We start from the raw sequence: 57,127 nt of genomic DNA, 5'->3' as shown, positions 1-57,127 counted from the left end.
AGGACTCGCCTCCGCACTCCGCGCCCTGGCCACCTCGGCCGTCGCCCTGTTCACCGTCACCTCCGTCTCGCCCACGGTGCAGGCGAAGCCCGAGCCGAAGGCCCCCAGGGAGTTCGTGGCCCTGCGGTCCGTGGCCCCGACGATCATCCAGGAGATGCGCTACACCACCGGCCACAACTTCATGGGCGAGCCGGTCGACGGCTACCGCGAGCCCGTCTGCATCCTGACCGGGCCCGCCGCGAAGGCCCTCCAGCGGACCCAGCTGAAACTGCTGCGCCGCGGCTACTCGCTGAAGGTCTACGACTGCTATCGCCCGCAGCGGGCCGTCGACCACTTCGTACGGTGGGCGAAGGATCTCGACGACGAGGTGATGAAGCAGGAGTTCTATCCCCGGGTCGACAAGTCGCGGCTGTTCGCGGACGGCTACATCGCGGAGAAGTCCGGGCACAGCCGGGGCAGCACGGTGGATCTGACGATCGTGAAGCTGTCGGCCAAGCCCACTCGCCCGTATGTGCCGGGTGAGTCCCTCACGTCCTGCTACGCGCCGAAGGCCGAGCGTTTCCCGGACAACTCCGTGGACATGGGCACGGGCTACGACTGCTTCGACACCCTGTCGCACACCGACGCCCCGCGGATCGGGGGCGAGCAGCGCGCCAACCGGCAGCTGCTCAAGGGTTCCCTGGCGGACGCGGGCTTCGTGAATCTGCCTGAGGAGTGGTGGCACTACACCTTCAAGCCCGAGCTGTTCCCCGACAGGTTCTTCGACTTCCCGGTGTCGCGCCGCTCGGTCGCCGGTCACTAGTGCCGCGGCAGGTGACGTTTGCCCGTCAAGGAGCGGCGGCCGGTGCGTGCTCTCGGCGTGCCGGCCGGAAGTCCTCGTACTGGACGTACTTGGGCTTTCGGCCGGTGCGGCGAGAGTATGTGCCGGCCGCCGCGACGGGGCAAACGTTATCTGGCGCGGCACTAGAGGTCGCGGGCGGCGGAGGGCCGGGGCCACCCCACCCCCGTGGGCTCCGGCCCTCCGCTCCCTTTCGGACGCGCATCGGCCATATCCGGTTCTCCGCCGGGCCATTACGGTGCCCGTATGGAGCAACACACTTTTGATTCGTACGAGCAATTCTGGCCCTACTACGTCGCGATGCATTCCAGGGCGGCGACCCGCTGGGTCCATCTCGTCGGCACGCTCACCGGCCTCGGCGTCAGCGCGTACGGCCTGGCGCGCGGCCGGCAGCGGTACGCCGCCGCGCTACCGCTGATCGGTTACGGCGCCGCCTGGCCCGCGCATTTCCTGATCGAGAAGAACAACCCCGCCAGCTTCGGGCATCCCGCCTGGTCACTGCGCGGCGATGTGCAGATGATCCGGACGATGCTCGCGGGCCGCGACAGCGAACTGGCGGAGACCGCCGCCAAGTGGCTCGCGGAGAACCGCTGACCCGTGGCACACTTCTGACGGATCGTCAATTTCTGTGCAGGGGAGGGCTCTTGACGCACGCGCGCACACCCGTGGTGGCCGACTGGTTCACCGTGGAGACGGACCCGGAGGACTTCAGGCTGCTGGGCACCCGCTGCTCGGCGTGCGCCTCGGTCTTCTTCCCCCGCCAGGACACCTTCTGCCGCAATCCGGCCTGTGCCGGCGGTGAGCTGGCCGAGGTGCCGCTGTCCAAGCGGGGCCGCGTGTGGTCGTACACCGACAGCCGATACCGCCCGCCCGCGCCGTACGTCAGCGACCCGGCCGTGGACTGGACGGCGTACACGCTGGTCGCCGTGGAGCTCGCGGCCGAGGGCATGGTGGTCCTCGGGCAGGCCGCTCCGGGACTGACGACCGCGGATCTGGCGGTGGGCATGGAGGTCGAAGTCGTCCCCGGAGTGCTCAACGAGGACGCGGCGGCGGGGATCACCTGGACGACCTGGCACTGGCGGCCCGTCGTGGCGGACCCGGCCGGGGTGCGGTCATGACCGGCGATGTGGCGGTGCTCGGCGCGGGCATGCACCCGTGGGGCAAGTGGGGGCGCAGTTTTATCGAGTACGGCACGGTGGCGGCGCGTGCCGCGCTCGCCGACGCCGGGGTGGGCTGGCAGGACGTGCAGTCGGTCGTCGGCGCGGAGACGGTGCGCGGTGGCTACCCCGGCTATGTGGCGGGCGCGACGTTCGCGCAGGCGCTCGGCTGGCAGGGGGCGCGCGTGACGAGTGTGTACGCCGCCTGCGCGTCCGGCGCACAGGCCGTCAACACCGCCCGCGCCCAGATCCTGTCCGGCATGGCCGACGTGGCGCTGGTGGTGGGCGCGGACGCGGCGCCCAAGGGATTCTTCGCGCCGGCGGGCGGCGAACGTCCCGACGATCCCGACTGGCTGAGGTTCAGGCTCCTCGGGGCGACGAACCCCGCGTACTTCGGGCTGTACGCACGCCGCCGCATGGCCCTCCACGGGGATACGCCGGAGGACTTCGCCCAGGTCAAGGTGAAGAACGCGGCGGCCGGCGCGCTCAACCCCAACGCGCGTTACCGCAAGCCCGTCACCGCCGAGGACGTCGCGGCGTCCGCGGTGGTCGCCGACCCGCTGCGGCTGCTCGACATCTGCGCCACCTCCGACGGCGCCGCAGCGCTCGTGCTGTGCAGCATGGAGTTCGCGCGTCGCCGCGGGGTGAGCGACCCGGTCCGCATCCGCGCCGTCTCGACCATCACGCCCACCTATCCCAAGGCCGTGCTCGACCTTCCCGACATCGCCACCGACTCGTCCGCCGCGGAGGCCCCCTCCCCCGATTCCTTCCGGGCCTCGATCGCGCGGGCGGCGTACGAGGAGGCGGGCATCGGGCCCGGCGATCTCTCCCTCGCCGAGGTCTACGACCTCTCCACCGCTCTGGAGCTGGAGTGGTACGAGGACATCGGGCTGTGCGCGGCCGGTGAGGGCGCGAAGCTCCTGCGGGAGGGTGCGACGGCGCTCGGCGGGCGGATCCCGGTCAATGCGAGCGGCGGGCTGGCGTCCTTCGGTGAGGCGGTGCCCGCCCAGGCCATCGCGCAGGTCTGCGAGCTGACCTGGCAGCTGCGCGGCACGGCGGGCGAGCGGCAGGTGCCGGGGGCGCGTACCGGACTCACCGCCAACCAGGGGCTGTTCGGGCACGGCTCCGCCGTGATCGCCGTGCGCTGAGGCCCGCAGGATCGTTTCGGCGAGGCGGTGGCGCCCCCGCCAGCGGTTGCTGTCGGCCACCTTGACGGTCCATCACCGCCGGTGAACACTTCCCGTGTCAGTCGGCGTCGCCGTACGACGGCTCCCAGGCACGCGGGGCACAGCCCTGCGTGCGGGCACCTTCAAGGGGCCTCCCCCACGGGCGACCCCACCGGCTCGGCACGCACGTCACGGGGCCGGGCGAGGTACGGGACTCCCCCGCTTTCGGCTCCGCAGCCATGGAAAACGCACCCTGCATTTCAGGACCGGGGCTCCGACCCCGGGCGAGGGCCTAGGAGCCGCCATGAGCAACGGGGACGTCTTCGTCGGTGAGATCATCGGCACCGCCATATTGATCCTCGTCGGCGCCGGAGTGTGCGCCGCCGTCACACTGAACCACTCCAGGGCGAAGGCCGCGGGGTGGGTCGTCATCCCCTTCGGCAGGGGCTTCGGCGTGCTCGCCGGGGCGTACACGGCAGCGCCGCTGTCCGGGGGCCATCCCAACCCGGCCGCGACGCTCGGCATCGCCACGCCTGGGTGCCGGTGGCGGGCCCCCCTGATCGGCGGGGCCCGTGCGGGCGTCATCTACAACCTGGCCTCCTGAGATCCCCGGAGCGCCCGAACGGGCCCCGAACGCGCCGCAGAGCCACTGGGCCCTCAAGCCTCAGATCCTTCCGACCGAGGGGACGACATGACGGAAAACACTGGACGGACCGAGAAGTACGTCGCCGCCATCGACCAGGGCACCACTTCGAGCCGCTGCATCATCTTCAATCACTCCGGTGCGATCGTCTCCGTGGACCAACGCGAACACCGCCAGATCTTCCCCAAACCGGGGTGGGTGGAGCACGACGCGACCGAGATCTGGTCCAAGGTGCAGGCCGTCGTCGCGGGCGCGATCGCCAAGGCGGGACTGCGCCCCGAGCAGCTCAGCGCGCTGGGCATCACCAACCAGCGTGAGACGACGGTGCTGTGGGACCGGGCGACCGGAAAGCCCGTGCACAACGCGATCGTCTGGCAGGACACCCGCACGGCGGCGCTCTGCAAGGAACTGGGTGGCACGGACGGCCAGGACCGCTTCAGGGAGACGACCGGTCTGCCGCTCGCGAGCTACTTCTCCGGCCCCAAGGTGACCTGGCTGCTGGACAACGTCCCGGGGCTGCGCGGTCGCGCGGAGCGGGGCGAGATCGCTTTCGGGACCATCGACTCCTGGCTGATCTGGAATCTCACCGGGGGCACGGGCGGCGGCGTACACGTCACGGATGTGACCAACGCCGGGCGCACCATGCTGATGGACCTCGCGACGCTCCAGTGGGACCGCTCGATCCTGTCCGCGATGAATGTGCCCGAGGCCGTACTGCCGGAGATCAAGTCGTCGTCCGAGGTGTACGGGACGGCCGTCGGGCAACTGGCGGGGGTGCCGGTGGCATCGGCGCTCGGCGACCAGCAGGCCGCCGTCTTCGGGCAGGCCTGTTACGACGTAGGCACGGCCAAGAACACGTACGGAACAGGCAGCTTCCTGCTCCTCAACACCGGCAACCGGCCGGTGGCCTCGAAGAACGGGCTGCTCACCACGATGGGCTACAAGATCGGCGACGAGGCGCCGGTCTACTGCCTGGAGGGGTCGATCGCGATCACCGGCGCCCTGGTCCAGTGGTTCAGGGACCAGCTGGGGATCATCCGTACGGCGGACGAGATCGAGACGCTCGCGGCGAGCGTCGACGACAACGGTGGGGCGTACATCGTGCCGGCCTTCTCGGGGCTCTACGCGCCCTACTGGCGCTCCGACGCCCGTGGGGTCATCACCGGGCTGACGGGATACGTCACCAAGGCGCACCTGGCACGGGCGGTCCTGGAGGCCACCAGCTGGCAGACCCGGGAGGTCGTCGACGCGATGTACCAGGACTCGGGCGTCGCCATCACCACGCTGAAGGTGGACGGCGGCATGACCGGCAACAGCCTGCTGATGCAGCACCAGGCGGACGTCCTGGGCGTGCCCGTCATCCGGCCGAAGATCTCCGAGACGACCTGCCTGGGCGCGGCGTACGCGGCGGGACTGGCGACCGGGGTCTGGTCGGACCTGGACGAGCTGAAGGCGCACTGGCAGCGCGATGTCGAGTGGACACCGCGGATGGAGGCGCAGGAGCGCGACCGCGAGCTCCACAACTGGCGCAAGGCCGTGGAGCGGAGCTTCGGCTGGCAGGAGGACGGGCAGGGGTAGTGCAACGGCCCCGCGGCGCGCGCCCCCGCGCCCGCGCGGCTCCGAAGAGCGCGGCCGGTACCCCTGTCGGCGGGGGTGCGGGCCGCTCCTGTGCTCGGGCGCCGGCGTCAGGTGGACGCGGTCTGCCGCCGGTCGGCGGAGCGGGCCAGCGCGTGTTCGACCACGGCGATGAGTACGGTCTTGACCGTTTCGCGGTCCCGTGCGTCGCACAGCAGCAGGGGCACGCTCTCGTCGAGATCGAGCGCCGCGCGCACCGTCTCCGGCGGGTAACGGTTGGCGCCCTCGAAGCAGTTGACGGCGACTGCGAAGGGGATGCCGCGTCGCTCGAAGTAGTCGATCGCCGCGAAACAGTCCTCCAGGCGCCGGGTGTCGGCGAGCACGACGGCGCCGAGCGCGCCTTGCGCCAGCTCGTCCCACAGGAACCAGAAGCGGTCCTGGCCGGGGGTGCCGAAGAGGTAGAGCACCAACTCCTCGCGGAGCGTGATGCGCCCGAAGTCCATGGCCACCGTGGTGGTGGTCTTGCCCTCGACCCCTTCGACGTCGTCGACGGGACGGCCCGCCTCGGTGAGCGTCTCCTCGGTGCGGAGCGGTCTGATCTCGCTGACCGCGCCCACCAGGGTGGTCTTGCCCACCCCGAATCCGCCTGCGACCAGGATCTTGAGCGTCACCGGGTCCACCGGTCGCTTCTTGCGGCTAGAGCGCCCGAAGGCCATTGATTACCTCGCGAAGGATGCTCTCGTCCGGCAGCTCCGCCGGCGGTACGGGTCGGGTCACATGCACCAGTTCGTCCTCGACGAGGTCACCGACGAGCACCCTGACCACCCCGACGGGGAGGTCGAGGCCCGCGGCGAGCTCGGCGATGGACTGTGGCGTCTCACTGCACAGTTCGACGATCTCGACATGCTCGGGGGCGAGCGTCTGGTCGCGTCCCGGGTCGTCGGCAGCGGGCTCGGGCACGACCAGCGCGATCAGGTCGAGCCGGTGCCGGGTCGCACTGCTGGTCCGGCCACGTGTCATCGCGTACGGGCGTACGACGGGACCCGCGTCGTCGTCGAACCAGTGCGGCGATCCCTGTTGGCCTGATTCGCTCATGCCATCCCACTCACCCTCCGGCGGGCAGACCGGAGCGGGGCGCGGTCATCAGGTGCACGCCGACCCGCTTGACCATCAACGTCATCTCGTACGCGACCTGGCCGACGTCGGAGTCGGCGTCCGACAGCACGGCGAGACAGCTGCCGTCGCCCGCCGCGGTGACGAAGAGGAAGGCCTCGTCGAGCTCCACTACGGTCTGTCGCACGCGGCCCGCCTCAAAGTGCCGGCCGACTCCCTTGGCGAGGCTGTGGAAGCCGGAGGCGACGGCGGCGAGGTGTTCGCCGTCCTCGCGCGTCAGATCCTTCGACGCCCCGGTGGGCAGGCCGTCGCTGGAGAGCACCAGCGCCTTGCGGATGCTGCCGACGCGCTCGACCAATTCGTCAAGGAGCCAGTTGAGCTCCCCGGAACCCCTGCCTGTGGCGTTGTGTGCTGCGGCGTTCGGTGCGGTCATCGACCGTTCCCCTCTGGTGTGGTTCCTGGTGCTGTGTCGCCCGGTGCTGCGCCGTTCCCGCCGGGACCGCCCGTCGCGCCGTTCTCCTCGGGCTCGTCGTTCTCGCGACGGCCGCGCTGCCAGCCGCGCTGGAGCGAGGCCATGCGGCTGCGTACCTCGTCCGCGTCGCGTTCGGTGTCCTGCTCGGTGACGGGCGCGTCGGTGGCAGATCCGGTGCGGCCGGCGGCGTCGGTGTCCTTCAGCTGCGGGGCGAGGCTGGCCTGGCGGACGCGTCGGGGCAGTCCATCCAGCGGCGGAAGGCCCGGGGGCTCGTCCGTGGCGGCCGGTTCCCGTGCGGGTGGGGCGGAGAATGTGCGGTCCGTACGCTCCGCCGGGGGGCGCCTGCGGCCGCCAACGAGACGGCCGTTGTCGGACACCAGGGTCGGTGGCTTCGGCGGGTGCTGCGCGGTCGACGGAACCGGACTCGACGTCTTACGGCGGGGCAGCGGGACCGCGGCGCCCGGGTGGGCACGCTCGCCGCTCTCGGGGAACGGCTCGGAGGCCTGCTGGTGCTGCTCGCCGAGAGTGTCCCGGCCACGGTCCCGAGGGCGCTCACGGGGCCGGAAGATGCCGCCGCGCTCGCTCTCTGTGTCTTCGATGTCCTCGATGTCCGCGAGACCTCCGAGCGTTGCCTCTTCGAGACCCAGGACGCCGAGCGGGGGTTCGAGCTCCACCGGTCCGTCGAGGACCGCCTGGGCCGCGAGTTCCGCGGGGACGCGGGCGAGCGTCGTGACGGGCTGGCGGCGGGCGCCGTCCCCGGTACCCGGGCTGTCGGCAGCGTGCTTGCGGTCGAGCCGGAAGCCGGTGCCGTTGGTCTCCGGGGCATCGGTGAGCAGGGCGGCGGGGATGAAGACGATCGCGGTGGTTCCGCCGTACGGGGACGGCTGGAGCGAGACCCGGACGTTCTGCCGCTGGGCGAGCCGGCTGACCACGAAGAGACCGAGCCGGTCGGTGTCCGACAGCTCGAACTCGGGGGTCTCGGCGAGCCGCAGATTGGCGTCGAGCAGTGCGTCGGGCGTCATGCCGAGGCCGCGGTCGTGGATTTCGAGCGTGAAGCCGTTGGCGACGCGCTCGCCGTGCACCTGGACGGCGGTGTGCGGGGGCGAGAACACCGTGGCGTTCTCGAGGAGTTCGGCGATGAGGTGGGTGAGGTCGGCGACCGCGGGGCCGCCGACGCCGATGCGTGGCAGCCTGCGTACCTCGATGCGCTCGTAGTCCTCGACCTCGGCGACGGCCGCGCGTACGACGTCCATGAGCTGGACGGGCTTGCGCCACTGCCGGGACGCTGTCGCGCCGGAAAGGATGACCAGGCCCTCCGCGTGGCGGCGCATGCGGGTGGTGAGGTGGTCGAGGCGGAAGAGGTCCGCGAGCTCGTCGGTGTCCTCGGTGCGGCGCTCCATGGTGTCGAGGAGCGTGAGCTGGCGGTGCAGCAGAACCTGGTTGCGGCGGGCCAGGTTGACGAATACCTCGGAGACGCCCCGGCGCATGTCGGCCTGTTTGACGGCCGATTCGACGGCGGCGCGCTGGAGAGTGTTGAGGGCCTGGCCGACCTGGCCGACCTCGTCCCTCTCGTACTCCAGGCGCGGGGCCTCGGTCTCCACGTCGACCTCCTCGCCCGCGGCGAGCCTGCGCATCACGCTCGGCAGGCGGACGCCGGACGCTTCGTGGGCCTCCTTGCGGAGCCGGGAGAGGTCACGGGCGAGGCTGCGGCCGATCCGTACGGACAGGACGAGCGAGATGAGCAGGGCGAGGAAGCCCAGCACACCGGCCAGGCCCGCCTGGACGAGGACTCCGAAGGCGACCGGGTCGACGCGGTCCTGGTAGCGGTCGCTCGCGGCCTGGGCCTCGTCGGCCAGGTGGTCGAGGACGCCGGTCGCGGCTTCGTTCCAGCCCTTGGCGCTGACGGCCTTCGGCTCCTTGCCCGCGCCCGACGCGATGAGGCGTTCCTCGGCGGTGCGCAGGGGCTCGGTGTCCGGGCTGCGCCAGTACCGCTCGAAGATGTCGCGCTCGTCGTAGGGGAGGTTCTCCAGGTTGACGGTGTAGAGCAACTTGCGGTTGGCGACCAGGCCCGCGACCTCGCGCAGCTCGGGCGCGGTGAACTGGCGGGCGACCAGTGCCGATGCGACCAGCGCGTCCTGGCGGGACAGCATCTCGCGGGCCTGGGCGACGCCGACCAGTGCGCGGCCCTGCTTGTCCATCTCCACGTCCTCGAGGGCGTGGAGGGTCATCAGGAAGGCGTAGCAGGGGTCGACCAGCCGATTGAAACGGTCGAGAGCCTGCCGCCGCGTGACCGTACTGTCCTCGACGGAGCTGCGCAACGCTTCGATGCCTTCGAAGGCCTCCAGGAGCGAGGCGAGCCGCCGCTCAGTCTGGGAGCGCATCTCGTCGCGCACATTGGGCTGCGCGGCCCGTTCCTTGATCTTCGCCACGGACGCGTCGGTCACGGCGCGTTCACGGCGGAGAGCGGCCAGGGCGTCGGAAGCCCGGGGGTCAGCCAAATAGATCAGCGTCTGTCGGCGTTCCTGCTGGATGACCCTGACCGTGTCCTCGATGGGGTAACCCACCTGCTCGACGATGTAGGCGACGTCAAGAAGCTGGTCGGCCTCGCGCCCGGTGATCACGGTGGCGAATCCCCACAGTGAGGTGAGGGAGACGAGCGGCACCAGCAGCAGCGCCACGATCTTCCTGCGGATGGACTTCCCGCGAAAGCGCATGGCCTCCCCCAGCTCAACCCCCGTCGGGCGGGGGTAAATGTTCCGTCAACAAACGGCGTGAGCTTACTACTGTCACTCCGGCAACTCGAAGACCTGTCCGGTCGATTTTCAGCCGCACCATGGCTGGTTGATCATGAGTTGCGCTGGATTTCCGGTAGTTGAGCGCCCGGCTGGGGCATAGGGGGCCTGAGCAGACACCTTGTTCCCCACCGGGGCAGATGGCTGAAATTCTCATCTCGGCGGGAATCTTCGAGGCCGGTCATTCGTCCTGTTGTACGGGGGAACGGGAATGATGGGGACGCACCTATCGCATTGGGCCCGGTGGATCGGCGTAAAAGGGCGTAAGACGGGCAGCCGTTCGTGAAGGCGGTTTTCCCGCGCCCGGGTTGAGCAGCACGCCAGGTCGTGGGGCCAGGTGGTGGGGAGTGAAGGTTTGATGGATACGGAAGAGCACCGCAGGACGTCCGCAGCACCCGTGACGGTTCCGGGCGCGGCGGTTGACGCGAGTGCGAGGACGGCCCGGCGTGCGGCGGAATCGGCGAATGAGGCCGAAGCGCCACGGCAGTTGTGGGTCGAGGAGCCCGCCGTACGGCCGCGGATGGCCGACCCCGTCCGCACGGCCGCCGTGCGCGCCGTGATCATCATGTCGCTGACGATGATTCAGGCGATGGTGGCGTATCTGTGCACGCTCGCGGGCTCCTGGCTCGCCTTCCCGATGGTCCTCAGCAGCGTCGCCAGCACGGTGGTCGCGACCTGGGGCGTGCTGGACGTGTGGGTCACCCGCCAGGTGTGGAACCAGCGGCACGGCGTGGTGTCCGTGCCGAGCAGCACGGCACGCCAGCTGCGCCGCGAGCGCCGCCGCGCCCGCCGGACGGCTCGCGGGTCGACGCGTATACGGGATCGCGAGCCGCAGGGACAGCCGGGGACGGGCCGACTCTCCCAGGCCTGAGGCCCGCCGCTCGCACGTCCGAGGGTCCCATGCCCTCTCGCGTGCCCACGCGCAGCCTTGTTGACCACCCTCACCCTCGTGGTCACGCTCGCCTTCGTGAGCGCTCGGGGCACGTGGGCGTCCTGCAGGGGCACCCGGCAGGCATGGGCATCCGCCGGGATTACTCGGCAGGGGTGACCGTGCCCGCCCTTGCCGAGGTCACTCGGCAGGCGTGGGCCTGCCCGTGCAGCAGAAAGCCACCTGGCAGGCGTGGGCGTGCCCGTGCCCGCCGGGGTCACTCGGCAGGCGTGGGCCTGCCCGTGCAGCAGAAAGCCACCTGGCAGGCGTGGGCGTGCCCGTGCCCGCCGGGGTCACTCGGCAGGCGTGGGTGTGCGCTTGAACATCCGTGTCGCCGTGATCTCGCCGTGCACCGTCTCGGCGTCCGGGTCCTGCTGCGGCAGGCCGGGACGCAGATGCTCCTCGACGCTGATGTACTTCAGCCCCGCCCTGAGGTCGGCATCGTTGCGCAGCCGGATGACCAGTGGAAATTCGGCGAGCGCGGTCGTGTCGAACAGGCCTGTCGTATAGAGCAGCTGAACGCCGAGCGCGTCCGAGACCGCGCGCTGGAGCTCCAGCAGATACGTGGCGTTGGCGCGGCCGATGGGGTTGTCGAGGAACAGCGTGCCGGCATGCCGGTGCTTGTCGCGGCCCCGGTCGTTGCTGCGCAACGCGGCCATCGTGCAGTACAGCGCGATGGCGGCGGTCAGCAGCTGGCCGCCGGAGAACACATCGCCCATCTGCCCGACCGGCACCCGCTCGGCACGCAGCACGGCGTCCGGCTTGAGGATCTCGACGGAGATGCCCTTGGGCTCCAGGGCCGCCTGAACACCGCGCAGGAGCAAGGACATTCCGTCCCTGCGCAGGTCCGAGTTCTTCTTGACGGCGGAGCGGGTGGCTTCATCGATGACCTCGCCGAGCCGCTCCACCAGCGTCACTTGGTCCGGCTCCTCGAAGCGGATCCGCAGGAACTCCTGGCCGGACCACTCACCGAGGCCTTCGGGCAGCTGGGAGAGCCGCTGCGCCGAGCGGAGCGTCGTCAGCGCCGACTCCACGAGGCCGCGGAGCCGGTCGACGATGCTGCCGCGGTTGCGCTCCAGTTGCTCCAGCTCGTCGGTCAGCACCCGCAGCCGGGGCGCGAAGGCCGCCGCCCAGGCCGCTGCGTGCTCGGGCAGTGCGGCGGCGGGCAGCTCGCGGATCTGCTGGCGCGCGGGGGTGCGTACCTGCTCGTACCGCGTGGAATTGGCATGCCGTACGAGTACGTCGCTCGTCTCGCGCACCGCTGCGTCGGCGGCGGACAGGTCGGCGGCGCAGCCGCGCAGTGAGCGGCGGGACTCGGCGGCGGACTGCCGCGCCTCCTCAATGCTGCCCGGGTACGGCTCGGGGGCGTCGGCTTCTTCGGCGGCCTCCGCCGCCTCCGCGGACCGCTGCTGATCCCTGAGGAGGTCGCGCAGCATCGCGGCGGTCTCCTCGAAGCCGCCTGCCGCGTCCTCCGCCGTGCGGTGCGCCCGCAACAGCTCGGCGTGCGCCTCGCGGGCCGACTCCAGGGCGTCGGAGCAGGTGGCGAGCTCCGCCGTGGCGGTGCGCAGCAGGGCTTGTGCCTGCCCGGCGTCGGCAGGCACCAGGTCGTCGGGCAGCTCGGTGTGCGCCGGGGAGTCCTGCGGCGCGAGGCGCTCGGCCTCGCCGCGCAGTCGGCCGAGCTGCTCGCTGGCGGCTGAGGCCCTCGACTCCAGCATCTGTACGAGGGATTCGGCGCGGGCGGCGGCGGCCTGGCGGGACGGACCATCGGCCCCGTCTGTGCCCTCCAGCATCAAGGCCGCCTTGGTGCGAACCTTGTTGGTGAGCCGGTTGAGCTCGGTGAGGGCGGTGCTCTCGTCGCTCTCGGCCCTGGCCTGCTCGGCACGCAGATCCGCGCCCACGCCGACCTTCTCGTACAGCTGCGAAGCGGCGCGGTACGCCTCGCGCAGGGCGGGCAGCGCGGTGCGCGGTGCGTTCTCATCGGGCTCGGGAAGGGGCTCGGGCGCGCCGGCGATCTCGGCCCGCTCGGCCCGCAGGGTGCGGGCCGTCCGGTGGGCGTCGTCGGCGGTGCGCTGGGCAGCGCGGCGGTCCTCGTCGGCCGCCCTCGCGCGATCCAGACAAACCGTGGCTCTGGCCTCCGACTCGGCGGCCTCCTCGGTCAGTTCACGCAGCTTGATCTGCCAGCCGGCACGCTCGCGCAGCCGGTGCGCGAGCCCCGCGAGGGCGTCGGCGACACGGCGGGCACGCTGAGTGGAGTCCTGCCGGTCGTCCCGGACCCGGGCTGCGTCCGCCGCGGCCTCGTCGGCCTCCGCGCGGGCCGTACGGGCCTCGGCCAGCGCGGCTTCGGCGGTTTCGGCGGCGGCGCTCGCGGCCTTGGCGGTCTCCGCGAGTTCGTCGAGCCTTCCGGGCGGGCAGTCGGCGCGCCAGGAGCCGAGGCGGGCGGCGAGGGCACGGTCGCCGGTGAGCCTGGAGGCAAGCTCGCGGATCTCTTCGTCGCGGGCGGCGGCCCGGGCCCTGAGTGCCTGGCGCTCCTCGTCGGCGGCGTGCTCGTCGTGCATGGCCGGGTTAGGCGGTACGAGGAAGACGTCACCGCGGTCGGACGCGCCGGTGCCGGGTGCGGGCACCGGGGCGAGCAAGGCGGCGGCGGTGCCGACGGCGACGGCCGAGCGGGGCAGCAGCGCGGCGCCGGCGAGTGCCTCGCGGGCCCGTACGTGCGCGTCAGGGTCGGTGATGACCACGCCGTCGACCAGCTCGGGGCGTGCGGTGAGCACGGCGGCGTGGTCGGCCGGGTCGACGGCCTGCGCGAGGTAGCGCCAGCCAGGCAGGGCGGGGATGCCGTGCTCACCGAGGAACTCGACGGTGGCGAGGACGTCGGGGCCGGGTGGCAGCAGACCGCCGTCGCCGAGCGCGCCGAGAATCCGCGCGTCGTCGGCGGCTGCCGTACGCATGCCGAAGAGTCGGCGTTCGGCCGAGGCGACGCCCTGGTCGAGCAGGTGGAGAAGGTCTTCGGCGTTGCGGTCCAGCTCCGCGACGGTGAGCGGGCCGTGCGCGGTGGGGCGCGGAGTACGGGGGCGGTGGGCGCCCTCGGACGTTCCCGACTCGTGGGAAGCGCCGCTCCGCACGCCGTTGGCGTCGTCCGCCTCGTCCGTCGGGTTGGCCGTTGCCGCGTCCCCGGTCCCGCTCGCGGCGGCTGCGGACGAGGTGTCGCCGCTTGCGGACAGCGGCCCGCCGTCCCGGTGGTCGGACTCGGACGCGCCGTCCGCGGAAGCGCTGTCGTTGTCGTTGGCAGTTCGTGCGGCCTCGTCCGCGCCCTGCGCGTCCGGGTGACCGGTCTGTGCCGCGCTTCGGCGGGGCTGCGGTACGCCCCCGGCCGTTGACGGAGCGGACGGCAGACTCAGCAGCTCTGCCAGGCGGTCGTGCGCGGCGATCGATTCCGCCGCGCGGTACTCCGCCTGGTACGCGTGCTCCGCGCCCAGCGCGGCGTCCGCCGCTCGTGCTGCGGCCAGGTCGGCCCGGCTCTCCGTGCCGGTGGCCTCCTTCGCCCGGTCGCCCGTCGTGCGGGCGGCGTCCCGAGCGGTTTCCCAGGCGGCGACCGCCAGTTTCTCCGCGTCGACAGCGGCGAGTGCCGCGCGCGCCGGGTCGGCGTCGGGGGCGGTGTCGTCGAGCCACCCGGCCCTTACCGCCTCCGCCGTCTCCTGTTCGACCTCGCCGAGGCGTTGACGCAGGTGCCCTACCTCGCTGCGCGCACGCTGTGCCTGGGTCGCTGCGGTGGTGGCGTCGCGGTGCGCCGCCTCGCCCGTCTCCTGGAGCGTCGCGGAGCGCTCTTCCTCCTCGGCTGCCACGCGCTCGCCGTCCTCGGCCGCCGTGTGCAGCGCCCGTACGAGCTCGCCGGCCGCGGTGCCGCGGGCGGCCAGCGCGGGTGCGGCGTCCCGCTCCGCCTCGCGGATGGCGACGGTCACCCGGGCGGCCCGGTCGGCGGCGGCGCGGTGGCGCAGGACCACCTCGGCCGCCTGCCAGGCGGCGTGCAGCGTACGGGCGTCGGCCAGCTCACGGCGCTGGCCGCCCGCCGCCTTCTCGGCGGCGGTGAGGGCCAGTGACGCGTGCCGGTAGGCGAGCTCGGCGGCGATCAGTGAGCTGCGGCTGCGTACCTGCTCGGCCTCGGTGACCTTGTGCGCGGTCGCGGCGACCTGCTGCGCGAGCTCGCCGGTGCGGCCGCGCTCCTCGGCGGCGCGCACCGTGAGCCTGCGGGAGAGCGTGCGGGTCCCGCGCTCGGCGCCCGCGTGGATGTCGCGGGAGCGCAGCCGGGTGACCGCCGCGTCGACGATGCGGCCGAGCAGGTCGGCGGAGCCCGCTGTGAACTCGCGCTCAGCGATCAGTTCGGCGCGGCGTCCCAGCTTGTTGCCGAAACCGTGGACGAGGTCGGCGAGGCCGTCCGTGTCCCGGGTGTCGGTGACTGCGCGCAGCAGCAGGTCGGTGAAGTCGGAGTCCTTCTTGACCGCGAAGAGGCCGGCCGCCTCGCCCTCGTCGGAGTTCATCTCCCGCTGGTAGCGGAAGAGTTCGGGGTCGAGGCCAACGTCGCCGAGGTGCTCGTTCCAGCGGTCGTGGATCTCTTCCCAGTGGATGTCGAGGTGGGGATACGCCTTGCCCGCGTCCGTGATCGCGTCGCGGAAGCCCTTCATGGTGCGGCGGCGGCCCTGCGCGCCGGACACACCTTCGCCGTACGGGCGGACGGCGGTGGACTCGGCGACCGGCAGCGAGTCGAGGCTGAGCCCGGGGCCGGGCCGGAAGGAGTACCAGGCCTCCGCGAACTTCCGTGGGTCGTTGGAGACCTGCCGCCCCCGCCACTCGCTGACCTTGCCCACGACCACGCACTCGCCGGTGAGCGTGTGCTGCCACTCCAGGGCGACATGGCCGCAGTCGTCGGCGAGCAGGAACTTGCGCAGTACGCCGGAGCTGGCACCGCCGAGCGTATTGCGGTGCCCCGGCAGCATCACCGAGAAGATCAGCTTGAGAAGGACGGACTTGCCGCCGCCGTTCTCCAGGAAGAGCACACCGGCGGGCGCCGGGCGGCGCGGCGGGCCGACCGGCTCGTCCTCGAAGAACTCCGCCTGCGCGGGGGCGGGGTTGGGCACGGGTTTACCGACTCCACGCAGGTCAAGCACGGTGTCGGCGTAGCGCGCACCGGCGGGACCGATGGAGTAGAGGCGGACCCGGGACAACTCGTACATGGCGGCGGACTCTCGTCGTAAGTCGTGAAGCGGCAGGGGCCACGCGTGGCTCAGGCGTGAGCCGTTTGAGGCTCAGTCGTGGGCAGGGCGTGGGTCACTTGTGGGTCGGGCATCGGTCAGTTGTGGATCAGTTATGGAAGGGCAGGCCGGCGTCGGCGGTCAGTTCCAGGTCGTCGGCGTCGGAGGGCGGCACAAGCGTCGCGCTGCCGTCGGTCACCGGCACCACACCCAAGTCCAGGAGCTCGGCCATGGCGGCGCTGCCCGCCATGTCGCGGACCTGCAACTGGTAGCGCGCGGTGGTGCGGTACGCCCCGCCCGCGTCGTCACCGGTGCGCTGCAGGAAGCCGGAGTCGGTGAGGAAGGCGACGGCCTTGCCGATGATGCCGGTGGTGGAACCGGCCAGCCGCCGCGCGTCCTTGGTGGCGCCGGTCGCACTGCGGCGTGCGTATATCCGCCAGGCCGCTTCGAGGCCGGGGGTTTCGGTGGCCGGGTCGGTGTTCTCGCCGTGCTCCTCGGCCTGCTCCTCCAGGCGGCGGCAGGCCTGGCGGACGAAGGCATCAACACCGTTGACCGTGATGCGGCCGATGTAACCGTCGTCGGCCAGGTCCTCGGGGCGGGGGAAGGCCAGGGCGGCGACGGCCAGGTGGGCGAGGCCGTGGAGGAACCGGTCGGCCGATTCGGCGGAGGCGCGCCGGGCGTAGTCCCCCATGCGCACCGCGAATACGGAGTCCTCGCCGGCCGATACGGCCATGCCCGCGCGCGTGGAGACTTCGAGGACGATGAGCCCGAGCCCGGTCGCGACGGCGTCGGCGAGCCGGGCGAAGGCGGGCTCCTCGCGGTAGCGGCGCAGCAGGTCGGCGTACTCGGCGTCACGTGCGGGCAGTAGCTTGGGCTGCAGCCCGAAGGACACGAGCCGCGCGGCGTCGGCGGCGTCGGCGGGGGTGACAGCGCCGCTCCCGGCGGGCATGGCCCCGTGCGTGGATGCCTCGGCCGGGTCGACTGCCGTGGCTCCTTCGGCGGCGGCCTCGGAGCCTCGCTCGCTCCACGCTCCGGCGTGCTCTGCGTGGTGGTCGCTCACGACTGCTGCTCCTTGCTGCGGAAGGTCTGGGGTGCGGGACGGTGGCGGACAGGCGGTCGGTCCGCGCACGAGCCGTGCGCGGCGCCGCGGCCTGCCCGCGCTCTCGCGCCGGCCGATGTCATCGGCGCAGCAGCCGAATTGGGCGCGACCGTGCGGTCCGAAGCCGGGGTGGGCGAAGCCAGCCCCGGCCAAACCGGGGTGGGCGAAGCCAGCGTGGCCGGAGCCGCCCCGGTCGAAGCCGGCGTGGCCAAAGCCAGCCTTGGCGAAGCCAGCGTGATCGAAACTGCCCTGGGCGAAATGGAGGTGCGCGAAGCCGGGGTGCGCGAAGCCGGGGTGCGCGAAGGGCCGTCAGCCGACGCCCTCCCTGGCGAAACCGGGGTGCTCGGAAGGCCTGCGGTCGAAGCCGTCATGCCGCCTCCTTGCGGTCGGCGGTCATGGCGACCGAGTCCAGCAGGGCCGTGCCCACGATCAGGTCGGCGCCGCCGAACTCCGGGTCGTCCAGCTCGGTCCCGTCGTCGACGGAGAACAGCAGCCGCTTCTCGCCCTGCCGGTAGGCGGTACCGACCGGTGGGCTCGCCGCGTGGACCGCGAGCAGCGCGACGAGGTACGGGAGGTCGGGATCGCGGAGCCGGGCGTCGGCCAGCAGGCCCGACAGCCTGCGCGGTACGTCGTGCGGAAGGTCGAGCAACTCCATGGCGCTCGCGAGCTGCTCCTCGCTGAACCGGCTGTCGTCGGGGGTGGCGATCAGCTCGGGCTCGGGCATCTCGGCGCCCAGATGCTCCCGCTCCACCGTCGGCGTCAGCAGTATGTCGACCAGGTCCCCGACCCGGACCGCCACCGGAGTGCGCAGCCCGGTGCCCGCGGTGAAGAACGCGTCGGTGATCCGGATCGCCTGCTCGACGGGGAGCGGCAGCAGTGGGGCGAGCAGCTGCCCGTACAGGTCGAGTCCGACCCGCGCGGTGGGCGTGGCGAAGGCCTGCCGGTCCTGCTCGGCACGGAACAGAGGGCCGGCCTCCAAGAGTCGCGACTGGAGCTGCGTGTGCCGGCGGATGCAGTCCTTGACGATGTCGACGAGTTCGGCGGCGCGGCGCTTGTGCTCGGGGTCCTCGGCCTCGTCGCGGGCCTTGCGGATGTTGGTCAGGATGGCGTTCTCATGGCGGTACCGGTCGGCGATGTGGTCCAGCGCCTCGACAATCATGTCCGGTACGGCATTGAGCCAGTCCACGGCGCGCACATTGCGCCGGGTCGCCTCCAGGGTCCTGCGGAGCGTCTCGGCGTACTGCACGGTCCGGTAGCGGGCCTGCTCGGCGGCGAGCTGGGCGTCGGCCAGCCTGCCCCGGCTGATCAGCACTTCGAGCTTCACCTCGGCGGCGATCTGGGCACTGGTGACGTCGGTGTCGAGGGCGCCCACCAGGACGTTGACCGCTTCGTCGGTGGTCCGCAGGTAGACGCTGCCGCCGTAGCCCGGGACCTCCTCGATGAGCTTGAAGTCGTAATCCCTGCGCACATAGGCACCGTCGGGGCCGAATGTGCCGTAGACGGCGCGGAAGCCGCGGTCCACGCTTCCGACGTTGATCAGGTTCTCCAGGACCCAGCGCGCGACGCGCTCGTGCTCGGCGAGCGGGCGTCGGGGGGACTGGGCAGCGACGCGGGGCAGCAGTCTGGCCACTATCTGCTCGTGGTCCGCGCCCGTGTCGAAGTCCATATTGAGCGTCACGAGGTCGATCGCGGCGAGCGCGACCTCCGCCATCGCGTAGACCGAGTACTCACCGGCGAGGTTCGCCTTGCGCACGTCGAGATCGTGCAGCGGCGCCGTGCAGGCGAGCGCACGGAGGCGCCGCGCGAGCCCCTCGTCGGCGGCCGGGCCCAGGGCGGGCCGCGGCCCCGCGCTGAGCTGGGGCGGAACGAATTCCGTCGATGCAGGCGAAGTCACGTGGCACAGATTAGGTCCTCACACTGACAACGGTCGAAACGGCGCAGAAGCGACCCCTCGCGCGGGACCCGGACAAGGCGGCTCAGCCACCCGGCCCACCGCGGTGTCCGCGCGCCAAACTTGCGCGCCGGCCTGCGTCTCAGCCGCTGCGCCCGTTGCTCCGCCCGCCCCCCTCGATGCGCCGTGCGTACACCTCTACGAGCTGATTGCGCGAGTCGTCGAAGTACGCGTCGAGCAGGCGTTCACCGGCCGCCTTGTCCCCGGCCCGCAGCACTTCCACAATCTGGCGGTTCCGTACGAGATAGGGCTCGTGCAGCAGGCACGGATCGGCCACCAGGTGGAAGGCGAGGCACAGTTCGGCCAGGACACTGCGCATCAGTTCGTCGGTGCGCGGGCTGTCGGCGAGCGCGACGAGTTCGCGGTGGAAGTGGATATTGGCCGTGGCCACGCCCTTCCAGTCCTTCTTCCGTGCCGCCCGTTCGCCGTCCGTGACCGCCGAGTCCAGCCTGTCCAGGGTGAACGGCGGCTCGCCCAGGCCCCGCACGACCGCGCACTCGATCAGCCGTCGGATGCGGTAGACGTCCTCGACGTCCTCGACGGCGAGAACCCTGACGAAGACCCCACGGTTGAGCTCGTGAACCAGCAGCCGCTCGTGAGTCAGCAGTCGGAAGGCCTCGCGGAGGGTGTTGCGCGAGACCCCCAGGGCGCCGCCGATGCTGTCCTCCGACAACCGGGTGCCCGGCTGGAAGAAACCCTCCGCGATGCGGCTGCGCAGGATGTCGGCGACCCGCTCGGCCGTGCTGGTGCGTCCCAGCAGTGGGCGGTCTTCCGCCAGTCCGCCCACTTCGGCCCCACTCGTTGCCACGTGGTGTCCCGCCCCTTCTGTTCCCCGGCCGCCCCCGGAGTGTCCCCGGCTTCACAGAAATGCTCTTGAAGTGAATCGCAGATACCGGAACGAGACAACAGGACTCTTGGAGGATCGTTCAACGACACTGCGCCTGGCCCGCGGCCTGCACGAGGGACGTACGGATCGTTCAGGGATGTCCGAACCGTTGAGAGGTTTTCCGACCGTCGAGAGACGCGCGATGGGCTTCGGGCCCCCGCGCCCGTCGCCTCCGCTCAGAGAGCCGGCGCGTCGGGCCCGATCCTGCTGCGTACCGCGGTCTGCACCTCGGCCTCCTCGGCCGGGTCGGCGGCGAGCCGCCGCAGTCTGTCCGCCACGCGCGCGTCGGCGGTCTCGGCGTGCAGCGCAGCGACTTCCCTGGTGGTCTCCTCGCAGTCCCACAGGCACTCGACGGCGAAGCCGGTGGCGTACGAGGGGTCGGTGGCGGCCAGGGCGCGGGCGGCGCGGCCCCGCAGGTGCGAGGAGGCGGTCTCCCGGTAGACGTGGCGCAGCACGGGAGCGGCCGAGCAGATGCCGAGCCGGCCCGCCCCGTCGACGAGAGTCCACAGGAGCGGCGCGTCGGGCCCGCCCGACCGTACGGTCTCCCTCAGCGCACCGAGCACCAGCGGGGCGTCCTGCGCCCCGCCACGGCACGCGAGCACGCCCGCCGCCGATGCCCCGAGGGCGTCAGGGCGGTGGACCCACCCGCGGGCCCGGTCCACCGCGGCGGCGCCGCACATCCGCTCGAAAGAGGCGACGGCGGCGTCCGCGACAGTGCGTGAGGGGCTCTGCGCGGCGGCTTCGATCAGGTCGAGGACCGCGGGGTCCTGTGACTCGGCGAGGTAGTGCAGCGCTGTACTGCGCGCCCCGTCCTCACCACTGAGCGCCGCTGTGACGATCGCGGCCCGGTCGGCGGGTCCTGCCACGGCGGTCAGGCACCTGGCGGCCGGTACGTGCAGCGGCGTGCCGCGGTCGAGGCCCTGCTGGGCCCAGTCGAAGACGGCCTGGACGCTCCAGCCGGGCCGGGGCCCGGTGGGCCGCATCTGCCGCTGCCAGCGGTCGAAGGATCCCTGCTCGCCGGCCGCCCGGACCCGGGCACCGACCGCTTCGCGCGGGTCCCGTGCCCACAGCCGCCAGGGCCTGGGCTCGAAGGCGTCCCGGACCGCGGTGGCCAGTTCGGCCTCACCCCGCGGGCTGCCGGGGAATCTGGCGAGAACGGGGATGGCGAGTTGGCGCAGTCCCGCGTCGTCGTCGCGCAGCGCGAGCTCGTCGAGGGCCCAGGTCCAATTGGAGCCGGTCCTGGCGTACTGCCGCAGCAGCGCCAGGGCGTCCTCCCTGCCGTACGAGGCGAGGTGGCCGAGCACGGCGAGCGCCAGTCCGGTCCTGGACTCGTCGGTGTCGACGAGATCCACGGTGTCGAAGAGGTGCTGCTCGATCTCTTCGAGTCCGCCGTCGAGGTCCACGTACAGGCGTGCGTAGTAGAGGGAGCGGTTCTCGACCTGCCAGTCGTGGCGGGGGTCGTCGAGCACGCAATGGTTGAGGGCGGCGAGTGCTTCGGGGCGGGGGGCGGCGAGCGCGTGCAGCGTCCCGTCGCCACGGCCCCTCTGCAGGAGGCCGAGGAGCGTGCCGCTCGGCGCTATGACTGGATCGAACATGGAAAATGCCTCACATCAAGCTGTCGACGCAACCGGGAAACGTGCCGTGCCTAGGCCGCGCGACAACATGTTCGACAGTCCGCCGTCATTTCTTGCCTGGTGTAGACCATCTTCCTCTGCCCTTCGTCGCTGAGGCCCGGTGCGGGCCCTCTCACATCCCCCGTGGTTCGGCATCTTCTGCCCGTACACCGCGCATGTGATTCCGACGTCATGATGACCCACCCATTTCGCCACCGCGACCACATTTACGGCGCCCGGTCACTGGGCCCGGAACAGCTCCAACAGGTCCTTCTTGTCGAACATGCGTGCAGTGTCCACCGCGGACGGCGTTCCGGCGGCCGGATCGGCACCGCCGGCGAGGAGCGCGCGGATCACCGTGTCCTCCCCCTTGAAGACCGCGCCGGCGAGCGGCGTCTGGCCCCGGTCGTTGGCCCGGTCGGCGTCGGCGCCCCGGGCGAGCAGCGCCTCGACCGCCTGAGCGTGACCGTGGTACGCGGCCAGCATCAGCAGGGAGTCACCCCGGTCGTTGGTGAGATTCGCGGGCACGCCCGCGTCGACGTACGCGGCGAGCGCCTCGGTCTCGCCCCGGCGGGCCAGGTCGAAGATCTTGGTAGCCAGCTCGACCACCTCGGGCTCCGGGGTTTCGCTCATCGGACGGACCGCCTTTCACTGCCGTTCACTGCCGTGACCTGTACGTACGGCAGCAGCGCCGTACGAGTGAATCGTCAGGGTACTGCCCGTCGGACGACATGACCCGACCCGGCAGTGGCAAAGATCACCGCAGGCGGACCCCTCTCCGCCACTCCAGTGAAAAAGCCCATAAATAACCCATTTGCACCTTTTGCCGTATAGATACATGCTGTGAGCCTGGAAGAACTCATGGTGACTGTCCCCCTCAACCAGGAGATCCCCTCATGATCCTGTCCATCTCAGGCGTCGTGCTGCTCGGAATCATCGTCTTCCTCTTCTTCCGGAAAGACGGACTCAAGGCATCCCACGCCCTCGTCTGCGCACTCTTCGGCTTCTACCTCGCGGGCACCGCCATCGCCCCGAGCATCAAGGCCGGGGGCGCCAGCCTCGCCAGCCTTTTGGGCGGGATCAAGTTCTGACCTGCCGTCCCTCGCTTCCACACCATCAGGAGACCGAAGTGGTCCGGCGTCCACTCCCCCGCATTCTGAGCAGCGGCAGTGCCTCGATCGTCCGCAGCCGCGAGATCGCGCGCACCGCAGCCGACAGCGCCACCGACGTTCTCCACCCGCTGATCACGATCACCCGTGGCCTGCGTCAGCTGGCCGCGGCAGGCCGGCTGAAGTGGGCCGGTACGCCCAAGGAACGGCGCGGTCCCGCGCTGTTCCTGGTGGCGGCCATCGTCCTGGTGGTCGCGCTCATCCCGTACGGGCCGCTGCTCGCCCTGATCACGGTGATGGCCGCGGCCGCCTGGAAGGGCCGGGACCGTACTCCGGTGCACACCGGCCCCGACCCGGCCGAGACACAGCGGCTCCAGTCCCTGTATGAGGCCCTGTTGCCGTACTTCTCGGTGCCCGAGGACCCCAGTCCGCTGTTCTCCCACGGCGGCGACTGGGCCACGGCGTTCGGCGACCACGCCTTCGACGACGACGGCAGGCTCGTCCGGCTCGTGCTGCGCTACCCCGCGTACTTCACCGACGGCGAGCCCCTGTCCCGGGCCCGCATCGAACAGCTGCTGCACGCCAAGTCGGGCCGCGGCCGTGAGTACCACTTCGCCTGGGACGAGGAGGGCAACCAGCTGGCCATGACGGTGCTCGACGCGCTTCCCACCACCATCGCGGCCCAGCGGTTCGTCACGTCCCCCGGCGAGACCGTACTGGGCTTCACCGACGCCGACGCGGTCCAGCGGACCATGCCGGTCACCGACGGCGGCGAGTCCCGTGACGCTCCCCCGGTCGTCTGGCGGACGGGGGCGCGCTCGACCGAGCCGCACCTGCTCGTCGTCGGGCAGCCGGGGAGCGGCACGACCAGCCTGCTGCGCTCCATCACGCTGCAGGCCCTCCAGTACGGCGACGTACTGATCATCGAGGGCAGCGGCACCGGAGAGTACGCCTGCCTGACCGGGCGCACGGGCGTACTGGCCGTCGAGTGCGGCCTCTCCGGGGCGCTGGCCAGCCTGGAGTGGGCGGCGCACGAGACCGAACGGCGCCTCATCTCCGCCAACCGGGCCCGCCAGGCCGGCCATCCCGCGCCCGAGGACACCAAGCGTCCGCTGTGGATCCTGCTGGACCGGCCGAGCGTCTTCGGCCATCTGGCGGCGGCCGACGGACGCACCGACCCGCAGCAGCTCCTCCAGGTGCCGCTGCGGCACGGCAGGGCGGCGAATGTGACGGTGGTCGTGGCGGAGCAGTTCGACGCCTTGGACGCCCTCAGCGAGCCGGTGCGCTCGCACACCCGGGCGCGGGCCGTGCTCGGACCCGCCGCCCCGGAGCTGCTGGAGGAAGTGCTGGGCGAGCCGCCGCACACGACAGCGACCCGGGACAACCCGCCGGGCCGCGGCTACGCGCGACTGGGCACCGGGCCGGTCCTGCGGCTCCAGGCCCCGGCCACGCCCGACCCGTACGACGACGCGACGAGCGAGGCGCACCGCCGGGCCGTGCTCGACCTGCTCCCGGAGCGCCAGGTGCCGCCGGAGGCACAGGCCGAGGCGCCTGCGCAGGCGCAGCCCCAGGGACAGCCCGAGGCACTGCCCGAGGTGCAGCCCCAGGCCCAGGCCCCTGAGGCGACCCAGGAGCCGGTGCCCGCGGAGGGCTGACGCCCTCGGGGCACCGCCGGTCCGTCAGGCGACGAAGGTCCGCGGGGCCTCGGAACCGGAGCTGGCTCCGGACTCGACCAGCCTCGCGGCCGCCGCCAGCCGCACAGCGGCCTCCAACGCCACGGGGCCGCCCACGGTGAACGGCAGCCTGACATACCCCTCGAAGGCTCCGTCGACCCCGAAGCGCGGTCCGGACGGCACCCGGACCCCCACCCGCTCGCCCAACTCGGCGAGCCGCGAACCGGACAGCCCACCGGTACGGACCCATAGCGTCAGCCCACCGCGCGGGACGTCGAACTCCCAGTCGGGCAGCTCCGTGCCGAGCGCGGCTACGAGCGCGTCCCGGTTCTCCCTGGCCTGGTCGCGGCGGATGTCGACGGCCTGCGACCAGCCCCCGGTGCTCATCAGCCAGTTGACGGCGAGCTGCTCGAGGACGGGCGTGCCGAGGTCGGCGTACGCGCGGGCCGCCACCAGGCTGCGGATCACATCGGGCGAGGCCCGCACCCACCCGATGCGCATCCCCGCCCAGAAGGCCTTGCTCGCCGACCCCACGGTGAGCACCGTGCTGCCCGCCGGGTCGAAGGCACAGACCGGGCGCGGCATCTCCAGGTCCGGGTCCAGGCAGAGTTCCGACATGGTCTCGTCGACCACCAGGACGGTGCCGGCCGAACGGGCCGCGTCGACGAGCGCCCGCCGCTGATCCTCGTCGGCCAGGGCGCCGGTCGGGTTGTGGAAGTCGGCGACGACGTACGCGAGCCTGGGCGCGGCGTCGCGCAGCACCTGCCGCCACCGGGGCAGGTCCCAGCCCGCCAGCCCGTCGGCCATCGCGACGGGCACCAGACGGGCACCGGCCTCGCGCATGAGCTGAAGGATGTTCGCGTACGAGGGCGACTCCACGGCGATGCGCTCGCCGCGGCCCGCGAAGAGGTGGCAGATCGCGTCGATCGCTCCCATCGCGCCGGTGGTCACCATGATCTGTTCGGGCATGGTGGGGATGCCGCGCTCGGTGTAGCGGTCGGCGAGCGTCTGGCGGAGCGCGGGCAGGCCGGCCGGATAGTCGCCGTGCGTGTGGGCGTACGGCGGCAGCTCCTCCAGGGCGCCCTGGACGGCCCGGGTGAGCCACGGTTCGGGTGCGGGCAGCGCGGCGCAGCCGAGGTCGATCATCGAGCCGAGCGACTCCGGGGGCAGAGGCTCAAGGCCGCGCGCGGGCAGTGGGTTGCCCGCGGGAACGGCGGTCCAGCTGCCCGCTCCGCGGCGCGACTCCAGGAAGCCCTCGGCGCGCAGGGACTCGTAGGCTGCTGCGACAGTGGTCCGGCTGACGGCCAGCGCCACGGCGAGCTCCCGCTCGGCGGGAAGCCGCGCGGCGACCGGCACGCGTCCTTCGAGGACAAGCAGCCTTATGCCGTCGGCCAGCGCGCGGTAGGCCGGCGGCTTGCGGGTGCCGGGACCCGCCGGGCGGGACTGCTGGGCATTGAGCTGCCGGGCGAGCTGAGCCGCACCAACCGCTGAGGTCCACTGCACCATATCTACCGGTCCACCTAACCCGAATTGGCCCTGGAATGCTTATTCTGCCAAGCCACAGAGTGTCATGTGTCGGTCCACCACCACCACATAGGGGGCAATCCTTGTCCAGGGAACTCACCCGTCGGCTGTCGCAGCTGTACATCGGTCTCGCGCTGTACGGGGTGAGTTCGGCGCTGCTTGTACGCGCGGGTCTCGGTCTGGAGCCGTGGGGCGTCCTGCATCAGGGGCTGGCCGAGCGGACCGGCCTGACCATCGGCGTGGTGTCGATCATCGTCGGCGCCGCGGTGCTGCTCCTGTGGATACCTCTCCGACAGCTTCCGGGCCTGGGCACCGTTTCCAACGTCGTGGTGATCGGTGTAGCGATGGACGGCACGCTCGCCCTCGTCCCGGATGTGCACGGCCTCGGCTGGCAGATCCCGCTGATGCTCTTCGGTATCGTGCTCAACGGTGTGGCGACCGGGCTCTACATCGCCGCCCGCTTCGGCCCCGGGCCGCGCGACGGGCTGATGACCGGGCTGCACCGGCTCACCGGCCGCTCCATCAGGCTGGTCCGCACCGCGATCGAGGTCGCCGTCGTCGCCACCGGCTTCGCCCTGGGCGGCTCGCTCGGCGTCGGCACCGTCGCCTATGCCCTGGCCATCGGACCGCTCGCCCAGTTCTTCCTGAAGCTCTTCGCCGTCCCCTCACCGGAGCCGGAACGCACAGTCGTCGCCGACGGCACATCGGAAGGAGCGATACTTCCCGGGTGAACCGAGTACGCCACCCCTATCTGGACCACCCCACACCGATCGCCTTCGCCCATCGCGGAGGGGCGGCCGACGGCCTGGAGAACACCGCGGCCGCCTTCCGGCGCGCCGGAAGAGCCGGATTCCGCTACTTCGAGACCGATGTGCACGCCACGGCGGACGGCCGTCTCGTCGTCCTCCACGACGCGACCCTGGACCGCGTGACCGACGCGGACGGGCGCATAGCCGCGCTCCCGTGGAGCCGGGTGAGGCACGCGCGCGTGGCGGGAACCGAGCCGCTGCCTCTCTTCGAGGAGTTGCTGGAGGAGTTTCCCGAGGCCCGCTGGAACGTGGACGTCAAGGCCGAGCGGGCCCTGGGTCCGCTGATCGAGCTGGTACGCAGGACCGACGCCTGGGACCGGGTGTGCGTCGGGTCGTTCAGCGAGGGCCGGTTGGCCAGGGCGCAGCGCCTGGCGGGCCCCCGCCTCGCCACCTCGTACGGCACCACGGGAATCCTCGGACTGTGGCTGCGCGCGCACAAGATCCCCGCCACCCTGCGCCGCGGCGCCGTGTGCGCACAGGTCCCTGAGGTCCAGAACGGCATCAGGGTGGTCGACCGGCGCTTCGTGAGAACCGCGCACGCACTGGGCCTGCAGGTCCATGTCTGGACGGTCAACGAGCCCGAGCGAATGGCGGCGCTCCTCGATCTCGGGGTGGATGGCATCATGACGGATCGCACAGAGACGTTGCGCACGGTATTGACCGAGCGGGGTGCCTGGACCTGAACCCCGCCCGCCCGTGGCCCGCATCGGCACGGGACGAGCAAGGGGGCGCGGTGAGCGCTGACACCGTGGACCGGACCGGTGGGCCGGAAGGATCCGACGGAACCGGCGGAGCGCATGGGGCGGGCGAAGCAGGTGGGTCGGCCGCCGCCCGTAAGCGTGAACAGCACGGCTGGTACTTCTACGACTTCGCGTGCTCCGTCTACTCGACGAGCGTGCTCACGGTGTTCCTCGGCCCGTATCTGACGTCGATCGCCAAGGCCGCCGCGGACGCCGAGGGTTTCGTCCATCCGCTGGGCATCCCGGTGCGCGCGGGCTCGGTCTTCGCGTACGCCGTGTCCATCTCCGTGGTGCTGGCCGTGCTGGTCATGCCACTGGCGGGCGCGGTCGCGGACCGTACCGGTTGCAAAAAGCCACTACTCGCGGTCGCCGCGTACCTGGGATCGGCCGCGACGGCGGGCATGTTCTTCCTCAACGGGGACCGCTACCTGCTGGGCGCCGGGCTGCTGATCGTCGCCAACGCCTCGCTGTCCGTGTCGATGATGCTCTACAACGCCTACCTCCCCCAGATCGCCGGGCCCGAGGAGCGGGACAGGGTCTCCTCCCGGGGCTGGGCCTTCGGATATACGTCCGGCGCCTTCGTCCTTGTCCTCAACCTCGTCCTCTACTCGGGACACGAGAGTTTCGGGATCTCGGAGGGGACCGCGGTACGGATCTGCCTGGCCTCGGCCGGTGTCTGGTGGGGCGCCTTCACGCTCGTACCGCTGCGGCGGCTGCGCGACCGGCGGGTGCGGCAGGCGGATCCGGCGGCCGGCCGGGTCGGCGCTGGCTGGCGTCAGCTGATCGCCACGCTCAAGGACATGCGCCGCCATCCGCTGACGCTGTCCTTCCTGCTCGCCTATCTGGTTTACAACGACGGGATCCAGACCGTGATTTCCCAGGCCTCGATCTACGGGTCCGAGGAGCTGGAACTCGACCAGACCACCCTCATCACGGCGATCCTGCTGGTGCAGGTGCTCGCGGTGGCAGGCGCGCTCGGCCTGGGCCGACTGGCCCAGCGGTTCGGAGCCAAGCGCACCATCCTCGGCTCGCTCGGAGCGTGGACCGTGACGATCGGCGCGGGTTACTTCCTGCCCGCCGGATCACCGGTCTGGTTCTACTTCCTGGCCTCGGCGATCGGCCTGGTGCTGGGCGGCAGCCAGGCCCTTTCCCGCTCCCTCTTCTCCCATTTGGTGCCGCGAGGCAAGGAGGCGGAATACTTCTCGGCCTACGAGTTGAGCGACCGGGGCATGAGCTGGCTGGGGCCGCTGGTCTTCGGGCTCACGTACCAGTTGACCGGCAGTTATCGCGATGCGATCGTCTCGCTCGTGATCTTCTTCGCGGTGGGTTTCGTGCTGCTCCTGCGGGTACCCGTACGGCGGGCCGTGGAGGCGGCGGGAAACCCCGTGCCGACGCGAATTTAGGCCTTGAAGTGAAAGGCCGGTAGTGTACGCCTTTGACCTGCCAGGCGGACCGTTACTGCGCGCTCAGATACCAACAACGCTGGGTGACATTCTGTTGCCAGAGGTGACAAACCGGGCACTGGTGGGTACAACAAGGGGCGGCACGCCCGGCGACGCATGACCGGCAACGGGAATCTTTACCGACGACCGGACGTTGACCGGATGACGACGACAGCGACACCTGTCCTGTGGGCGACAAGCCCGGGAGGCACGATTCATGAGTGAGCGAGCTCTCCGCGGCACGCGACTCGTGGTTACCAGCTACGAGACGGACCGCGGCATCGATCTGGCCCCGCGCCAGGCGGTGGAGTACGCATGCCCGAACGGACATCGATTTGAGATGCCGTTCTCGGTTGAGGCAGAAATTCCGCCGGAGTGGGAGTGCAAGGCGTGCGGCGCCCAGGCACTCCTTGTAGACGGCGACGGGCCTGAGGAGAAGAAGGGCAAGCCCGCGCGTACGCACTGGGACATGCTCATGGAAAGGCGCACCCGCGAGGAACTTGAAGAGGTTCTGGCCGAAAGGCTGGCGGTACTGCGTTCAGGCGCCATGAACATTGCGGTGCATCCGCGGGACAGCCGCAAGTCCGCGTAGCGCCTCGGCGCTACGCCCAACGGCAGTCAGCACAACAAGCAGTCGCACAACAGCAGTAGGCACCACACAAGAGCCGGGCCCTGAAGCCACTGGAGCAGGTGGCGCCCCCGCCTCAGGAGGTGAGCGGCGGCCTGGGGCCCTCGTCGCGGCGCGGCGCGGGCGAGCCGTCCTCCCTGATGACCTCGCCGTGGATGACCTCGCCCGGGACGACTTTTCCGTCGGGGCGGTGGATACGGGCCTGCTGGAAGGCGTTGCCCAGGCTGCCGGGGCCGGCCGCGCTCATCCGGCGCTCCAGCGACCGCTCCGCGAAGCGGCTCAGGAACGAGCGGACGGGCGGCAGGAGACACACCAGGCCGGCCACGTCCGACAGGAGCCCCGGCAGCATCAGCAGCAGGCCGGCGAGCATCAGGAAGCCGTTGCCCCTGCTGCTGCCCCGCTCCTCCCTGCCCTCTTCGGGCGTCTCGCCCGACTGCTGGCGCTGGAGTGTCTCGGTGAGGTTGCGGAAGGCGCGGCGGCCGGCCCGCTTGATGACCACGGCGCCGAACACGGCGCCGGCGACCAGCAGCAGGAAGACCGCGAGTCGGCCTGCGGCGGATGCCACGACGGTCAACAGCCAGATTTCGAGCACCAGCCAGGCCGCGATGCCCAGCGGCACGAAGGTACGCGCGCGTGAGCGCTTGGGAACTGTCGGGGGCGGTGAGCCGGTCGTCATGCCCCCCAGTGTGCCTGGGCGGGCGCCTGGACGGCGTAAAGACAAGATCAGGAGGGCTTGCGCCCGAGCAGCTTGTTCGCCCGGGAGCCGACGCCCCACGCCGTCACCCGCCACAGCGCCTCGACGACGATGTCACGGCTCATCTTGCTGTCGCCCAGCTCGCGCTCGACGAAGGTGATGGGCACCTCGACCACGTTGTAGCCGGCTTCGACCGTGCGGCGGGCGAGGTCCACCTGGAAGCAGTAGCCCTGGGAGGCGACTTCCTCGAAGCCGAGCCCGACCAGCGTCTCGGCGCGAAAGGCCCGGAAGCCGCCCGTGACGTCCCTGATCGGGACACCGAGGAGCATGCGCGAGTACGTGCTACCGCCGCGGGAGAGCATCTCGCGGGACTTGGGCCAGTTGACAACGCGGCCGCCCGGCACCCAGCGCGAGCCGAGGACCAAGTCTGCGCCCTTGAGCGCGGTCAGCAGCCGGGGCAGTTCCTCGGGCTGGTGCGAGCCGTCGGCGTCCATCTCCACCAGGACGCCGTATTCCTGCTCGATGCCCCAGCGGAAGCCCGCCAGATAGGCCGCGCCGAGCCCCTCCTTGCCCTTGCGGTGCAGGATGTGGACCTGGTCGTCGGCCGCCGCGAGCTCGTCGGCGACCTTCCCGGTGCCGTCGGGGCTGTTGTCGTCCGCGACGAGAACGTGCGCGTCGGGCACCGCGGACCGGACCCGGGAGACGATCGGCTTGATGTTCTCGGCCTCGTTGTAGGTCGGAATGATGACCAGGACTCTGCCGAGCGGGCCGTAACGCCTCTGACCGCCGTCGTTCACTACTGCCCCTTAATGTCGTGCACAGGGGGACCACCATAGCGAGCATGCCCGGTCGCCCCCGCACGACCGTGCTCCGGGGTGTCTGGCCGAGTGCCAAGTCGTTTCTGCGGATCGGGGCCCGGCGTCCTTCGGGCCGACCTGGGACCCGCTGGCTGCGGGTCGACCGAAAGCCGTTGTCTACTGAACGTCCGGGCCCCACCCGGGTACCACCCGCCGACCTGCTGAAACCTTCCCTCGCCCCGAGGCGCGGGCGCTGAACCTGGCTCCGGATGCGGGTGCGCCGGTGCGGCACACCGCCCCCATGACCCAGCGGCGTTCGACGACTGCGTGGAGGTTCGGCGGTCGGACGTCCTACGGTGGACCCGGCCGAACCTACCCGTGCATGGCCGCTTTCTGTCAACAGCCGCCCGACCTGCGGGTTTGGGTCAAATCACCAGGTCAGTGCGGAAGGTGGCCAAGTGGCACGAGAGCCTTCGGGAACACCGATCGGCCGTATCGGGCCCGCACACGTCACTCGTTCGGTCGCAGGAAAACTGTTTGTCCGAAGACCACCGTCCGCAGACAGACGGGGAGTTCGGCGCCGGGAGTGAGGTCCGGCAGCCCCGGCGTTCCCGAGCGCGGATCGGTCGACCAGCGGGCGACCCTGTCGTCCGGCGTCTGCACCACGAGCTGGTCGGTGCGCCACAGGGCGTAGTCGGCGGGGGCGCCGGGCACCAGGGTGCCCGCGTCGTCCCGGCCGATCGCCCGCCAGCCGCCGCGTGTATGGGCGGCGAAGGCGGCGCGTACCGAGATCCGGTGCTCGGGTGTGCGGTGGAAGGCCGCTGCGCGCAGCGTGCCCCACGGGTCGAGGGGGGTGACGGGGCTGTCGGAGCCGAAGGCCAGCGGCACGCCCGCGCGCAGCAGGGCGGCGTAGGGGTTGAGCGTACGGGCCCGCTCGGCGCCCAGACGCCCCGCGTACATGCCGTCGGAGCCGCCCCAGGCCGCGTCGAAGGCGGGCTGCACGGAGGCGGTGAGGCCCAGTTCGGCGAAGGCGGCGATGGTGGCGGGGGTGAGCATCTCGGCGTGCTCGACGCGGTGGCGGGCGCCGCGCACCCGGGCCGCGCCGAGCCGTTCGGCCGCCGCGCGCACCCCGTCGACGACGGAGCCGACCGCGGCGTCCCCGATGGCGTGGAAGCCCGCCTGGAGCCCGGCCTCGGTACAGGCCGTCACATGGGCGGCGACGGCCGCCACGTCGAGGTGGGCGGCGCCGGTGTGGGGCGCGTCGGCGTAGGGCTCGTTCAGGCAGGCGGTGTGCGAGCCGAGGGAGCCGTCGACGAAGAGGTCGCCGGCCGCGCCGATGGCGCCGAGTTCGCGGATGCGGCGGGCGTCCTTGGCGTCGGCCACCTGCTCGGCCCAGTAGCCGAAGACCCGCGGTCCCGGCTCCTCGGCAGCGAGCTTCAGCAGGCCGGTGAAGTCCTCCTCGTCGGAGATGTCCGGCCCGCCGCACTCGTGGACGGAGCCGATGCCGAGCGAGGCGGCCCTGGCGAGCGCCGCGCGCTGCGCCTCGGCCCGCTGGCGCGGGGTGATCGCCCCGTGGGCGGCCGCGCGCACCGCGTGGTGGGCCGCGCCGGTGAGCGGGCCGTCCGGGTGGTAGCCCGGCATCCGGGTGACCCCGGGCACCAGGTCGAGCAGCCCGGTGCTGACGACGGCCGAGTGGACGTCGATCCGGGGCAGGTACAGCGGCCGGCCGCCCGCCGCTCCGTCGAGCTCGGCGCGCGAGGGGTGGCGCTGCTCGGGCCAGCGCGTGGCGTCCCAGCCGTGCCCGAGGACGACCTGCCCGTCCGGGCGGGCGGCGGTGTGGACCCCTACCAGCTCCAGGGCCTCGGTGAGCGACCGCGCCGCGGACAGGTCGAGGCCGGTGAGCGCGAGGCCGGTGGACGTGGTGTGCACGTGCGCGTCCGTGAACGCCGGGGTGACCAGGGCCCCTTCGAGATCGATCACCTCGTCGACCCCTGCGGCGAAGGCGTCGGCCGCCCCCTCGGAGCCCACCCAGGCGATGTGCCCCCGCTCGACGACCATCGCGGTGGCGAACGGGTCGGCGGGGCTGTGGACGTCTCCACCGCGCAGCAGCACGGTGCGGTGTTGGGCCCCAGGGGCGTTGTGCTCGGTCATGGTGACCAGTCTCGCCCCTCGCGCGGGGTGTTCTGCCCGCGGGGTCAGAGCTGCGGGGGGCGCGCCTCGTACGGGGTGGACAGGACCACGGTGGTACGGGTGGAGACCCCGGCGAGGGAGCGGATCCGGGTCAGTAGGTGCTCCAGTTCGAGGGGGGTGGCGACCCGCACCTTGAGGATGTAGTTCTCGTCGCCGGCAACGCTGTGGCAGGCCTCGATCTCGTCGACCACGGCGAGCCGCTCCGCGATGTCGTCGGGGGCACTGGGGTCGAACGGTTTCGCCGAGATGAAGGCGGTGAGCGGCAGACCGACGGCCTCGGGGTCGACCACGGCGGCGTAGCCGCGGATGACGCCCCGCTGCTCCAGCCTGCGCACGCGTTGGTGCACGGCCGAGGTGGACAGGCCGGTGGCCTTGCCCAGGTCGGTGTAGCTCATCCGCCCGTCCTTGACGAGCAAATCCACGATCTGACGATCCAGCTCCTCCATAGCGGATCAACCTATGGCCCCGGAGGGCTTCCGGCACAGCCGGAGGCGGTCCGCGGGGGCACCTGCGGCGGGCATGTGACGAAGACCACAGAGTTATGGCCGTGTCCACCGGGCCTGGGCGGTTACCGCGCGAGCGCGGCGGGAAGTGCTTGCTGTGGTCGAGGTCGCAGTCCCTTTGTCGGCCCACCTGAGGGGGAGAATTTTCATGCAGAAGCTGAAGCGCACCGGACGTACCGAACCGGAGTCCGTCGAATCCGTCGATGAGGACGAGTTCGACGACTACGACACCTTCGAGATGTACCGGGTGATCTGCCCGGACTGCACCCAGCCCATCGCGTTGCTCGCGGACGAGACCGTCCTGCCGGAACACGCGAAGTGCCCCACCCCGTGGAACCCGTTCGGGCTCACGGCGTGCACCGGCACCGGCCGGCCGTCGTCGGACGCCAAGCCCGCCGACGCGTCCCTGGACGCGCAGGAGCAGGAGACCGCACTGCTGCTGACGCTCCCCCAGGGACTGGACTGGCGGACGCAGCCCTTCTCGCACGTCGGCGGTCAGGGCTCGCGCCCGCTCAAGACGGCTCAGCTGCGGCGCGCCGCCTGACCTCAGCCGGCACTCCAGTACGTCCCACGCACCATCGCGTCGAGTGACGCCCGGTGCAGGATCATGGTGTCCGGGTCCGCGGGGACCCGGACCTCACCGAAGTGCACCTGCCGGTAGCCGATGCGCAGCATCAGGACGGCGTGCCGCAGGGCGGCGTACAGCGTGTGGAACTCCATGTTCCGGGGTGTGTGGCCGGTGAGTTCGGCGTAGCGGCGCTCGATGTCGTCCCGCCGCAGGAAGCCCGGCAGGCCCGGCTGTCCCAGGGACTCGGTCAGGTCCTGGAAGAAGCGGTGCAGATAGACCGTCCAGGCCAGGTCGAGTTCGCGGGGGCCGTAGGACGCCATCTCCCAGTCGAGTACGGCCGTGGGCTCGAAGCCGTCGTAAATGATGTTGCCTATACGGGCGTCGCCCCAGCTCAGCACGGCCGGTGCGGACTCGTCGGGCCAGTGCTTCTCCAGCCAGCCGAAGGCCGACTCAATGAGGGGTGAGCGGGCGACGCCGTCCACCACCCAGGCGTAGTAGGCACGTTGGGCCTCGACATGGCGGCGCAGCGGGCTGCCCGATCCTGGCGGCAGCAGGAACCGCGCCTCCTTCGCCGGGAATTGGTCGTGCAGCCGCGCGAGGACGGTGAGCGTGGCGTCCTGGAGCCGGGCACGCTCGGTGTCGGTGGCGGAGTGGAGCCAGTTGCCCTCGTACGTGTAGGGCATGACGTCGGGCGGCACGCGCCCCTCGGCCCGCTCCATGACGAAGAAGGGCGCGCCGAGCGGGCCGGGGTCCTCCTCCAGCCACAGGGCGCGCGGCACGGGGACGCCGGTGTGCTCGGCGACGAGGCTCATGACGCGATGCTGGCGGGCCATGTCGTAGACCGGGAAGACGGCGTACGCCGCCGGGTCCGCGGCCAGCCGCAGGGCGCAGCGGGGCGCCGGGGCCGACGGGTGGTCGAGGTCGAAGAGCAGGGTCTCGCTGGACATGCCGTTGGAGGCGGGGGCGTGGACGCCGGTGACGCGCGCGCCGGGCAGGCGGCCGGCGAACCAGGCGGTCAGGCGGCGGCCGATTTCCTCGGGGTCGCGGGTGGTGGTGCGGGGGCGAGGTGCCGTGGTCATGGCGGTACTCCCGTCTGCGGGGCGTTCGGGTCGTCGGAGGGGGCGCGGCCCGGCGGATCTCCCGGCGGCGGCCCGAGCATGTGTGCGTGCGCCGAGCGGGCGTGTGCATGTGTGCGTGCGTGAGCGTGCGCCGGATGCCGGGCCGGATGCCAGGAAAGGCCCCGAAGGGCCCGGCGGCCCCCGGGAGGCCCGCCGGCACCCGCTAGGGCGCCACCGAGTCGTAGCCGGTGAAGCCGCTGGGGTCGTGGCGGCCGAAGCTGCCGTGCTCGAAGATGCCGTGGCCGATGCGCCCGTCGAGGGTGAAGCGGGCGGCGTGGTCGGTGACGCCGTACGCCGCCATGGGGTGGGCCGCGGGGTCGGACAGGTCATAGGTGCGCCGGTCGGTCCAGCCACGGCCCATCCAGGTGCCGTGCTGCCAGTCGGTGGCGGGCGGGTAGCCGGCGCCGACGGCCAGCGGCGAGGAGTTCAGGATCTCCACGCCCAGCTCAAGTGGCTTGCGGGCGGGGTCGGTGAGGTGGATGACGGCGCTCTCCGGGTGGCGGGTACCCGGACGGTAGGTGATGTCGGCGTGCGGCCAGCCGAGTTGGACGTCGTGTTCGCCGTCGCGTACCAGGAGCGCCTCGTGGAGATTGCGGTGTCCGTCGGCGTCCTCCTGGGCGATCACCATCAGGAAGCGGTCGTCGAAGCGGACCGGGACCCAGAGCCAGTGGAAGCCCTCGGGGCGGTGCTCATCGGCCGCCCGGCCGCCGTCCTCGCCCGGGATCGGCCGCACACCCCAGCTGCGGTCGCGCGTCCCGGTCCACTCCCCCGGCGCCAGCGGTATCTCCTCGCCACCGGCGCGTATCACGCCCGTGGCGCCGCCCGCCTGGACGAATCGGCGCCCTTCGAGCATCAGGCGGTCGCCGCGCCGCTGGACGTGGTGCGGTTCCCAGACTGCGGGGAAGTCCGCGGTCCAGGTGATGTCGTACGACAGGGCGTCCGGGTTCTTCGGGTCGGCCTCGCAGTGCAGGGTGAAGCGGCGCAGCGGCTCGTCGACGGTGATGCGCAGCGGGCCGACACAGAGATTCATCCGGTCGTCGGTGAGCGCGTCGGAGGCACGGACGGCATGCAATTGATCACCGATGCGCAGCGTCGCGTAGGCGTCGATCACCCCGGTGTTGGGATAGACGCCGAGGCCCGCGATCAGCAGGGCGCGGCCGGTGTGGTCGACGAGGTGGAAGATGCACCGGTCGTAGGCGTTGCGATCGCCCGTCGCGACGTGCTTGATCGACAACGGGGCCTGGTGGATGGGGTATTCGTCGAGCGCGATGGGGCGGTCCTCGGCCACGGCGGTCCTCCTGGGCGCGGACGTGGGGCGTTCGCCGGCCACCGCGGCGTGCGCGGGGAGCCGCCGGACACCCCCTGGCGGGATGCGGCGCCACCAGATGGCGCGGCCCCCGGCGGCGGACATGACGGTACGTCAGAAACCACGTTCAGGGCCATACTCGTGTCACCGTCCGCCCACGGGACGGTCACGCCATGAACAGACGCTCGATTCGGCCGGACAATAACCCCGACGGCCTGCCGCAGTTGGCCAGGCATGACCCAGCTCTTCACCACCGCGATCGGTGACGGACGCCGGCGCCACGCGTCCCCCATGCCGGAAGAATCGGTTCCGCAGCCTGCCGATCCTCCTCTCTACCGCGCCCTCATGTACCAGTGGCACAGCGCGGGGCGGACCCTGCCGGGACGCCGCGACCCGGAGTGGGTCCGGCTCGTGGCGTCCCCCGGCTGGCCGGAGCCCGGGTGGAGCAGGCAGGGCGGATCAGCGGGACTCGGGCCCCGCTAGGTGGCGGGCGATGACCATGCGCTGGATCTGGTTCGTACCCTCGACGATCTGGAGCACCTTCGCCTCCCGCATGAAGCGCTCGACCGGGAAGTCCAGGGTGTAGCCGTAACCGCCGAGCACCTGGACCGCGTCGGTCGTCACCCGCATCGCCGCGTCCGTGCAGAACAGCTTCGCCATGGCGGCCTGCCGTGAGAACGGCCGCCCGGTGTCCCGCAGGCGCGCCGCCGCGAGATACAGGGCCCGGCCCGCCTCTATCTGGGTGGCCATGTCCGCGAGCATGAAGCGCAGGCCCTGGAAGTCCGCGATGGGCCGGCCGAACTGCTGCCTTCCCGTCGCGTACGACAGCGCCTCGTCCAGCGACGCCTGCGCCACGCCGATCGCGCAGGCCGCGATGCCCAGGCGGCCCGAGTCGAGCGCGGACAGCGCGATCGCGAAGCCCTGGCCCTCCTCGCCGAGACGGCGCGCGTCGGCCACCCGTACGCCGTCGAAGTGCAGCTGGGCGGTGGGCGAGCCCTTCATGCCCATCTTCTTCTCGGGCAGCGCCGCGGTCAGCCCCTCGGCGTCGCCGGGCACCAGGAATGCCGAGATGCCCCGGGCGCCCTCTCCGCCGGTGCGCGCCAGGACGGTGTAGAAGTCGGCGATCCCGCCGTGGGTGATCCAGGCCTTCGTACCGGTGATGATCCAGTCGTCCCCGTCGCGGACCGCCTTGGTGCTCAGCGAGGCGGCGTCGGAGCCGGAGGCGGGCTCGGAGAGGCAGTAGGCGCCGAGCAGGCCACCGCCCAGCATCGCGGGAAGGTGCTCGCGCTGCTGCTCCTTGGTGCCATAACCGGCCAGCGCGTGGCAGGCGAGGCTGTGGACGCTGACGCCGAGGCCGACCGTGAGGCGGGCAGCGGCGAGCTCTTCGAGTACCTGCAGATAGACCTCGTACGGCTGGTCGCCGCCGCCGTACTCGGCGTCGTACGGCAGGCCGAGGAGGCCGGACTCGGAGAGCAGCGAGAAGACGGGGCGCGGGAAGTGCCCGGCGTCCTCCTCCGCTGCCGCCTGGGGCGCGATGTCGCGCTGGATCATGTCGCGCACGAGCGCGAGCAGATCCCGGGACTCCTCGGTGGGCAGCTGTCGTTCCACCGGCTGCGGGGCACGGTCGGGCATTGCGGCGCACTCCTCCCTTTCGGGCACTGCGGCGGTCGCGCGCGCAGGGTGTGGCGGCGCCGCCGGGTCTCACTGCCAGGGCCGCTCCGCGTACTCCCGGATCACGGAAGTCGCTGGCCAGCGGCTGTGGCGGGTTGAGTATGCCCGATGGAAGGGTTTCCGTCACGGGTCATGGGACGACGGCCGGCGCCGGGCACTCGGGGACCAGCTCCCCGATCGTACGGAGAGTGGAGCGCAGCAGCAGCACGAGCAGCTCGCGCACCTCGTCGCGGTCCAGCTCCTGGTGGCCCAGCCAGTCCAGGGTGACCCCTTCTACGCCGGTCATCCAGCTGATCAGCGCCAGTCGGGCGATCAGCGGGATGTCGCGGCGGCCGTAGGCACCCACCGCGATGGTGGCGATCAGCTCCTCGCGCACCGCGTCGCGGATCGCCTGGACCTGGGTGTCGAAGCCGACGCCGCCGGTGACGATCGTGCGGTACGCCGCCTGGTTGTGCTGGGCGTAGCGCAGGTAGCCGTCCATGGTGCGCTGGACACGCCGGGTGGGCGGCAGGTCGGTGTCACTGCCGGCCCGCGCGACCAGTTCGGCCACCGACTCCTCGACGATGGCGAGGTAGTAGCCCCGCTTGCTCTTGAAGTAGTAGTAGATGAGGCCCTTGGCGACACCCGCGTGCCGGGCGATGTCGTCCATCGACAGAGCGTCGTACGACGTGTCGGCGAACAACTTCCTTCCGGTCGCGATGAGTTCGGCGCGGCGCAGCTGGGATCGTTCGGTCGATCCGCGCTGTTGACTAATATTCAAATTCGGCCCTAGTCTCCAACTGCCACAGGATCCCCGCAGTATGACAGACCTGCCAACTCCAGTCCCGCGTCGTCCTGTCGGCGGTTTCGAACGTGCTTTGAACGTGCTTTGAACGCATCTCCACGCACTCCCCCTGCGCACCGGACGACGTACGGGAGGAACACAGTGAGCGCAGCAAAGCGGCCTACTGCCGAGGGCAGAACGGCCTGGAAGAAGACCGCGGTCGTCGCGATGCCGGCGGTGTTGGCGGTCGGGGTGATGGCTTCCATGATGGGCGAAGGCGCGCTGGCCGCGTCGTTCGCCGTCTCGGGCACGAGTTTCCAGGTGGCGTCGGGAAAACTGTCGAGCCAGGGGCTGTCCAGTTACGTACAGACGGACCGGTCGGCGGACGGCAAGGGCCATCCCGTCGCGCTGCTGGGCATCGGCGACGCCAGGCTCAGCGACATCTGCCAGGCCGCCGAGGTCGAGACACCCGTCGGCAAGGTCGTCTTCAAACTGACCGCGGGCGGCAAGGCCGGTGAGGTGACGGCCAGCAGCCTGGTCATCGACGCCGAGGACCTGGTCGGCGACGCCCGCTTCGGCACGGCGGAGATCGGCCGGGACGCCTCGACGCTCGACCAGGTGCCGGGTGTGAAGGGCGAGGCGGGCAAGTTCGGGCTGCAGGCCGGGGACATCGAGGTCGCGGGCGTGAAGTCGCACGCCTGGTCCGCGACCGGCGGGAACTTCCGGCTGAAGGGGCTCAGCATCGGTGTGAGCCTGGACGGCAAGAAGTGCTTCTGACGAATCCGGTCAGGGGCCGGCTGGAGAAGCGACTCCCGTACCCCGACGAGCGGCGCCGCCTGCGGGCCTGGCGGCGCACCCGGCCGTTCTGGGGCGGGCTGCTGCTGATGCTCGGCGGCGTCGAGCTGCTGCTCGTGCCGCTGTCGCCGCTGACGGTACTGGTGAGTCTCGGGCTCGGCGGCCTCGCGGCGATCGGCATCGGGCTCGCGCTGATCGCCGCTGGGCTGTTCTTGTGGTTCCTGCCGCACACCCGCCACTACGTGAGCATCAACGCGCTGCTGCTCTCGGTGCTGTCCTTCGCCGCGACGAATCTGGGCGGGTTCCTGATCGGGATGGGGCTGGGGATCGCGGGCAGCGCGATGGGCTTCGGCTGGACACCCGCCTCTGACGAGCAGGAGGAGCAGGAGCGCACGCCGCCGCACGACGGGCAGGGGTCACGGACGCTCGCGGCCGCGCTGCCGGTCGTGCTGCTGGCCGCGCTCGGCGGCGGTCCAGTGCAGAAGGCGCCGGAGGCCGGCTCCGTCCTCGCGCCCCGCACGGCGCCGACCGTGACCACCACCCGCTTCGCCCCGGACGGCTTTCTGATCGCCGGGGTGCGGGAGGTCCCGACGGTCGACGGCCCGGTGAAGGCGATGGTGCTCAAGATGCGGTCCGCGTCCCTCTCCGACTACCGGCTCAAGACCCGCGACGGCCACGACGAACTCGCCCTCGGCGCGGACACCCTGGACCTGAGCGGCAATGTGACGCTCTACCTCACCAAATTCAGCGGATGCCTCCAGGGGATCCTGTGCCTCACCTTCACCCCGGACGGCCTGCCGGTGCCTCCCGTCGTGCCGCCCTTCGTCTTCATGACCGATGTCAGCGCCGAACAGGCACTGGTCACCTCGGACCTGATCGTTACCGACGGGCTGACGCTGGAGGCGTCGTGATCCAGATCCAGGCGGCGCTGTTCTGGTCGTACGCGATCGGGGCGACCTTCGCCCTGTCGGCGGGGCACCAGCTCCAGTGGTGGGAGCGGTCCGTACGGGGCGAGGGCCCACGGACACGCAGCCGCGCCGCCGATCCCTATCTCGCGCTCACCCTGCTCTTCGCAGCGTGCCTGATGGTCCCGACCGGCCTCTTCCCGCTCTGGCAGAACCCGTCCTGGGCCACCATGCACCCCGGGGTACATGACGTTGGTCACGCACTCCGGGGCCTGCCCCGGCTCAGCGAATGCCCACGGCCCCCAGAGCCCGCTGCTGAGCACGTTTCGGGTGGGCGGGCCAGTAGACGTAACAGACGCCGCCTGTGCCGGACACCACTTTCCCCGCCGCGTTGTAGCGCTTGGTCCTGAGCCAGATGTTCTCCCACTCGCGCCGGTTGTAGACGCGGCGTACGGCCTGGTTGTTCGGGGATGCCGGGTCGTTCGCGATCACATCACCGTCCGGGGTGAAGCCGATGACCGTCATCAGATGCCCCGCCGTGCCGTAGCCCGCGCCCGTCAGCTCCTTCTCCAGGAAGGACTGCGACGTTATGGCCGGGATGCCCGCGCGGACCAGGGTCTCCAGGTCGCTCAGGGAGTGGAGCCGGGTGACGACCGCGCTCATGTCCTTGTACGTCGCGGCGTACGCGGCGTTGAAGGGCCAGTTGCCGCAGCCGTCGTACTGGTAGTCGAAGGTGTAGCGCGCCGCGTGACAGACCTGCGGATCATCGAATGCGGGGTTCACCCAGGCCAGGTCGCGTGCGGTGGGCTCGCGGCCCCAGTACTCGATGATCATCTGCGAGGAGGTGGGGCTGCACCACGCCTCACCGCCGTTGTCGTACTCCGGGTACTGCCCGATGTGCGTGTTCTGCGAGTAGCGCGGGACGACGAGCTCCCGGCCGGCCCCGGGCGTGGACGCAGGGACGGTGAAGCGGTCCGGGATGTCCGAGGCCATCGCGCCGACCCGCCAGACGGCCGGTGTGAGCCGGGTGCCGGGCTTGCGGTGCAGCGTCAGCCGCAGCTGGTACGAGGCCAGGCGCAGGCCGCCCGCCGGGTTGTCGATGGCGAAGGTGTCGGTCCAGACGCTGCTCCTGTCGTCGCTCTGGTCGTCGATGGAGGTGCGCTTGATGTCCGCGTCACCGGCGGCCCAGCGGCCCATCACATACCAGGGCGTCTTTCCGCCGTCCGAGTACGTGCCGCGCAGCTCGACCGTCAGCCAGGTGCCGGCCGGGGTGCGCGCGTTCCAGGAGGCGATGACCTCGGTCGCGGGGACCGTGCACCGGTGGACCTGCGAGGTCCAGGTCGCGCTCTCCCAGGTGGAGGTCGTGCCGGTGTGCGGGTCGGTGTACTCGGTGCGGCCGGACGGCGTGGCGATGACCAGAGATGGCCGGCGGCCCGCCACGACCTTGGTGCCCGCGTCGGCGCCGCTGCGCCAGTCCCGGTAGGTGGACCAGAAGCGGTTGTCGACGAGCGGGGTACGTGCGGCGGCGCCACCGGAAGGTGAAGCGGCGGCGGATGCCGCGGCCGCACCCGCCGCCGCCGCGACTGCGGCGGCGAGAACGGTTCGGCGCGAAGCGGATCTGGTCATGGTCATGGACCCCCAAATGGGATGCGGATGGCACGACAGTGGGCCAACTATGGCCGGTTCCGGCGGACTTCTGCCAGCACCTGACGCCGCGTGGTTCCCACCAATATTGGTTTGGACCACTGGTGTGACCTGCGAGGCGCCCCGGTCCGGGATGGTCCTAGGGTGGACAGAGTGGAACACCTCGACCGGCTCGCCGCCCAGCTGACCGCACTGCCGCCCTCCTGCGGCCCGGTGCGGCTGGTCGCCGTCGACGGGCACGCGGGCTCGGGCAAGAGCACCTTCGCGGCCCGGCTCGCGGCGGCGCTTGGCGACGCCCCCGTACTGCATCTCGACGACGTGGCCACGCACGAGGAGCTCTTCGCCTGGACCGGGCGGCTGCGCGAGCAGGTGACCGGACCGCTCTCCCGCGGCGAGAGCGCCCGGTACGCCCCCTACGACTGGTCGCTGCGCCGCTTCGGCCCGGCGCGCCTTCTGGACCCCGCACCGGTGGTGCTGATCGAGGGTGTGGGGGCGGGGCGCGAGGCACTGCGCCCGGATCTCGCGTGGCTGTTGTGGATGGATCTGGACGCGCGGCAGTCCTGGGCACGGGGGCGGCGAAGGGACGGATCGGCCCAGTCCGGCTTCTGGGACGGGTGGACAGCGGCGGAGACGCGCCATTTCGCGGCCGACCCCTCCCGGCCGTACGCGGATACGTTGGTACAGGAGGGGCAGGAGGGGCAGGAGGGGTACAAGTGGCGCCGTGGGCCCTCCGCGACAGCGCGGCCGACCCTTTTGGTCACTGCGCGTGACCACCTGCCCCCGCCTTCCGGAACGGCTTGAAAACCGCCCCCGGGAGTGCCTCAACTCCGCTTGACCCGGGAGGCGTACAGGTCTTACGTTCTCAATGTACGGCTCTTCGGAGCCGCCGTAGACGCGAAGCCCCCGGTTGTTCCCCCGTGATCGGGGGCTTCGTTCTGCCCCCGCAGCCCCTGTCGGGCCGCCCCGTGGCGTCATTCGCTCACCCTCGGTCACCGTGTGCGATCGACCTGCGCCACCCTTGGGCCGTAGCTCTCTGCACAGGTACGATGCCCTTCGGTGCGGTCAAATCCCGTCCGCGGCACGGCGGTTCTGAGACCTGGTTCTGCGACCTGCCGACGGGCGCCGGCCCGGCGGCACATCACGGGGGGCACAGTTTGTGGTGGACGTGACGGACTTCGGCACGCAGGGTGTGAACGCCCCGGCCGACCTCGCCTGGCTGCGCGGCGTCGATGCCTACACGATGGGCGGATATCCGCAGGCGGAGGAGGAGTTCAGAGCCGCCGTGCGGATGGACCCCGGCATGGCCGACGGCTGGCTGGGGCTGCACGCGCTGCGCGTCGACACGACCACCGCCCTGCTGCGCATGTACCGCCACCGCGAGCGCTTCGGTGAGCAGCGCGCCCGGCACCGTCACACCATCAACTCCTGGTACTGGCTGGGCTGGTGGGTCCAGCCCGTGCTGGAGAGCCCGCGCGATCTGCTGCTCGCGCACGCCTCGCACTGGCTCGACGGCCGCCATGTGCCCGAGCTGGACCGGGCACTGGCGGGCCTGCCGCCGGTGGACGCCGATCCGCAGGTGCGTTTTCTGCACGCGTGCCGCGCGTATCTGGTCAAGGACTGGGAGCAGCTCGTACGGCACACGGACCCGCTCGTCGACGACCCGCTGCTCGGCATCGAGACGGGGCTCTTCGGCGGCATGGCGCGGGTGCGTCTGGAGATGTACGGGCAGGCCGAGCCGATGCTGTCGGCCGCCCTGATGCGCTGCCGCAGCGAGCAGCCGCAACGCAAGGAGCTGCGGTACTGGCTGGCCCGCGCGCACGAGGGCACCGGGCGCAGCGCCGCCGCGCTGCCGCTCTACCGGGCCGTGCACCGGGTCGACCCGGCGTTCATGGACACCTCGGCGCGGCTGGCGGCCATCGCCGAGGGGGACGGGTACGAGGACTCCACCGACTTCGCCGCCATGTCGCTGGCGGGGCTCGGCCAGGACACCGCGGACGCCACGGGTGACGCGGACAGTTTGATCGGCCCGGACGCGCCGGAGGGCCGGGACCTGCGGCTCGGCGACGGGGTGCAGACGCCGCTCGGAGGCGCGGTCTCGCCGGTCACGGGTGATGGCGTACGGGGGAAGGCGGTCATCCCGGTGCGGGCGGCCGTGCCGTCCTTCCCGGCCGGTTCGGCCGACCCGGCGCTGCTCGCCGAGGCGCTCGCGGAGCTGGAGCGGATGGTGGGCCTCGACCCGGTGAAGCGCCAGGTCAAGGCGCTCTCGGCGCAGCTGAACATGGCTCGACTGAGGTCCGGCGAGGGCCTTCCCGTGCAGCCACCGAAACGTCACTTTGTCTTTTCCGGGCCGTCCGGCACCGGCAAGACGACCGTCGCCCGGATCCTGGGGCGGGTCTTCTACGCGCTCGGGCTGCTGGGCGGCGACCATCTGGTGGAGGCCCAACGGTCCGACCTGGTGGGCGAGTTCCTCGGCCAGACCGCGGTCAAGGCCAATGAGCTGATCGACTCGGCGCTCGGCGGGGTGCTGTTCGTCGACGAGGCGTACAGCCTCTCCAACACCGGTTACAGCAAGGGCGACGCGTACGGCGACGAGGCCCTTCAGGTGCTCCTCAAGCGCGCCGAGGACAACCGGGACCATCTGGTCGTCATCCTGGCCGGATACCCGGAGGGCATGGACCGCCTGCTGGCGGTCAATCCCGGGCTCTCCTCACGCTTCACCACCCGCGTCGACTTCCCCAGCTACCGCCCGCTGGAGCTGACCGCCATCGGCGGGGTGCTGGCCGCCGAGAACGGTGACGTGTGGGACGAGGAGGCGCTGGAGGAGCTGCGCAGCATCAGCGGACACGTCGTCGACCAGAGCTGGATCGACGAGCTCGGCAACGGCCGGTTCCTGCGCACGCTGTACGAGAAGAGCTGCGCGTACCGGGACCTGAGACTCTCCGGCTACCCGGCCACCCCCACCCGCGACGACCTGTCCACGCTGCGGCTGCCGGATCTGATGCAGGCGTACGGCGAGGTGCTGTCGGGCCGCGGTCCGGTGGGGCGCGGCAAGCAGGAACCGCCCCTGCTGTGACGGCCGGTGCGCGTGACCCGGACGGGGCACGCACACCGGCCGACGTCACCCGACCAGGGCCACCTGATCGGCGGCGTTCCCCACTGCCGGAGTGGTGTCCCGGGGCAGCCGGGGCACCACCACCCGGTGGGCGGGATCGCGTACCTCTCCCACCAGCATCTCCAGGACGTCCTCCAGCGCGACAAGGCCGAGCACCCGCCCCGATCCGTCCGCGACCTGCGCCAGATGCGTCGCGGCGCGCCGCATCACGGTCAGGGCGTCGTCCAGCGGCAGCTCCGCACTGAGAACGGCCATCGGACGCCAGATCCGCTGGGGCACGGCCCGCCCGGTCTCCTCCAGGTCCAGTACGTCCTTGACGTGCAGGTAGCCCATGAAGGCACCGCCGTCGGCGCACACCGGGAAGCGCGAGTAGCCGGTTCTGACCGTGAGCTCCTCGATCTCGCGGGGTGTGACCGAGGCGTCCACGGTGATCAGGGAGGCCCGGTCGAGCAGGACGTCGGTGACCAGGAGGCTGCCCAGTTCCAGCGCGTCCTCCAGGCGTTCCTGCTCCCCCGGCTCCAGCAGTCCGGCCTGCCCCGAGTCCTCGACGAGGCGGTTCAGCTGCTCACTGGTGAAGACCGACTCGACCTCGTCCCTGGGCTCGACGCGGAACAGCCGCAGCACCAGACGCGCACACGCGCCGAGCCCCGCCGTCACCGGGCGGCACAGCCGCGCGAAGCCGACCAGGCCGGGGCTGAGCCACAGTGCGGTCTTCTCGGGAGCGGCCATGGCGAGGTTCTTGGGGACCATCTCGCCGATGACGAGGTGCAGGACGACGACCACGACCAACGCGATCATGAATCCGAGGGGATGAATCAGCCCTTCGGGCAGGTGCACCGCGTGGAAGGCGGGCTCCAGCAGACGCGCGACGGTCGGCTCCGCCACCGCGCCAAGCGTCAGCGAGCAGATCGTGATGCCGAACTGCGCCGCCGCCATCATCTGCGGAAGGCGCTCCAGGCCGTGCAGGACTTTCCTGGCGCGTGCGGAGCCGCCGGCCGCGAGCGGTTCGATCTGGCTGCGGCGTACGGAGATGAGCGCGAACTCGGCGCCGACGAAGAACCCGTTCGCCAGGACCAGCAGCACGGCGAACAACAGGTGCAGCACGTTCATCGCACAACCTCCGGGACCTGCACGGTACGGACAAGACGGACCCGCTCGGCGCGGTGGCGGTCCACCTGCCGCACGCACAGGCGCCAGCCGGGCAGTTCGGCCCGGTCCCCGGGGGCGGGGATGCGCCCCAGCAGATCGGCCACAAGACCGGCCACGGTCTCATACGGGCCATCGGGGACTTCGAGGCCGATGCGCCGCAGGCCGACGACCCGGCAGCTGCCCTCGGCCTCCCAGGCTGCCTGGCCGTCCTCGGCGGGCACCGCGGCGAGCTCCGGCCGCTCGGCGCCCTCGTCGTCGTGCTCGTCCCTGACCTCTCCGACGAGCTCCTCGACAATGTCCTCCAGGGTGACGACCCCGGCCGTGCCGCCGTACTCGTCGACGACGACGGCGATCGGCTGCTCGCTGCGCAGCCGGTCGAGCAGCTGCTGGACGGGCAGGGTCTCGGGCACCAGGAGCGGCGGGACCGCGACCCGGTACACCGGGGTCCGCAGCCGCTCGTCCACCGGCACGGCGAGCGCGTCCTTGAGGTGGACCATGCCCACGATCTCGTCGATGCGCTCCCGGTAGACCGGGAAGCGGGACAGGCCGGTGGCCCGGGTGAGGTTGAGGACGTCCGCCGCGGTCGCGGAGGACTGCAGGGCGCTGACCTTCACCCGCGGCGTCATGACGTGCTGCGCGGTGAGCCCGCCGAGCGAGAGGGCCCGTACGAACAGATCGGCGGTGTCCTGTTCCAGCGTGCCGGCCAGCGCCGAGTGGCGGGCGAGCGAGACGAGTTCTCCCGGGGTACGGGCGGATGCCAGCTCGTCGGTGGGCTCGACGCCCAGCATCCGCACGAGGCGGTTGGCGACGGAGTTGAGGAGGGAGATCACCGGCCGGAAGACGGTCGAGAACAGGTACTGCGGGCCGGCGACGAATCGCGCGACCTGCAGGGGCCTGGAGATCGCCCAGTTCTTCGGGACGAGCTCGCCGATCACCATCTGGACGGCGGAGGCGAGCAGCATGCCGACCACGACGGAGATGCCGGACACGGCGCCCTCGGGGACGCCGACGGCGGTGAAGGGGCCTGCGAGGAGGTGGGCCAGCGCGGGCTCGGCGAGCATGCCGACCACCAGGGAGGTGATCGTGATGCCGAGTTGGGTGCCGGAGAGCTGGAAGGACAGCTCGCGCAGCGCGGTGACGACGGTACGGGCCCGCCGGTCACCCGCCGCCGCGGCGCGCTCGGCGTCCGGCCGCTCCACGGTGACCAGGCCGAATTCGGCGGCCACGAAGAACCCGTTGGCGAGGATGAGGAGGAAGGCTGCGGCGAGCAGCACTAGCGGGATGGTCATGCCGCCGACTCCGAAGAGGGGGCGGCGCAGGTACTACCGGACGATCCGTCCATTGCTGGAGGGAGTCACTCCTTGGGTCGCAGGTGCCCCGCGGCCCAGGTGCGGCCGTTCGGTGCGGGGCGGGGCGCTCTCGGCGCCACAGTCAACAGAGTAATCATTGGTGCGGCGAGCCGGGTGGGGCTCAGTCGGCGTGTGTGCCCGAGCCGCGGGATTCCGCCAGGGCGCGCAGCGCGCGGGCGTCCCGGATGGCCTGCTCCTTGGCGATGCCGGGCTGGATGCCGAGGGCCGGCAGGCTGGTGCCGTCGCTCAGGTCGAGGAAGACCCAGGCGTCGCCGGGACGCAGGTTGACCTTCACGATCTCGGCCCACTCCAGCCGGCGCCTGGTGGTGAGGTTGACGACCGTGACCCCAGCCTCGTCGGCCTCCACCTTGGGGCGGCTCAGCAGCAGCATGACGCCGAAGAGCAGCAGCGCGGTGAAGATGAAGCTGACCCGCTCCCCCGGCGACAGGGTTTCCAGGAGCAGTGCGATCGCCGTGATGACGGCGAACATCGCCGCCCCGACGGTCAGCAGGACGGCCCGGGTGCGGGTCGGCCGGAACGTGACCGGCAGGATGGGGAGTTCGGGGTGTGACACGGTGGCCGGATTCCTTCGGGCGGGGTGGAGCGGGGGCGCCGGGCGTACCTCGGTCAGAGACGGCAGGCGTGGATGGCCGTGGTGAGGATGGCGCGGGCGCCGATCTCGTACAGGTCGTCCATGACGCGCTGGGAGTCCCGGGCGGGGACCATCGAACGGACCGCGACCCAGCCCTCGTTGTGCAGCGGCGAGATGGTCGGCGACTCCAGCCCCGGGGTGAGGGCGACGGCCGCTTCGAGGTGCTCGGCGCGGCAGTCGTAGTCCATCATCACGTAGCTGCGGGCCACCAGGACGCCCTGCAGACGGCGCAGGAACTGCTGCACCTTGGCGTCTTCGGCGGGGGCGCCGGTGCGGCGGATCACGACCGCCTCCGACTTCATGATCGGCTCGCCGATCACTTCGAGGCCCGCGTTGCGCAGGCTGGTGCCGGTCTCCACGACGTCCGCGATGACCTGGGCGACGCCCAGCTCGATGGCGGTCTCGACCGCGCCGTCAAGGTGCACGACGGCGGCGTCGATGCCGTTGTCGGCGAGGTGCTTGGCGACGATGCCCTCGTAGGAGGTGGCGACGGTCATGCCGCCGAAGTCCTGGACGCCCTGGGCGGTGCCCGGCCGGGTGGCGTACCTGAAGGTCGAGCGGGCGAAGCCGAGCTGGAGGATCTCCTCGGCACTGGCCCCGGAGTCGAGCAGCAGGTCGCGTCCGGTGATGCCGATGTCGAGCTTGCCGGAGCTCACATAGATCGCGATGTCCCGCGGCCGGAGGTAGAAGAACTCGACCTCGTTCTCGGGGTCGACGAGGACGAGCTCCTTCGACTCCTTGCGCTGCTGGTAGCCGGCCTCATGGAGCATCGCCGACGCAGGTCCGGAGAGGGAGCCCTTGTTGGGAATGGCGATGCGCAGCATGAGGTCAGGTCCTTCTGTGCGGAGGGAGTTCTCGGGTGGAGGGAACGGGTGTACGGGCTCAGAGATGGGCGTAGACGTCGTCGAGGGAGATTCCGCGGGCGACCATCATCACCTGGACGTGGTACAGCAACTGTGAGATCTCCTCGGCGGCGGCTTCCTTGCCCTCGTACTCGGCGGCCATCCAGACCTCGGCGGCCTCCTCGACGACCTTCTTGCCGATCGCGTGCACTCCCTTGCCCACCAGTTCGGCGGTACGGGAGGTGGAGGGGTCGCCTTCGGCGGCCTTGAGCTGGAGCTCGGTGAAGAGCTCTTCGAAGGTTTTGTTCGCCATGATGGTCCTAGGGTAAGGGGTGGCCCGGGGCGACTCAGCGCCAGGGTTCGGCGACGGTGCGCAGCGTGGTCGCGGTGGCGACGGCGGCGGTCACGGCCTCGTGGCCCTTGTCCTCGGTGGAGCCTTCGATTCCTGCGCGGTCCAGCGCCTGCTGCTCGGTGTCGCAGGTCAGCACGCCGAATCCGATGGGAACCCCGGTGTCGACCGAGACCTGCGTCAGGCCCATGGTGACACCCTGGCACACGTACTCGAAGTGCGGTGTGCCACCGCGGATGACGACGCCCAGTGCGACGATCGCGTCATAGCCCCGGCCCGCGAGGACCTTGGCGACGACCGGCAGCTCGAAGCTGCCGGGGACGCGCAGGACGGTCGGCTCGTCGATGCCCAGCTCGTGCAGGGCGCGCAGGGCGCCGTCGACGAGGCCGTCCATGACCTTCTCGTGCCACAGGGCCGCGATCACTGCCACCCGCAGGTCTCCGCAGTTCTTCACGCTCAGTACGGGTGCGCCCTTGCCGCTCACAGCTCTCCTCGGTGCTCGTGCTTACTCATGACGGTGTGCTGGTGGTGGTTACTGGTTTCCGCAGGTGGACACGGCCGGGTCCAGCCAGGGCAGGTCGTGCCCCATCCGGTCCCGCTTGGTCCGCAGGTACCGCAGATTGTGCTCGCCCGCCTGGACCGGCATGGGCTCGCGCTGGGTGACCTTGAGCCCGTGTCGTACGAGCGCGGCGGTCTTGTCCGGGTTGTTGGTCATCAGCCTGAGGCTGTGTACGCCGAGATCCTCCAGAATCTGCGCGCCCGCCGCGTAGTCGCGGGCGTCGGCGGGCAGCCCCAGTTCGAGGTTGGCGTCCAGGGTGTCGCGGCCGAGCTCCTGGAGTTCGTACGCGCGCAGCTTGGACAGCAGCCCGATGCCGCGCCCCTCGTGGCCGCGCAGATAGACCACGATGCCGCGGCCGGCCTCGGTGATGCGCTGCATCGATGCCTCCAGCTGGGGGCCGCAGTCGCAGCGCTGCGAGTGGAAGATGTCGCCGGTCAGGCACTCGGAGTGGACCCGGACCAGGACGTCATCGCCGTCGCCGATCTCGCCGTGGACGAGGGCGACATGCTCGACGCCGTCGACGGTGGAGCGGTAGCCGTACGCCGTGAACTCCCCGAAGGTGGTGGGGAGATGGACCGTGGCCTCGCGGCGGACGGTGGGGTCCGAGGTGCGGCGGTACGCGATCAGGTCCTCGATGGAGATGATCGTCAGGCCGTGCTTGCGGGCGAACGGGATCAGCTCGGGCAGTCGCAGCATGACCCCGTCCTCACCGGCGATCTCCACGATCGCGCCGGCCGGGCGCAGGCCGGCGAGCCTGGCCAGGTCCACGGCGGCCTCGGTGTGGCCGTTGCGGACGAGTACGCCGCCGGGCTTGGCGCGCAGCGGGAAGACATGGCCGGGGCGGACGAAGTCGCCCGCGGCACTCTCGCCGCCCGCCAGCAGCCGCAGCGTGGTGGCGCGGTCCGCGGCGGAGATGCCGGTGCTCACGCCGTGCGCGGGGCTCGCGTCGACGGAGACGGTGAACGCCGTACGCATCGACTCGGTGTTGTTCTCCACCATCTGGGGGAGGTCGAGCCGCTCCAGCTCGTCGCCCTCCATCGGGGCGCAGATCAGGCCGCGGCACTCGCTCATCATGAAGGCGACGATCTCGGGGGTGGCCTTCTCGGCCGCGATGACGAGGTCGCCCTCGTTCTCCCGGTTCTCGTCGTCCACCACGACGACGGGACGGCCCGCCGCGATGTCGCGGATCGCTCGTTCGACCGGGTCGAGAGCGAGGTCCTCGACGTTGTCGGTGCTGTACCAGGTGGGCAGGGCAGTGGTCATGCTGCAGCTCCTTCCAGGGCGGGCCGCACGCTCGCACGCGAGCGTTGCCACCAGTCGTAGGCACCCCAGAGGACAAGGGCGAGGTAAACGACGTACACGAATCCGGAGAAGGCCAGTCCGCTGTTGAAGGCGAGCGGTACGCCGACGAGGTCGACCAGCAGCCAGGCGAACCAGAACTCGACCAGGCCACGAGCCTGGGCGACCATCGCGACGAGCGTGCCGACGAAGATGTACGCGTCGGCCCAGGGGCTCCAGGACAGCGACGGGTACAGGGTGAAGAGCCCGCCGACTGCGAGAGTGCCCACGACCGCCGCGGCAACCAGCAGGCCGCGCTCGCGCCAGGTGGCGAAGCGGACGGCGATCGACCCGTCCTGGGCCTGCTGCCTGCCGCGCTGCCACATCCGCCAGCCCCACAGGGCGACGCCGATGACCAGCAGCTGCTTGCCGACGCCGCCGCTGAGGTTCGCCGAGGAGTACGCGGCGACCAGGATCACGCCGGACAGGAACTGGGCGGGCCAAGTCCATATGGAGCGGCGCCAGCCGAGCGCGAGCGCGATCAGGCCGATGGTGTTGCCGATCATGTCGGACCACATGATGTGCTGCCCGAAGGCCGTGAAGGCCTCGCTGTTGAGCCAGGAAACGCCGCTCACTTCACGGTCTCCTTCCGGTCCGCGCCGAGCAGCCGCTCGACGTACTTGGCGAGTACGTCCACTTCGAGGTTGACCGGGTCGCCGGCCTTCTTGATGCCGAGCGTGGTCAGGGCAAGGGTGGTGGGGATGAGGCTGATGGTGAAGTGGTCGGCTCCCGCGTCGACGACGGTGAGGCTCACCCCGTCGACGGTGATCGAGCCCTTCTCCACCACATAGCGGGAGAGGTCCGCGGGGAGCGAGACCTTGACGATCTCCCAGTGCTCGGAGGGCTCGCGGCCGACGATGGTGCCGGTGCCGTCCACATGGCCCTGGACGAGGTGTCCGCCGAGGCGTCCGCCGAGCGCCATGGGGCGCTCCAGGTTGACGCGCGAGCCGACGGCGAGCGCGCCGAGGCTGGAGCGCTTCAGCGTTTCGGCCATCACGTCCGCGGTGAACTCACCGTCCCCGAAGTCGACGACGGTGAGACAGACACCGTTGACGGCGATGGAGTCGCCGTGCTTCGCGCCTTCGATGACGACGGGGCCGCGCAGGCGGAAGCGGGAGGCGTCGCCGAGGTTCTCGACGGCGGTGATCTCACCCAGTTCTTCGACGATTCCGGTGAACACGCTCAGCGCTCCTTCGGTGTGGCAGTGATACGCAGGTCGGGGCCGATGCGGACGGTCTCGGTCACATCGAGCCGCAACGCCTCGGTAAGGGTGGTGATTCCGGCGTCGCCGAGGGCGGCGGGGCCCGCGCCGAGCAGCACCGGGGCGATGTAGCCGGTGACGGCGTCGACGGCGCCTGCCGCGACGAAGGCCCCGGCGAGCGTCGGGCCGCCTTCGAGGAGCACGGAGACGACACCGCGGGCGTGCAGGGCGGCGAGCAGCGCGGGGATGTCCAGGCCGGTCGCGGTGCGCGGCAGCCGCAGCACATCGGCGTGCGGCAGATGCCCCGTGTCGGCGTCGTCCGCCACCGCGATCAGGGTGGGCGCGGCATCGTCCAGGACGCGGGCGCCGGGCTTGACGGCGGTGGCTGAGGTGTCGACGACGACGCGCAGCGGCTGGGCGGCGCCCTCGATGCCGCGGACGGCGAGGTGCGGGTCGTCGGCGCGCATCGTGCCGGAGCCGACGACGACCGCGTCGGCCTCGGCGCGCAGCCGGTGGACGTCGGCGCGGGACTCGGCGGAACTGATCCAGCGGCTGGTGGAGTCGGCGGCGGCGATCCGGCCGTCCAGGGTCGCGGCGTACTTCCACCGCACGTGCGGCCGGCCGCGCCGTACGGAGGTGAGCCACGCGGCATTGCCGGCCTCGGCCTCGGCGGCGAGTAGGCCATCCTGGGTCTCGACGCCGGCCGCGCGCAGGGTGTCGCCACCACCGGTGGCCTGCGGGTTCGGGTCGCCGACGGCGTACAGGACGCGGGTGATTCCGGCGGCGATCAGCGCCTGGACGCAGGGGCCGGTGCGGCCGGTGTGGTTGCAGGGTTCGAGGGTGACGTAAGCCGTGCCGCCGCGGGCCCGCTCGCCCGCTGCCCGCAGTGCGTGGACCTCGGCGTGCGGGCCGCCCGCCCGCTGGTGGAAACCCTCGCCCGCGAGCTGCCCGGACGCGTCGAGGACGACACACCCGACGACCGGGTTGGGACTGGTGAAGCCGAGCCCGCGCGCAGCGAGCTCAACGGCTCGGCGCATGGCCTGTTCATCGGCTGCGGCTCGGGTGGCCACCGGGTCCTCCTGCCTTTACGGGGCACGGACTCCGGGGCCTGTCAATGACGACAGAAGAACGGGAACACCACTGGTCGGAGACGGCGACACCGAGGCCGGAAATACGGATCGCCCGTGGGACGAAACGCCGACAGCGGCGTACCGAAGACCTGTGAGGGCCCGCCGCGCACTGCCTCCCATCCGGACTTTCACCGTCGGTACAGGAATTTCACCTGTTCAACCGGTCACTGGAGGTGACCGGGTCGCGGACTATAACCGCCGGTTCGGAATTACACCGACCCCGGAGTGCGCTGCTACTGGTACATGGCCAGTCTGCCACGCCTGATCGTCGGCCATACATGAACCACCTGTGGCCTGGCTCACACGGGCGGCCTGTGGTGTGCGCGCACCGGAGGGCGGGGTACTAGTCGGAGGTGGGCACCCGCGGGCACTCGATGCCCGTCGGCCCCCACGACCGGCGCCCGGCGGCGGGCACCCGGCCCTTGCCGTCGCCGGGTCCCGGCCGGGCCGCCCGGCGGGTCACCCGGCCCCGGGGGCGAACACATCGTCCTGGGCCGCGTCCCTGGCCGTCAGCAGCGCCCCCCGCAGCACCGCCCCGTCGCCCAGTTCCCCCGCCCGCACCTCCGTGCGCAGCGGCGAGAGCCCGGCCAGCCGGTCGGCCACCCGGTCGGCCAGCGCCGCGCCACCCGCGTGACCGATCTCGCCGCCCAGCAGGACGCAGCCGGGGTCGAGGACCGCGGTGACGGCCGCCGCCCCGATCGCGAGGCGCTGGGCGAGCGCGTCGAGGAGGGGCTCGCCGTGCGGGCCGGCTGCCAGGGCGGCCCGCACACCGGCCGCCGCCGAGGTTCCGCCGTCCGTCTCGATGCCGCTCCGCAGGGCGAGTTCGGCGACGGCGGCGCCCGACACCAGGGAGTGGAAGCCGCCGTCGCAGCCGGTGGCCGAGGGCAGCCCGACGGTGCCGGGCACCGGCAGGAAGCCGATCTCGCCCGCTCCGCCGGAGGCCCCGCGGCGGAGCCTGCCGTCCAGGAAGAGGGCCGCGCCCACCCCGTGGCCGAGCCAGAACAGTACGAAGGTGTCGCGGTCACGGGCCGCGCCGAGCCGCTGCTCCGCCACGGCCGCGAGGTTGGTCTCGTTCTCCACGAGCACGGTGGCCGGCAGGCGTTCCCGCAGGGCGGCGACCAGTCTGCGGTGCCAGGCGGGCAGCCCGGTGGTGTCGCGCAGCTCACCGGTGGCGGGGTCGATCAGCCCCGGCGCGCCGATGCCGACGCTGTGCAGCCGCTCCGCGCCGGCCCGGCGGGCGGTGCGTTCAAGGAGCGCCACGGCCTGTTCCACGGCCGGGCCGGTGCCGGTGCCGGTGGCGTTCTCGTCGATCGGCAGGGTCGCCTCGGCGAGGGTCGTGCCGAGCAGATCCGCGACCACGACGGTGACGCCCCGGGTCCTGACGTCGAGCGCGGCGAGATGCGCCCGGTCGGCCACGATCCCGTACAGCCGGGCGTTGGGCCCGCGCCGCTGCGCACCCGCTTCGCCCACGACCGTGATGAGGCCGGAGCTCCGCAGCCGCTCCACCAGGTCGGCGACGCTGGGGCGGGACAGTCCGGTGAGTTTCTTCAGCTGTCCTGCCGTCAGTGGCCCCTCGTCCTGGAGCAGTCGAAGGGCGGACCGGTCGTTGATGGCCCGGGCAGTGCTCGGTGATGCGGGCATGCCACGGATCCTCTCAGATTTGTTCCACCTATTTATCAGGCAGGGTTCCTGATAGTTTACGGCCGCACGCTGGACGAACGGGCGGAACAAGGATCGGGGAGGGCGCGGACGTATGGCAGGCGAGAAGGTCTTCAGTCAGCAGCAGTTGAGGCAGGCACGGATCGCCGTGGCCGCCGTCTTCTGTGTGCACGGCGCCGTCACAGGCAGCTTCGCCACCCGGATCCCGTGGATCGCGGACCACGCGTCGGTCGGCGCGGGACAGTTGGGCCTCGCGCTCGCCTTCCCCGCCATCGGCGCCTCGGTGGCGATGCCACTGGCCGGTGCGATCAGTCACCGCTTCGGGGCACGCACCGCGCTGCGCGGGCTGCTCACCCTGTGGACGCTCGCGCTGGCCCTGCCCGCACTCGCACCCAATCTGCTCACCCTGTGCGCCGTTCTCTTCGTGTACGGCGCGACGGCGGGCATGTCGGACGTGGCGATGAACGCCCTGGGCGTCGAGGTCGAGAACCGACTCGACCGGTCCATCATGTCGGGGCTGCACGGCATGTGGAGCGCGGGCGCACTGATCGGATCGGCCGCCGGGACGGTCGCCGCCCATCTGGGCAGCGACGCCCGGCTGCACCACACCCTCGCCGCCGCCGCACTCACGGTGCTCGGTCTGGTCGCCTGCCGGCACGTACTCGACCTGCGCAGCACCCCCGACGAGGTGACTCCGCCGCGCTTCGCGCTGCCGCCGAAGTCGGCGCTGGCCATCGGCGCGATCGGCTTCTGCGCGGTCTTCGCGGAGGGCGCCAGCCTGGACTGGTCGGCGGTGTATCTGCGGGACGTACTGGAGACCTCGCCGGGTCTCGCGGCCGCGTCGACCACCGCCTTCGCGCTGACCATGGCCGTGGCACGGTTCGCCGGGGACAAGGTGGTCGACCGATTCGGTCCGGTCCGCACGGTCCGGGTGGGCGGCGTCACGGCGACCATCGGCGGCGCGCTGGTCGTGCTGGCCCCCCATCCGGCGGTCGCACTGGCCGGTTTCGGGCTCGTCGGGCTGGGCGTCGCGGTCGTCGTTCCGCTGGCCTTCGCGGCGGCCGGCCGCAGTGGGCCCAACCCGAGCCAGGCCATCGCGGGCGTCGCGACCATCACGTACACGTCCGGGCTGATCGCCCCGTCGGCGATCGGCGCGGTCGCCGACGCGACCTCGCTGGTGGTGTCCTTCGGGCTGGTCACGGTGCTGGCGTTCGGCCTGGTGGTGGGGGCGGGTGTACTGCGCTCGGCCGGCCGCACGAGCGTGCCGACCGGCGTGGCGGAAGAGCCGGTTCCCGACCCACGGCCGTAACGACCTCACCCGCGATTGACAGTGGGAGAAGGAGCGACGTCTGGGGCCTTCGAATCCAAGGCGGAGGAGGGAGTGATGGCGGAGCCATCGCGACTGACGACAACGCCGGAGGCGGAGGTCCCA

49 protein-coding genes, 1 pseudogene and 1 riboswitch (1 of these 51 cut by a window edge) are annotated in these 57,127 nt (G+C 71.5%); of the genes and pseudogenes, 19 read left to right on the top strand and 31 right to left on the bottom strand.

Annotated features, from left to right (window positions below):
- The 6 genes and pseudogenes from QMK30_RS31030 to glpK form a co-directional block, all read left to right on the top strand.
- On the top strand, positions 1-802 hold the 3' portion of the coding sequence (locus QMK30_RS31030) for a M15 family metallopeptidase (RefSeq protein WP_283521658.1). The gene continues 5 nt to the left of window position 1, outside the view; only the last 802 of its 807 coding nucleotides appear in the window; its start codon lies beyond the left edge, outside the window; the stop codon is at positions 800-802.
- A 282-nt stretch (positions 803-1,084) separates the two neighbouring features.
- The gene (locus QMK30_RS31025) at positions 1,085-1,432 is read left to right on the top strand and encodes an Mpo1-like protein (protein ID WP_283521657.1); all 348 of its coding nucleotides are present in this window, start codon (positions 1,085-1,087) and stop codon (positions 1,430-1,432) included.
- Positions 1,433-1,503: 71 nt separating this feature from the next.
- Positions 1,504-1,956, top strand: coding sequence for a Zn-ribbon domain-containing OB-fold protein (locus tag QMK30_RS31020; protein WP_502963258.1), 453 nt, complete (start codon positions 1,504-1,506; stop codon positions 1,954-1,956).
- The gene (locus QMK30_RS31015; protein WP_283521655.1) at positions 1,953-3,143 is read left to right on the top strand and encodes a lipid-transfer protein; all 1,191 of its coding nucleotides are present in this window, start codon (positions 1,953-1,955) and stop codon (positions 3,141-3,143) included. The genes QMK30_RS31020 and QMK30_RS31015 overlap by 4 nt, the downstream gene beginning before the upstream one ends.
- Before the next feature lie 322 nt (positions 3,144-3,465).
- A pseudogene (locus QMK30_RS31010) lies at positions 3,466-3,747 on the top strand (aquaporin); the annotation flags it as partial.
- A 105-nt stretch (positions 3,748-3,852) separates the two neighbouring features.
- Complete coding sequence (glpK, locus tag QMK30_RS31005) at positions 3,853-5,382, top strand: glycerol kinase GlpK (RefSeq protein ID WP_283521654.1); 1,530 nt, start codon at positions 3,853-3,855, stop codon at positions 5,380-5,382.
- A gap of 107 nt (positions 5,383-5,489) precedes the next feature.
- Here the strand turns inward: glpK and QMK30_RS31000 are convergent, their stop codons facing one another.
- The 4 genes from QMK30_RS31000 to QMK30_RS30985 are packed head-to-tail and all read right to left on the bottom strand — an operon-like array spanning position 5,490 to position 9,678.
- Positions 5,490-6,095 (bottom strand): GTP-binding protein, encoded by a 606-nt coding sequence (locus QMK30_RS31000; RefSeq protein WP_283521653.1) that lies wholly within the window; start codon positions 6,093-6,095, stop codon positions 5,490-5,492.
- Positions 6,076-6,474 (bottom strand): DUF742 domain-containing protein, encoded by a 399-nt coding sequence (locus QMK30_RS30995; RefSeq protein ID WP_283521652.1) that lies wholly within the window; start codon positions 6,472-6,474, stop codon positions 6,076-6,078. The genes QMK30_RS31000 and QMK30_RS30995 overlap by 20 nt, the downstream gene beginning before the upstream one ends.
- A gap of 10 nt (positions 6,475-6,484) precedes the next feature.
- Positions 6,485-6,925 carry a roadblock/LC7 domain-containing protein gene (locus QMK30_RS30990; RefSeq protein WP_283521651.1) on the bottom strand — a complete coding sequence of 147 codons (441 nt, stop codon included), beginning with the start codon at positions 6,923-6,925 and terminating at the stop codon, positions 6,485-6,487.
- Positions 6,922-9,678, bottom strand: a complete 2,757-nt coding sequence (locus QMK30_RS30985; RefSeq protein WP_283521650.1) for a nitrate- and nitrite sensing domain-containing protein — start codon at positions 9,676-9,678, stop codon at positions 6,922-6,924. The genes QMK30_RS30990 and QMK30_RS30985 overlap by 4 nt, the downstream gene beginning before the upstream one ends.
- A gap of 436 nt (positions 9,679-10,114) precedes the next feature.
- Here QMK30_RS30985 and QMK30_RS30980 point away from each other — a divergent pair, with 436 nt between their 5' ends.
- Entirely contained in the window at positions 10,115-10,627 is a 513-nt protein-coding gene (locus QMK30_RS30980) for a hypothetical protein (RefSeq protein WP_283521649.1), read from the top strand.
- A gap of 350 nt (positions 10,628-10,977) precedes the next feature.
- Here QMK30_RS30980 and QMK30_RS30975 read toward each other — a convergent pair whose 3' ends face one another.
- The 6 genes from QMK30_RS30975 to QMK30_RS30950 form a co-directional block, all read right to left on the bottom strand.
- On the bottom strand, positions 10,978-15,909 hold the full coding sequence (locus tag QMK30_RS30975) for a hypothetical protein (protein ID WP_283521648.1): 4,932 nt from the start codon (positions 15,907-15,909) through the stop codon (positions 10,978-10,980).
- Positions 15,910-16,036: 127 nt separating this feature from the next.
- Positions 16,037-16,987 (bottom strand): hypothetical protein, encoded by a 951-nt coding sequence (locus tag QMK30_RS30970; protein WP_283521647.1) that lies wholly within the window; start codon positions 16,985-16,987, stop codon positions 16,037-16,039.
- A gap of 406 nt (positions 16,988-17,393) precedes the next feature.
- Positions 17,394-18,920: a hypothetical protein gene (locus tag QMK30_RS30965; RefSeq protein WP_283521646.1), complete on the bottom strand. Its 1,527-nt coding sequence runs from the start codon at positions 18,918-18,920 to the stop codon at positions 17,394-17,396.
- A gap of 139 nt (positions 18,921-19,059) precedes the next feature.
- Entirely contained in the window at positions 19,060-19,785 is a 726-nt protein-coding gene (locus QMK30_RS30960) for a GntR family transcriptional regulator (RefSeq protein WP_283521645.1), read from the bottom strand.
- Between the two features lie 254 nt (positions 19,786-20,039).
- Positions 20,040-21,458: a HEAT repeat domain-containing protein gene (locus tag QMK30_RS30955; protein WP_283521644.1), complete on the bottom strand. Its 1,419-nt coding sequence runs from the start codon at positions 21,456-21,458 to the stop codon at positions 20,040-20,042.
- Positions 21,459-21,716: 258 nt separating this feature from the next.
- Positions 21,717-22,109, bottom strand: a complete 393-nt coding sequence (locus tag QMK30_RS30950; RefSeq protein WP_283521643.1) for an ankyrin repeat domain-containing protein — start codon at positions 22,107-22,109, stop codon at positions 21,717-21,719.
- Positions 22,110-22,372: 263 nt separating this feature from the next.
- Between QMK30_RS30950 and QMK30_RS30945 the strand changes: the two genes are divergently transcribed.
- Entirely contained in the window at positions 22,373-22,567 is a 195-nt protein-coding gene (locus QMK30_RS30945; RefSeq protein WP_018534760.1) for a hypothetical protein, read from the top strand.
- A 38-nt stretch (positions 22,568-22,605) separates the two neighbouring features.
- A complete protein-coding gene (locus QMK30_RS30940; RefSeq protein ID WP_283521642.1) occupies positions 22,606-24,240 on the top strand; it encodes a hypothetical protein in 1,635 nt (544 codons plus the stop codon).
- A 24-nt stretch (positions 24,241-24,264) separates the two neighbouring features.
- Here QMK30_RS30940 and QMK30_RS30935 read toward each other — a convergent pair whose 3' ends face one another.
- Positions 24,265-25,764: an SCO1417 family PLP biosynthesis transcription factor gene (locus tag QMK30_RS30935; RefSeq protein WP_283521641.1), complete on the bottom strand. Its 1,500-nt coding sequence runs from the start codon at positions 25,762-25,764 to the stop codon at positions 24,265-24,267.
- A 101-nt stretch (positions 25,765-25,865) separates the two neighbouring features.
- Here QMK30_RS30935 and yczE point away from each other — a divergent pair, with 101 nt between their 5' ends.
- The 4 genes from yczE to QMK30_RS30915 all read left to right on the top strand — a co-directional run bounded on the left by yczE (position 25,866) and on the right by QMK30_RS30915 (position 29,365).
- Complete coding sequence (gene yczE / locus QMK30_RS30930; RefSeq protein ID WP_283521640.1) at positions 25,866-26,513, top strand: membrane protein YczE; 648 nt, start codon at positions 25,866-25,868, stop codon at positions 26,511-26,513.
- Positions 26,510-27,274 (top strand): glycerophosphodiester phosphodiesterase family protein, encoded by a 765-nt coding sequence (locus QMK30_RS30925; protein ID WP_283521639.1) that lies wholly within the window; start codon positions 26,510-26,512, stop codon positions 27,272-27,274. Before yczE ends, QMK30_RS30925 begins: the two co-directional genes overlap by 4 nt.
- A gap of 50 nt (positions 27,275-27,324) precedes the next feature.
- Positions 27,325-28,734, top strand: a complete 1,410-nt coding sequence (locus QMK30_RS30920) for an MFS transporter (RefSeq protein ID WP_283521638.1) — start codon at positions 27,325-27,327, stop codon at positions 28,732-28,734.
- 256 nt (positions 28,735-28,990) lie between these two features.
- Entirely contained in the window at positions 28,991-29,365 is a 375-nt protein-coding gene (locus tag QMK30_RS30915; protein ID WP_136206772.1) for an RNA polymerase-binding protein RbpA, read from the top strand.
- 112 nt (positions 29,366-29,477) lie between these two features.
- Here QMK30_RS30915 and fxsA read toward each other — a convergent pair whose 3' ends face one another.
- The 4 genes from fxsA to QMK30_RS30895 all read right to left on the bottom strand — a co-directional run bounded on the left by fxsA (position 29,478) and on the right by QMK30_RS30895 (position 33,528).
- Positions 29,478-30,077 (bottom strand): FxsA family membrane protein, encoded by a 600-nt coding sequence (fxsA, locus tag QMK30_RS30910; RefSeq protein ID WP_283521637.1) that lies wholly within the window; start codon positions 30,075-30,077, stop codon positions 29,478-29,480.
- Between the two features lie 47 nt (positions 30,078-30,124).
- Positions 30,125-30,892 (bottom strand): polyprenol monophosphomannose synthase, encoded by a 768-nt coding sequence (locus tag QMK30_RS30905; protein WP_283521636.1) that lies wholly within the window; start codon positions 30,890-30,892, stop codon positions 30,125-30,127.
- A 510-nt stretch (positions 30,893-31,402) separates the two neighbouring features.
- Positions 31,403-33,043: an amidohydrolase gene (locus QMK30_RS30900; protein WP_283521635.1), complete on the bottom strand. Its 1,641-nt coding sequence runs from the start codon at positions 33,041-33,043 to the stop codon at positions 31,403-31,405.
- A gap of 44 nt (positions 33,044-33,087) precedes the next feature.
- A complete protein-coding gene (locus tag QMK30_RS30895; protein ID WP_283521634.1) occupies positions 33,088-33,528 on the bottom strand; it encodes an Lrp/AsnC family transcriptional regulator in 441 nt (146 codons plus the stop codon).
- Between the two features lie 205 nt (positions 33,529-33,733).
- Between QMK30_RS30895 and QMK30_RS30890 the strand changes: the two genes are divergently transcribed.
- Complete coding sequence (locus tag QMK30_RS30890; RefSeq protein ID WP_283521633.1) at positions 33,734-34,129, top strand: hypothetical protein; 396 nt, start codon at positions 33,734-33,736, stop codon at positions 34,127-34,129.
- A 2-nt stretch (positions 34,130-34,131) separates the two neighbouring features.
- On the opposite strand, the gene QMK30_RS30885 is transcribed toward QMK30_RS30890, so the two are convergent.
- The 4 genes from QMK30_RS30885 to QMK30_RS30870 all read right to left on the bottom strand — a co-directional run bounded on the left by QMK30_RS30885 (position 34,132) and on the right by QMK30_RS30870 (position 39,008).
- Entirely contained in the window at positions 34,132-35,232 is a 1,101-nt protein-coding gene (locus QMK30_RS30885; RefSeq protein WP_283521632.1) for a phosphotransferase family protein, read from the bottom strand.
- A 202-nt stretch (positions 35,233-35,434) separates the two neighbouring features.
- Positions 35,435-36,559, bottom strand: coding sequence for an Rv3169 family protein (locus QMK30_RS30880; protein WP_283521671.1), 1,125 nt, complete (start codon positions 36,557-36,559; stop codon positions 35,435-35,437).
- Between the two features lie 477 nt (positions 36,560-37,036).
- Positions 37,037-38,209 carry an acyl-CoA dehydrogenase family protein gene (locus tag QMK30_RS30875; RefSeq protein ID WP_283521631.1) on the bottom strand — a complete coding sequence of 391 codons (1,173 nt, stop codon included), beginning with the start codon at positions 38,207-38,209 and terminating at the stop codon, positions 37,037-37,039.
- 169 nt (positions 38,210-38,378) lie between these two features.
- Positions 38,379-39,008: a TetR/AcrR family transcriptional regulator gene (locus tag QMK30_RS30870; protein ID WP_283521630.1), complete on the bottom strand. Its 630-nt coding sequence runs from the start codon at positions 39,006-39,008 to the stop codon at positions 38,379-38,381.
- Positions 39,009-39,239: 231 nt separating this feature from the next.
- Here QMK30_RS30870 and QMK30_RS30865 point away from each other — a divergent pair, with 231 nt between their 5' ends.
- Entirely contained in the window at positions 39,240-39,788 is a 549-nt protein-coding gene (locus QMK30_RS30865) for a DUF6230 family protein (RefSeq protein WP_283521670.1), read from the top strand.
- Positions 39,779-40,717 (top strand): DUF6114 domain-containing protein, encoded by a 939-nt coding sequence (locus QMK30_RS30860; RefSeq protein ID WP_283521629.1) that lies wholly within the window; start codon positions 39,779-39,781, stop codon positions 40,715-40,717. Before QMK30_RS30865 ends, QMK30_RS30860 begins: the two co-directional genes overlap by 10 nt.
- 276 nt (positions 40,718-40,993) lie before the next feature.
- Here the strand turns inward: QMK30_RS30860 and QMK30_RS30855 are convergent, their stop codons facing one another.
- Positions 40,994-42,337, bottom strand: a complete 1,344-nt coding sequence (locus QMK30_RS30855; RefSeq protein WP_283521669.1) for a C39 family peptidase — start codon at positions 42,335-42,337, stop codon at positions 40,994-40,996.
- Between the two features lie 171 nt (positions 42,338-42,508).
- Between QMK30_RS30855 and QMK30_RS30850 the strand changes: the two genes are divergently transcribed.
- A complete protein-coding gene (locus QMK30_RS30850; RefSeq protein WP_283521668.1) occupies positions 42,509-43,156 on the top strand; it encodes a uridine kinase family protein in 648 nt (215 codons plus the stop codon).
- Positions 43,157-43,511: 355 nt separating this feature from the next.
- A complete protein-coding gene (locus QMK30_RS30845) occupies positions 43,512-45,428 on the top strand; it encodes an AAA family ATPase (protein WP_283521628.1) in 1,917 nt (638 codons plus the stop codon).
- Positions 45,429-45,473: 45 nt separating this feature from the next.
- Here QMK30_RS30845 and QMK30_RS30840 read toward each other — a convergent pair whose 3' ends face one another.
- From QMK30_RS30840 to QMK30_RS30790, 11 genes are all read right to left on the bottom strand, one after another.
- The gene (locus QMK30_RS30840; RefSeq protein WP_283521626.1) at positions 45,474-46,577 is read right to left on the bottom strand and encodes a hemolysin family protein; all 1,104 of its coding nucleotides are present in this window, start codon (positions 46,575-46,577) and stop codon (positions 45,474-45,476) included.
- Positions 46,574-47,905, bottom strand: coding sequence for a hemolysin family protein (locus QMK30_RS30835; RefSeq protein WP_283521625.1), 1,332 nt, complete (start codon positions 47,903-47,905; stop codon positions 46,574-46,576). Before QMK30_RS30835 ends, QMK30_RS30840 begins: the two co-directional genes overlap by 4 nt.
- A gap of 181 nt (positions 47,906-48,086) precedes the next feature.
- Positions 48,087-48,539, bottom strand: coding sequence for a PH domain-containing protein (locus QMK30_RS30830; protein WP_283521624.1), 453 nt, complete (start codon positions 48,537-48,539; stop codon positions 48,087-48,089).
- 53 nt (positions 48,540-48,592) lie between these two features.
- On the bottom strand, positions 48,593-49,441 hold the full coding sequence (hisG, locus tag QMK30_RS30825) for an ATP phosphoribosyltransferase (RefSeq protein WP_283521622.1): 849 nt from the start codon (positions 49,439-49,441) through the stop codon (positions 48,593-48,595).
- 58 nt (positions 49,442-49,499) lie between these two features.
- Positions 49,500-49,772: a phosphoribosyl-ATP diphosphatase gene (locus tag QMK30_RS30820; RefSeq protein ID WP_030584205.1), complete on the bottom strand. Its 273-nt coding sequence runs from the start codon at positions 49,770-49,772 to the stop codon at positions 49,500-49,502.
- Between the two features lie 34 nt (positions 49,773-49,806).
- Positions 49,807-50,292 carry a 6,7-dimethyl-8-ribityllumazine synthase gene (gene ribH, locus QMK30_RS30815; RefSeq protein WP_283521621.1) on the bottom strand — a complete coding sequence of 162 codons (486 nt, stop codon included), beginning with the start codon at positions 50,290-50,292 and terminating at the stop codon, positions 49,807-49,809.
- A 48-nt stretch (positions 50,293-50,340) separates the two neighbouring features.
- Positions 50,341-51,630, bottom strand: a complete 1,290-nt coding sequence (locus QMK30_RS30810) for a bifunctional 3,4-dihydroxy-2-butanone-4-phosphate synthase/GTP cyclohydrolase II (protein ID WP_283521620.1) — start codon at positions 51,628-51,630, stop codon at positions 50,341-50,343.
- Entirely contained in the window at positions 51,627-52,280 is a 654-nt protein-coding gene (locus QMK30_RS30805) for a nicotinamide mononucleotide transporter family protein (RefSeq protein ID WP_283521619.1), read from the bottom strand. The genes QMK30_RS30810 and QMK30_RS30805 overlap by 4 nt, the downstream gene beginning before the upstream one ends.
- Positions 52,277-52,885, bottom strand: a complete 609-nt coding sequence (locus QMK30_RS30800; RefSeq protein ID WP_283521618.1) for a riboflavin synthase — start codon at positions 52,883-52,885, stop codon at positions 52,277-52,279. Before QMK30_RS30800 ends, QMK30_RS30805 begins: the two co-directional genes overlap by 4 nt.
- 2 nt (positions 52,886-52,887) lie before the next feature.
- Complete coding sequence (gene ribD / locus QMK30_RS30795; RefSeq protein ID WP_283521666.1) at positions 52,888-53,943, bottom strand: bifunctional diaminohydroxyphosphoribosylaminopyrimidine deaminase/5-amino-6-(5-phosphoribosylamino)uracil reductase RibD; 1,056 nt, start codon at positions 53,941-53,943, stop codon at positions 52,888-52,890.
- Between the two features lie 195 nt (positions 53,944-54,138).
- A riboswitch (FMN riboswitch) is annotated at positions 54,139-54,269 on the bottom strand.
- A 226-nt stretch (positions 54,270-54,495) separates the two neighbouring features.
- A complete protein-coding gene (locus tag QMK30_RS30790) occupies positions 54,496-55,677 on the bottom strand; it encodes an ROK family transcriptional regulator (RefSeq protein WP_283521617.1) in 1,182 nt (393 codons plus the stop codon).
- 112 nt (positions 55,678-55,789) lie between these two features.
- Between QMK30_RS30790 and QMK30_RS30785 the strand changes: the two genes are divergently transcribed.
- A complete protein-coding gene (locus QMK30_RS30785; protein WP_283521616.1) occupies positions 55,790-57,004 on the top strand; it encodes an MFS transporter in 1,215 nt (404 codons plus the stop codon).
- Positions 57,005-57,127 lie beyond the last annotated feature (123 nt).

It is taken from the genome of Streptomyces sp. H27-C3 (assembly GCF_030063415.1).
GTDB lineage: Bacteria > Actinomycetota > Actinomycetes > Streptomycetales > Streptomycetaceae > Streptomyces.
This window is presented reverse-complemented; position numbering and strand designations above follow the sequence as displayed.

Coding starts and splice junctions, on each gene's coding strand:
- QMK30_RS31025 (WP_283521657.1), top strand. CDS start 1,085: ATGGAGCAACACACTTTTGATTCGTACGAGCAATTCTGGCCCTACTAC.
- QMK30_RS31015 (WP_283521655.1), top strand. CDS start 1,953: ATGACCGGCGATGTGGCGGTGCTCGGCGCGGGCATGCACCCGTGGGGC.
- glpK (WP_283521654.1), top strand. CDS start 3,853: ATGACGGAAAACACTGGACGGACCGAGAAGTACGTCGCCGCCATCGAC.
- QMK30_RS31000 (WP_283521653.1), bottom strand. CDS start 6,095: ATGGCCTTCGGGCGCTCTAGCCGCAAGAAGCGACCGGTGGACCCGGTG.
- QMK30_RS30995 (WP_283521652.1), bottom strand. CDS start 6,474: ATGAGCGAATCAGGCCAACAGGGATCGCCGCACTGGTTCGACGACGAC.
- QMK30_RS30990 (WP_283521651.1), bottom strand. CDS start 6,925: ATGACCGCACCGAACGCCGCAGCACACAACGCCACAGGCAGGGGTTCC.
- QMK30_RS30985 (WP_283521650.1), bottom strand. CDS start 9,678: ATGCGCTTTCGCGGGAAGTCCATCCGCAGGAAGATCGTGGCGCTGCTG.
- QMK30_RS30980 (WP_283521649.1), top strand. CDS start 10,115: ATGGATACGGAAGAGCACCGCAGGACGTCCGCAGCACCCGTGACGGTT.
- QMK30_RS30975 (WP_283521648.1), bottom strand. CDS start 15,909: ATGTACGAGTTGTCCCGGGTCCGCCTCTACTCCATCGGTCCCGCCGGT.
- QMK30_RS30955 (WP_283521644.1), bottom strand. CDS start 21,458: ATGTTCGATCCAGTCATAGCGCCGAGCGGCACGCTCCTCGGCCTCCTG.
- QMK30_RS30950 (WP_283521643.1), bottom strand. CDS start 22,109: ATGAGCGAAACCCCGGAGCCCGAGGTGGTCGAGCTGGCTACCAAGATC.
- QMK30_RS30945 (WP_018534760.1), top strand. CDS start 22,373: ATGATCCTGTCCATCTCAGGCGTCGTGCTGCTCGGAATCATCGTCTTC.
- QMK30_RS30935 (WP_283521641.1), bottom strand. CDS start 25,764: ATGGTGCAGTGGACCTCAGCGGTTGGTGCGGCTCAGCTCGCCCGGCAG.
- QMK30_RS30915 (WP_136206772.1), top strand. CDS start 28,991: ATGAGTGAGCGAGCTCTCCGCGGCACGCGACTCGTGGTTACCAGCTAC.
- fxsA (WP_283521637.1), bottom strand. CDS start 30,077: ATGACGACCGGCTCACCGCCCCCGACAGTTCCCAAGCGCTCACGCGCG.
- QMK30_RS30900 (WP_283521635.1), bottom strand. CDS start 33,043: ATGACCGAGCACAACGCCCCTGGGGCCCAACACCGCACCGTGCTGCTG.
- QMK30_RS30895 (WP_283521634.1), bottom strand. CDS start 33,528: ATGGAGGAGCTGGATCGTCAGATCGTGGATTTGCTCGTCAAGGACGGG.
- QMK30_RS30890 (WP_283521633.1), top strand. CDS start 33,734: ATGCAGAAGCTGAAGCGCACCGGACGTACCGAACCGGAGTCCGTCGAA.
- QMK30_RS30885 (WP_283521632.1), bottom strand. CDS start 35,232: ATGACCACGGCACCTCGCCCCCGCACCACCACCCGCGACCCCGAGGAA.
- QMK30_RS30875 (WP_283521631.1), bottom strand. CDS start 38,209: ATGCCCGACCGTGCCCCGCAGCCGGTGGAACGACAGCTGCCCACCGAG.
- QMK30_RS30865 (WP_283521670.1), top strand. CDS start 39,240: ATGCCGGCGGTGTTGGCGGTCGGGGTGATGGCTTCCATGATGGGCGAA.
- QMK30_RS30855 (WP_283521669.1), bottom strand. CDS start 42,337: ATGACCAGATCCGCTTCGCGCCGAACCGTTCTCGCCGCCGCAGTCGCG.
- QMK30_RS30840 (WP_283521626.1), bottom strand. CDS start 46,577: ATGAACGTGCTGCACCTGTTGTTCGCCGTGCTGCTGGTCCTGGCGAAC.
- QMK30_RS30835 (WP_283521625.1), bottom strand. CDS start 47,905: ATGACCATCCCGCTAGTGCTGCTCGCCGCAGCCTTCCTCCTCATCCTC.
- hisG (WP_283521622.1), bottom strand. CDS start 49,441: ATGCTGCGCATCGCCATTCCCAACAAGGGCTCCCTCTCCGGACCTGCG.
- QMK30_RS30820 (WP_030584205.1), bottom strand. CDS start 49,772: ATGGCGAACAAAACCTTCGAAGAGCTCTTCACCGAGCTCCAGCTCAAG.
- QMK30_RS30810 (WP_283521620.1), bottom strand. CDS start 51,630: ATGACCACTGCCCTGCCCACCTGGTACAGCACCGACAACGTCGAGGAC.
- ribD (WP_283521666.1), bottom strand. CDS start 53,943: ATGCGCCGAGCCGTTGAGCTCGCTGCGCGCGGGCTCGGCTTCACCAGT.
- QMK30_RS30790 (WP_283521617.1), bottom strand. CDS start 55,677: ATGCCCGCATCACCGAGCACTGCCCGGGCCATCAACGACCGGTCCGCC.
- QMK30_RS30785 (WP_283521616.1), top strand. CDS start 55,790: ATGGCAGGCGAGAAGGTCTTCAGTCAGCAGCAGTTGAGGCAGGCACGG.